This window comes from Streptomyces sp. NPDC049585 (genome assembly GCF_040675615.1).
Lineage (GTDB): Bacteria > Actinomycetota > Actinomycetes > Streptomycetales > Streptomycetaceae > Streptomyces > Streptomyces luteosporeus.
Genome location: NZ_JBFAPE010000028.1, coordinates 1 through 57,115, shown reverse-complemented (window position 1 = coordinate 57,115; position 57,115 = coordinate 1). Strand labels below are relative to the sequence as shown.

Sequence of the window (57,115 nt, the reverse complement as noted above, 5' to 3'; positions counted from 1 at the left end):
GCGGGCCGCCGCGGTCAGGTGCGCCAGCCGCAGCACCAGCACCGACAGCAGGTGCCGCAGCACCTCGGCATGCACGGTCGCCGGCAGGTGCCTGCCGGTGCGGAAGTCGGTGGCCAGATGCCGCACCGCGCAGAAGACGGCCTCCCGGTCGGCGCCCTGCGGACGCCACAGCACCGGGCGGAAGGGGTCGTCCGCCGCATGCGAGACGGCGGTGCCCGGCGGCAGGAAGCCCGGATCCACCAGGACGACGGTGCCCTCCAGCGCCTCCACCTCCCCGAACTGCTGCACCTGACCGGGCCGCACCCACAGCACGGCACCTTCGTCCAGGGCATGGCGGGTGAAGTCGACGGTGTGGGCTGCCGCGCCGGAGTCGACGGCGATGATCTGATGGAAGTCCAGCCGCTGCGGCCGGGCCAGCAGCCCCCGCGGCGCCCGTCGGCGCATCTGCGCCAAGGTGAGCACCTCCACGCCGGCCGGGGTGCCGGGCGGGGCGGCATACGCGAGGTCGACCAGGTCATCGTGTCGTTTTTTCACCATGAGCAGGCGCGAGCCTACCTGGCTGCGCGCCCCCCGCGTGCCTAGCGTGGTCGGTGAGCACAACAGTGATTCACCAATGAACCAGGAGAGGTCCCATGGCGAAGATCGCGCTTTTCGGCGCCAACGGAACGATCGGCAGCCGCATTCTGCGCGAGGCGCTGGACCGCGGCCACCAGGTCACGGCCGTCGTCCGTGACCCGGCCAAGCTCACGGTGCAGCACCCGGCCCTCACCGTCATCACCGGCGACGTCCTCGACCCCGTCTCCGTGGCGGCCGCGGCCCGAGGGCAGGACGTCGTCGTCAGCGCCGTCGGCGGCGGCGACGGCCCCGGCCACATCGCCACCATCGAACCCGCCGCGAAGTCCCTCGTCGCAGGCGTACGTCAGCTCGGCGCCGACGCGCCGCGGATCATCGCCGTGGGCGGCGCGGGCTCGCTGCGCACCCCGGGTGGCAAGCTCGTGTGGGAACAGGAGGGCATCCCCGGCTTCCTGCTGCAGATCATGCATGCGCACGGGGACGCGCTCGCCTACTACCGCAGCACCACGGACGTCCGCTGGACCAACATCAGCCCCGCGGGCACCATCGAGCCCGGCGAGCGCACCGGCACGTACCGCACCGCGCTCAACGACCTCGTCGTCGACGCGGAGGGCAACAGCCGTATCTCCGCGGAGGACTACGCCGTCGCCCTCGTCGACGAGATCGAGAACCCGAAGCACGTGGGTGAGCGCTTCACGGTCGGATACTGACCGTCTTCCGACGGAAAGTTCGATCGGATTCGACCGGGGCGGCGCCGCTGTGGATCCCGGTGGGTAGGCTCGCATGCCATGGAGCATGAGGTGTTCGTTCCGTATCCCGTCGGTGCGGTGCGGCGGGTCCTGTCGGACCCCGCGCGCGTCGCCCGGTGCGTGCCGGGGCTGCAGCAGGACGCGTCGGCAGGCGCCGCACTCGAAGGGCGGCTGCGGCTGCGCATCGGCGGATCCACGATCACCTACCGCGGCTCCCTGCGGCTGACCGAGCGGGACGGCTCCTACGAGGTCTCCGGCGAGGGCACCGAGGCCCGGGGCAACGGCAAGGTGACGCTCGCGCTCAGCGCACACCCGCAGGAGATGCCCGGCGGTACGCGGCTGAACTGCACCGGCACGGTCGGTGCGGCCGGCCGCCTCACCGAATTCGACCCCAAGACGGTGGAGTCCACGGCCCGCCGCCTGCTGGACCGCTTCGCGGCGGCGCTGGCGGAGGAGCTGTCGGAGGAACTGTCGGAGGAACTGTCGGAGGAGCTGCGCGAGGAGTCCGGGGCAGACACCCCGGGCGGTGAGCCGGAGGAGGAACTGCCGGCACCGTCGCTGGACGAGGACCTGTCCTTCGAGGACGTCGAGCTCGACGGTGAGATCGAAGGCGAGCTCGAAGGTGGCCTCGACGACGAGGAGCCGCCGGCGGAGGCGGCGCATGCGCGCCGGACGATGATCGGCCGCAGCGCGGAGGAAGTCGACCACGCACCCCCGCGGGGGCGCTACGCGCCGGTGCCGGCCCCGGAGACGGCCTCCGGCACGGCGGTCCTCCGTTGGGCCGCCCCGGCGGCGGCGATCGCCATCGCGGGCGCCGTTGTGGTGGGGCGCGCGCTGCGCCGTCGGCGGTAACAGGAGTGCCCGCCAGCCCGGCCGGCGTTCTATCGTCGAAGGCGTGACGCTCATTCACCTGGCCCGCGGCGACGCCGCCGTAACCGTCGACCCCACCAACGGCTGCCGCCTGAGCAGCCTCCGCGTCCACGGAGCGGAGCTCCTGCGGCAGGGGGAGCGCTACGGCTCCTTCCCCATGGTCCCCTGGTGCGGCCGCATCGCCCACGGCCGTTTCCGCAACGGTGGCGAGGTCCACCAGATGCCGCTCAACTCCGGCCCGCACGCCATTCACGGCACCGCTCGCGACCACCCCTGGCGTACGGCCCGTGCGGACGAGACCTCGGCCGTCTTCACCCATGACCTCGCCGACCCGTGGCCGTACCCCGGGCGCGTCACCCAGATGGTGGAGCTGGGCGAGGATTCCCTCACGCTCACCATGGGCGTGGAGACGTACGGCGACTCCTTCCCGGCGCAGGCCGGCTGGCACCCGTGGTTCCTGCGCAATCTGGGCACCGGCAAGGACGCCGAGATCGCGTTCAGCGCCGCCTGGCAGGAGGAGCGGGGCGAGGACCACCTGCCCACCGGTCGCCGGATCGAGCCCCGCCCGGGCCCGTGGGACGACTGCTTCGCCATGCCGGACGGCGTCGAGGTCACGCTCACCTGGCCGGGCGTGCTGGAGCTGACGGTGGCCAGCCGGGCCGAGTGGGTGGTGATCTACGACGAGCAGGCCGAGGCGGTGTGCGTCGAGCCGCAGTCCGGTCCGCCGAACGGCCTCAACACCCACCCCCGGCTCGTCACGCCGATCGATCCGCTGGAGATCTCCACGACGTGGAGCTGGCGGGCCCTGGCCTAAGCTCATGGCCATGACCGACGTGCGTGACGCCCTGCTGCAGCAGATCAAGGACAAGGCCGTGATCCACGGCAAGGTGACCCTCTCCTCCGGCAAGGAGGCCGACTACTACATCGACCTGCGCCGGATCACCCTGGACGCCGAGGCGGCCCCCCTGGTCGGTCAGGTGATGCTGGACGCCACGGCCGACCTGGAGTTCGACGCGGTCGGTGGGCTCACCCTCGGCGCCGACCCGGTCGCCGCCTCGATGCTGCACGCCGCCCACGCGCGCGGCCGCAAGCTGGACGCGTTCGTGGTCCGCAAGGCCCAGAAGACGCACGGCATGCAGCGCCGCATCGAGGGTCCGGACATCAAGGGCCGCCGGGTCCTGGTCGTCGAGGACACCTCCACCACCGGTGGCTCCCCGCTGACCGCCGTCGAGGCGGTGCGCGAGGCGGGTGCGGAGGTCGTGGCCGTGGCGACGATCGTCGATCGTGGCGCCTCCTCCGCCATCGAGGGCGCTGGCCTGCGCTACATCACCGGCTACACCCTGGGTGACCTGGACCTCGGCTGACGTTTCACGTGAAACAGAGGTCCGCTCGTATGAGCGTGGTGGACCTCATGTGGAGTAATTGAGCGAGTCTGGGAAGATGGGGGCGACGATGACCGTCGCCCCCTTACCCGCAACACCCCAAGGAGCGGACAGATGCCCATCGCAACCCCCGAGGTCTACAACGAGATGCTCGACCGGGCGAAGGCAGGCAAGTTCGCCTACCCGGCCATCAACGTGACCTCGACGCAGACTCTGCACGCCGCCCTGCGCGGCTTCGCCGAGGCGGAGAGCGACGGCATCATCCAGATCTCCACCGGTGGCGCGGAGTTCCTGGGCGGCCAGTACAGCAAGGACATGGTCTCCGGCGCGGTGGCGCTGGCCGAGTTCGCGCACGTCGTGGCGAAGAAGTACCCGGTCAACATCGCCCTGCACACCGACCACTGCCCGAAGGACAAGCTGGACGGCTACGTCCGTCCGCTGATCGAGCTGTCCGCCGAGCGCGTCGCCAAGGGCGAGAACCCGCTGTTCCAGTCCCACATGTGGGACGGTTCGGCCGAGACCCTCGCGGACAACCTGTCCATCGCCCAGGAGCTGCTGGCCAAGGCCGCCGCCGCCAAGATCATCCTCGAGGTCGAGATCACCCCGACCGGTGGCGAGGAGGACGGCGTCTCCCACGAGATCAACGACGAGCTCTACACCACCGTCGAGGACGCCGTCCGCACCGCCGAGGCCCTCGGCCTGGGCGAGAAGGGCCGCTACCTGCTCGCCGCCTCCTTCGGCAACGTCCACGGCGTCTACAAGCCGGGCAACGTCGTGCTCCGCCCCGAGCTGCTGAAGGACCTGCAGGAGGGCGTCGCCGCCCGCTTCGGCAAGGACAACCCCTTCGACTTCGTCTTCCACGGCGGCTCCGGCTCCACCCAGGAGGAGATCCGCACCGCGCTGGAGAACGGCGTCGTGAAGATGAACCTCGACACCGACACCCAGTACGCCTTCACCCGCCCCGTCGCGGCCCACATGTTCGCCAACTACGACGGCGTGCTGAAGGTCGACGGCGAGGTCGGCAACAAGAAGGCCTACGACCCGCGCACCTGGGGCAAGCTGGCCGAGGCGAGCATGGCCGAGCGTGTCACCAAGGCGTGCGCCGACCTGCGCTCCACCGGCACCAAGCTGAAGTAGCCACCGGCTCGCGCACGGGCCCGGCACCCTGGGGGTGCCGGGCCCTTCGCGTGGCCGCCTGCGGCCGTTCGAGGGACCATCGGGGCATGAGCGACCCCGTTGCCGTCGCCGAGGGACACACCGAAGGTCCCGCCGTACGCCTGGGCACCCCCACCGGGCGGGCCGTGCTGGGCACGGCCGTCCTCGGGTCGGGCATGGCCCTGCTGGACAGCACCGTCGTCAACGTCGCGCTGCCGCACATCGGCCGCGACTTCGGCGTCGGCCTCGACGCCCTGCAGTGGACCGTCAACGCCTACATGCTCACCCTCGCCGGGCTGATCCTGCTGGGCGGGGCGCTCGGCGACCGGTACGGGCGGCGGCGCGTGTTCGTACTCGGCGTCGTGTGGTTCGCGCTCGCCTCACTGCTGTGCGGGCTGGCGCCCAGCGCCTGGGTGCTCATCGCGGCCCGGGCCCTGCAGGGCGTCGGCGGCGCGCTGCTCACGCCCGGCTCGCTCGCCCTCATCCAGTCCGTCTTCCACCCCGACGACCGGGCCGGCGCGGTGGGCGCCTGGTCCGGGCTCGGCGGCGTGGCGGCGGCCGTGGGGCCGTTCGTCGGCGGCTGGCTGGTGGACGGGCCCGGCTGGCGCTGGGTCTTCCTGATCAACCTGCCGGTGGCCGCCGTGTGCGTGCCCATCGCCCTGCGCCACGTACCGGAGACCAGGGATCCCCGGGCCCACGGCCGCTTCGACGCCGCCGGCGCCGCCCTGGGGGCGCTCGCCCTCGGCGCCGTGACGTACGCGCTGATCGCCGCACCCGGCAGGGGGGCGTCCCCCGCGGTGATCCTCCCGGCCGTCGCCGGGGTGCTGCTGGGCGTGGCGTTCGTGGTCGTCGAGCGGCGGCAGGCCGACCCCATGCTGCCGGTATCGATCTTCCGGAACCGGATGTTCTCCGCGGTCAACGCCGTCACGCTGTTCGTCTACGCGGCCTTCAGCGGCTTCTTCTTCCTCGCCGTCATCCAGCTGCAGGTGGTCGTCGGCTGGTCCGCGCTGGTGGCCGGCACGGCGCTGCTGCCCACCACCGTGCTGATGCTGCTGCTGTCCTCCCGCGCCGGGCGGCTCGGCCAGCGCCTGGGCCCGCGCCTGCCGCTGACCTGCGGGCCGCTGCTGTGCGCGGTGGGCCTGCTGCTGATGACCCGCGTCGGCGCGGGCGCGGTGTACTGGCGCGACGTGCTGCCGGCGCTGCTCGTACTGGGCCTGGGCATGGTGATGCTGGTCGCGCCGCTCACCGCGACCGTGCTCGCGTCCGTGGACGTCGCCCGGGCCGGCCTGGCCAGCGGCATCAACAACGCCGCCGCCCGGGCCGCTGGGCTCGTCGCGGTGGCCGCGCTGCCGCTGGCGGCGGGCATGGGCGAGAACGCCTACCGGGACCCCGCCGTCTTCTCCGCGGCGTTCGACCGGGCGATGCTGTGGTGCGCGGGCGCCCTGGTGGTCGGGTCGGTACTGGCCTGGGCGACCGTGCGCGAGCCCGCCCCGCGCGGGGTCTGCCACCCCGAGTGCGCCTACCACTGCGGCGTGGGTGCGCCGCCGCTGGATCCGGGCGAGGAGCCGGGACGGACTGCGGCAGACTGAGGGCATGTCCCTTCACGAGAACCTGCTCGGTGGGCCGCCCCCCACCCACCTGCCCGACGACCCCGAGCCGCGCGAACTGCTCGCCTCCGGCACCGCCCCCGCCGACGTCGCCGCCAAGTACCCCGCCTCCTCGCTCGCCTGGGCGCAGCTCGCCGACGAGGCGTACGAGGCCGGCCGGGTCGTCGAGTCGTACGCCTACGCCCGCACCGGCTACCACCGCGGCCTCGACGCGCTGCGCCGCAACGGCTGGAAGGGCCACGGCCCGGTGCCGTTCGAGCACGAGCCCAACCGCGGCTTCCTGCGCGCCCTGCACGCCCTCGCGCGCGCCGCTCAGGCGATCGGCGAGCAGGAGGAGTACGAGCGCTGCTCCACGTTCCTGCGCGACAGCTCCCCCACGGCCGCCGACATCCTCGGCTGAGGCGCGCCGCCGCGGCAGCGACCGGGCACCGCTCAGGCCCTTGCCGTGAGCGGTGCCCGCGGCGCACGATGCCCTCAGGGGACCGGGGCTCCAGGACGAGACGGAAGGGGCGGACCGCTACCCGGGAGCAACTGTTGCCGAGGAGCACGCCATGCCGCACACAGTCCTGCCCGCCGCCCCCCAGCTCGAGTTCGAGGGCACCACGCCGTACGAGGACTACGTCCGCGCCCAGGTCCTCACCAACCTCCAGCACCCGCTGTCCGACGACCCCGGCGAGATGGTCTTCCTCGTCACCACGCAGGTGATGGAGCTGTGGTTCACCGTCATCGTCCATGAATGGAGCACCGCCGCCCGCGCCCTGCGCGAGGACGACCTGCCCACGGCGATGGCCGCGCTGCGGCGCTCCACCTACGAACTGCAGTCGCTCAACGACTCCTGGCGCCCGCTCGCACACCTGACGCCCGCTCAGTTCAACTCCTACCGCGCCGCCCTCGGCGAGGCCTCCGGCTTCCAGTCCGCGACCTACCGGCGCCTGGAGTTCCTGCTGGGCGAGAAGTCCCCGGCCCTGCTTGTGCCCTACCGCGGCGCCCCGCGCGTGCACGCCGAACTCGAAGCCGCCCTGCACCGGCCCGGCCTGTACGACGAGGTGCTGCACTGGCTCGCCCGGCGCGGCCACGCCGTGCCCGCCGACGTCCTCGAACGCGACGTCGCCCAGCGCTATGCCCCCCACCCCGCCGTCGAGGACGTTTGGCAGCGCGTCTACGCCGGCGACCAGGGCAGCGACGAGTGCCGCCTCGGCGAGGCCCTCACCGAGGTCGCCGAACTCGTCTGGCGCTGGCGCAACGACCACCTCGTCGCCACCCGCCGCGCCATGGGCGCCAAGGTCGGCAGCGGCGGCTCCGCAGGGGTCGCCTGGCTGGAGAAGCGCGCCGCCGGGCACGTCTTCCCCGAACTGTGGACGGCCCGCAGCCGTGTCTGACCGGCCGCTCGCCGGCGAGGCGGCCGCACTCGATGCGGCCGACCCGCTGCGCGCCCTGCGCGCGGCGTTCACCGTCGACGACGCCGTCGCCTACCTCGACGGCAACTCCCTCGGCGCCCTGCCGCACGGCGTCGCCGAGCGCCTCGCGCACGTCGTCCGCCACGAGTGGGGGCGGCTCGGCATCCGCTCGTGGACCGAGTCCGGCTGGTGGACGGCGCCCGAACGCGTCGGCGAGCGCATCGCGCCCCTGACCGGCGCCGGCCCCGGTCAGGTCGTCGTCGGCGACTCCACCAGCGTCAACCTCTTCAAGGCCGTCGTCGCCGCCGTCCGCCTCCACGACGGCGACCCCGCCCGCGACGAGATCCTCGTCGACGCCACCACCTTCCCCACCGACGCCTACATCGCCCGCTCCGCCGCCCGCCTGACCGGCTGCACCCTCCGCGCGGTGCCGGCCGGCGAGATCCCCGGCGCCGCCGGGCCGCGCACCGCCGCCGCCCTGGTCAACCACGTCGACTACCGCACCGGCCGGCTCCACGACCTGCCCACGACCACCGCCGCCCTGCACGCCGCCGGGGCATACGCGGTGTGGGACCTCAGCCACAGCGCCGGCGCCCTGCCCATCGGCCTCGACGCCCACGGCGTGGACCTCGCCGCCGGGTGCACGTACAAGTACTTGAACGGCGGGCCCGGCGCGCCCGCCTTCCTCTACGTGCGCCGCGACCTGCAGGAACGCTTCGACTCACCCCTGCCCGGCTGGAACTCCCACGCCCGCCCCTTCGCCATGGCCGCCGACCACACCCCCGCCCCCGGCGCGACGCGCGGCCGCTGCGGCACCCCCGACATCCTGTCCCTGCTCGCCCTGGACGCCGCCCTCGACGTCTGGGACGGCGTCCGCCTGACCGCGGTCAGGGCCAAGAGCCTGGCCCTGACCGACTTCTTCCTGGCCTGCATCGACGCGTACGTCCCCGCCGGGCGGGCCGTGCCCGTCACCCCCGCCGCGCACCGCGAGCGGGGCGGCCAGGTCTCGCTCGCCTGCCCCGCCGACGACGCCGCAGCGGTCATGGCCGAGCTGCTGCGGCGCGGCGTCGTCGGCGACCACCGCCCCCCTGACCTGCTGCGATTCGGCTTCGCCCCGCTCTACACGCGCTTCGCCGAGGCCGAGCGGGCCGCCTGGACGCTGGCCGCGGTGCTGCGCCGGCGCACCGCGTAGTACTTGAGACGGACACCCGTATATCCGCTCGCAAGCTGACGACTCAGGCTTTCGCCCTGCCTACCGTTGATGCCGTGAACAAGACGTACGAGCACAACGGCCTGCGCAGCGAGATGCGCGTCGTGCAGAGCGCCACGGACAGCATCCGCAACGATCTGTTCACCGACGCGTTCGCCCTGCGGCCCCTGCCGCCGCTCAGCGAGCACAACCCCCTCCTGCGCCGCACGCCCCGGCGGCTGCGCCGGTACGTGCGCTGGCTGCCGCACGCCGCCGTGTCCGCCTTCGCCGCCCTGCTGGCCCTGGTCATGCTCGACCGGCAGCCCGGCACCGGCGGCCTGCTGCTCACCTTCCTGGCCTGCGCCCCGATCGTGGTCACCCTCTTCCGCCCCATCGGCGCGTTCTGGCTGTCCCTCGGCGGCATCCTCGCCACGAGCATCCTGCTCAGCGGCACCCCCTGGCACCCCGCCGGATTCGCCTCCCACCTCGCCGTCACCGTCGTCGTCGCCGCCCGCACCCGGCCCCGCGTCGCCGCCGAGATGTGGCTGCTGACCATCGGCTTCGGCGCCCTCCTCAGCGCCTTCAACGGCTACGGCTACGGCTCCGCGGACGTCCTGCAGACGGCCGTCCTCTTCGGCATGGTCCTCTTCGTCGTCGCCGCGACCCGCGGCCTGCGCGACTCCAAGCAGCAGGTCGCCGCCCAGGCCGCCGTCACCCAGGTCGAACGCTCCCGGCGCACCCTCCTGGAGGAGCGCACCACCATCGCCCGCGAGCTGCACGACGTCGTCGCCCACCACATGTCCGTCGTCGCCATCCAGGCCGAGGCCGCGCCCTACCGCGTCCAGGACACCCCGCCCGAGCTCGCCGCCGCCTTCGCCACCATCCGGGAGAACGCCGTGGCCGCCCTCACCGAGCTGCGGCGCGTCCTCGGCGTCGTACGCTCCGAGGACCCCGACGCCTTCGGCGCCGCCGAGCCCGAGGCACCCCAGCCCACCCTCGCCGACCTCGGCGCCCTGATCGCCAACGTCCGCGACGCCGGTCTCGACGTCGAACACGTCACCACCGGCGCCGTGCGGCCACTGCCGCAGGGAGTGGAGCTGTCCGCCTACCGCATCGTCCAGGAAGCCCTCAGCAACGTGCTGCGACACGCCCCCGGCGCCACCGCCCGCGTCGAGATCGGCTACGTGCCCGTCGGCCTCGGCCTGCGCATCGTCAACGGCCGCCCCGACCGCCTCGCCAAGCCCTCCCCGGGCGCCGGCCACGGCCTCCTCGGCATGCGCGAACGCGTCACCATGCTCGACGGCGAGATGACCGCACAGGCCACCCCCGACGGCGGCTACGAGATCGCCGCATTCCTCCCCGTCGCCCCGGCCGCCGAGGCCGCCGCGTGAACACGATCAAGGTCCTCATCGTCGACGACCAGATGATGGTCCGCGAAGGCTTCTCCGTCCTCCTCGGAGCCCAGCCCGACATCGACGTCGTCGGCGAGGCCGTCGACGGCCGGCAAGCCGTCGAAAAAGTCGCCGAACTGCGCCCCGACGTCGTCCTCATGGACATCCGCATGCCCGGCATGAACGGCCTGGAGGCCACGCGCGAGATCATCGCCGCCGACTCCGGGGCCAAGGTCCTCGTCCTGACCACCTTCGATCTGGACGAGTACGTCTACCAGGCACTGCGCGCCGGAGCCAGCGGCTTCCTCCTCAAGGACGCCTCCGCCCGGCAGCTCGCCGACGGCGTTCGCATCGTCGCCGACGGCGAGGCCCTCCTCGCCCCCGCCGTCACCAAACGCCTCATCCAGGAGTTCTCCCGCCTCGGCGCCCCCACGGCGGCCCAGGCCGCGCCGGAGCGGGTGGGCGACCTCACGGAACGCGAGACGGAGGTGCTCGTGCTCGTCGCCAAGGGACGCTCCAATGCGGAGATCGCGGAGCACCTGGTGGTGGCGGAGTCGACGGTGAAGACGCACGTGAGCCGCATCCTGGTGAAACTCGGCCTGCGCGACCGCACGCAGGCGGCGGTCTTCGCGTACGAAGCCGGTCTGGTGACGCCGGGGGGCTAGCGCCCTGTCCGGCGGATCTTCGTCACGCGCCACCACGGCGCCCCGGCAATCTGCGGGCACGTCGTGGCTTGTCGCGCAGTTCCCCGCGCCCCTACGGGGCGCCCCGCTACCCCCGTGGCAGGGTCAGGCGCCATGCTTCCGGGAGCGCCGTCCACGTGCGCGTGCGTACCGGGCCGCGGACGCGGTTGTCCGCGCGGTAGCGGAAGTCCGGGCCGGACAACGTCACCGTGCGCGCCCGCACCCGCAAGGGCTCCGGGGAGGCCGCCGGCGCGTGGACGACGACGTCCGCCGCGCCGTCCGGGCCGGCGGAGACGGAGACCCGGCCGAGCGGCCGGTCGAGGTCGGCCAGCACCTCCCCGTCCGCCTCGATGCGCAGCCGCAGGCCCGCCCCCGGCACCGCGTGCCGCCCGGAGGAGGGTCCGGTGAGCAGGGTCAGGGCGGTGCGGGCGGCGGTGCGTACGGCCGCCTCGGCCGGGGTGCGTGCCGGCGCGTGCCGGTGGGCGGCCGTGGCGGCGGCCCCCGCGGGCGCCCAGAGGCCGCCCAGGACGACGCCGTCGTCCTCGTCGGCCAGCAGCCCCAGCCGGTGCTGTTCGCCGTCCAGGACGGCCCTGGCGGCCGCCACGGCCCCCAGCGGCACGCCCAGGGTGCGGGCCACGGTCACGGTCGGCAGGGCGCCGACCGGCACCCAGGCCAGCGGGGTCTCGGTCAGCTCGCGGCGCCGGTGCAGGAGGGCGACGACGCGCAGCAGGGCCCGGTCGTCGCCGATGACGACGATGCGGCGGCGGCCGCGTCTGGCGACCGCCCGTGCCACTTCCTCCGGCCCGCCGGGGAGGGCGATTTTGGCCACCGCTCCGGCGCACAGTACGTCCCGCGCGATCCGCGTGGACTCGCCGTCCACGCGCCTGGCGACCGGGTCGACGACGACGAGCAGCTGCGCTCCGCTCGGGTCTGCAGCCGACACCTTCGTCCTTCCTCAGGTAATCTCTCGGTGCAAGAGCCCCTGTCGCTGTTGCGCCAGGGGCTTCGTCTATCCGGGGCACCGGTTCGACGGCTCCGGCGGTGGTGAACGCCCGAAACCAGCGGGCTCACGCCGCCTGTGCACGTTGGACATGCCCCGCCCGGAAGGGGTGTACGCCTGTGCCCGCACTTGTGCTGCTCGGTGCTCAGTGGGGTGACGAGGGCAAGGGAAAGGCCACCGACCTGCTCGGTGGTTCCGTGGACTATGTGGTGCGCTATCAAGGTGGCAACAACGCCGGCCACACCGTGGTGGTCGGTGACCAGAAATACGCGCTCCACCTCCTCCCTTCCGGGATCCTCTCGCCGGGGTGCACCCCGGTCATCGGCAACGGTGTCGTCGTCGACCCGGCGGTCCTGCTCTCCGAGCTGAGCGGGCTGAACGAGCGCGGCGTCGACACGTCCAAGCTGCTCATCAGCGGTAACGCGCACCTGATCACGCCCTACAACGTCACCCTCGACAAGGTGGGCGAGCGCTTCCTCGGCAAGCGGAAGATCGGTACGACCGGCCGCGGCATCGGCCCGACCTACGCGGACAAGATCAACCGCGTGGGCATCCGGGTCCAGGACCTGTACGACGAGTCGATCCTGACCCAGAAGGTCGAGGCGGCCCTGGAGCTGAAGAACCAGCTCCTGGCGAAGCTCTACAACCGCCGCGCCATCGACTCGGCGCAGATCGTCGACGGTCTGCTGGCCTACGCGGACCAGATCAAGCCGTTCGTCGCGGACACCACGCTGATCCTGAACAACGCCATCGACGAGGGCAAGGTCGTCCTCTTCGAGGGCGGCCAGGGCACCCTGCTGGACGTCGACCACGGCACGTACCCCTTCGTCACCTCCTCGAACCCGACCGCCGGCGGTGCCTGCACGGGCGCCGGCGTGGGCCCGACGAAGATCAACCGCGTGATCGGCATCCTGAAGGCGTACACCACCCGCGTGGGCGCCGGTCCGTTCCCGACGGAGCTGTTCGACGAGGACGGCGAGAAGCTGCGCGTCATCGGCGGCGAGCGCGGTGTGACCACCGGTCGTGACCGCCGCTGCGGCTGGTTCGACGCGGTGATCGCCCGCTACGCCACCCGGGTGAACGGCCTGACGGACTTCTTCCTCACCAAGCTCGACGTCCTCACCGGCTGGGAGCAGATCCCGGTCTGCGTGGCGTACGAGATCGACGGCAAGCGCGTCGAGGAGCTGCCCTACAGCCAGACCGACTTCCACCACGCGAAGCCGATCTACGAGATGCTGCCGGGCTGGACCGAGGACATCTCCAAGGCCAAGACCTTCTCCGACCTGCCGAAGAACGCGCAGGCGTACGTGAAGGCGCTGGAGGAGATGTCGGGCGCGCCGATCTCCGCGATCGGCGTCGGCCCGGGCCGCGACGAGACGATCGAGATCAACTCGTTCCTGTCGTAACCCCCGCACGCGCGACGGCGCCCCGGCGGCCTCATCGAGGCCACCGGGGCGCCGTCGCGTTCAGCCGGTCGTTCAGCCGGTCTTCCGGTAGACCAGCGAGGCGTCCTTCGTGCCGGAGTCGGCGAAGTCGCGCCGCATCCGGCCGTCCGGGAGCAGCACCAGGTCCGAGGAGGACCCGGGCTGGCAGGCCGAGGTGGGGTTGGCCTGGACGACGGAGGACGGCCCCAGGTGCAGCGTGGTGGCCGTACCGCCCTCGGAGGCGCGCGTGCGCCACTGGCAGGTGTAGGACGTGCCGTCGTCGAGGACGCCGCCGCCCTGGATCGTCACGTCGGTGCCCGCACCGCTGCGGTAGACGGTGATCGTCCGCCGGTTGGTGCCCGCGCCGCTGTCGAAGCTGGTCTGCCAGGTGCCGGCGAAGGCCTCGGGCCCGGTGGCCGCGGGCGTCGTCGTGCCGGGCGTCGTGGCCGGCGTCGAGGGGAGCGTGCCGCCGGGGACGGAGGCCGGCGAGGACGGCGCGGAGGAGACCGGCGCGGGCGGGGCGGCCTGGTTGCCGGTGCTGTGGCCGCCGTTCTGGTGCTTCTGGCTCAGCAGGTAGACCGTGCCACCGCCGGCGAGCAGTCCGGCGGTGACGATCGCGGCGACGAGGTAGGGCGTCTTCGTGCTGCGCGCCGGCGGCAGCGGCGCGACCTGCACGGTCGGCGGGTGGTACGGCGCCCCGTACGGGCCCGGGTGCGCCGGCCCGTATCCGGGCCCGTACGGGGCGCCGTGGGCGGCCGGTGCGGTGACCGTGGGCTGCTGCGGCGGCAGCGTGGCGGCCGGCGGCTGCACCTGGGTCGGCGGCTCGGGTGCCGGGTGCGCCGCGGGTATCGCCTCCCCCGCCGTGGGGCCGGCCGGGCCCTCCGCGTTCAGCAGCTGCACGGCATGCCGGCCGAGCTGGGCCACCAGGCCGGCGGGCAGCCAGGGCTCGGCGGTGCGCAGGTCGGTCAGCAGGTCCTGCACGCCGGTGCGCTCGGCGACCTGCTCGGGCGTGGGCCGGTCCGCGGGGTCCTTGGCCAGGAAGGCCGTGACGAGCGGGCGCAGCCCGGTGGGCACGCCGGTGAGGTCGGGCTCCTCCTCGGCGATGCGGAACATCAGGGCGTGCACCCCGCTGTCCGCGGTGCCGAACGGCATGCGGCCGCTGGCGGCGTAGGCGAGCACCGACCCCAGGCAGAAGACGTCGCTGGCCGGCGTGACCTGGTCGCCGCGTACCTGCTCGGGCGACATGAAACCGGGGGAGCCGACGGTCGCGCCCGTACGCGTCAGACCGCCGCCGTCGGTGACCGTCTGCAGGGCCCGGGCGATGCCGAAGTCGATGACGCGCGGGCCGTCGAGGGTGACGAGCACGTTCGAGGGCTTGAGGTCGCGGTGCACGATCCCGGCCGCGTGGATCGCCTGCAGGGCGCGGGCCAGGCCCGCCCCGAGGATGCGCACCGAGCGCTCAGGCAGCGGGCCGAAGTCGTGGTCGACGACCTGCCGCAGGGAGGGCCCGGCTATGTAGCCGGTGGCGACCCAGGGGACGTCGGCGTCGGTGTCGGCGTCCAGCACGGGCGCCGTCCATTCCCCGCCGACCTGCCGGGCGGCGCGCACCTCCTGGCGGAAGCGGCGGCGGAATTCCTCCTGCCCCGCCAGTTCCGGCTGGATCAGTTTCACCGCGACCGTACGGCCCCGGTCGTTGCGGGCCAGGTAGACCCGGCCCATCCCGCCTGCGCCGAGCCGGCCCAGCAGCCGGTAGGCGCCCAGCGTGCGCGGGTCCTCCGGTGTCAGTGCTTCCATACCGGGTGCGCTCCTTCCCCCGGGTTTTCCCCCGTGTTTCTCCGCGGAGAATAGCGGCACGAGGAGGGGCCGGGTATCCGGTACGGGAGGACGTACGGGTACCCGACCCCGGCGCACGGCGGGCGGAGCTGCCCGCCGGCCGCTTCCCGTTCAGGTCGTCGGCACGATGTTCTCGGCCTGCGGGCCCTTCTGACCCTGCGTGATGTCGAACGTGACCTTCTGGCCCTGCTGGAGTTCGCGGAAGCCGCGCGTTGCGATGTTGGAGTAGTGGGCGAAGACGTCGGCGCCCCCGTCGTCCTGCTGGATGAAGCCGAAGCCCTTTTCCGAGTTGAACCACTTCACGATGCCGGTAGCCAAGCTGATCTCCTTATCGGGGGCGCACGGCGGAATTCCGTACTCCAGCAAAACCGAAGTGCGCCCGAGGTCACGGACCTTCAGGCGCACATGACAAATGGCAAAGGGGGCACAGCCCCTACGAAAACCGCAATCGACCGTAGCAGCCCATTGCCGTCGAAAAGGGATTTCCCGCTGCTCCGGCGATTCGCGGACCGCCGCCGCCCGGCACTGTGTCCAGACGTGGCACGAGGGCGGCGACACCGTGCCGGTGGCGGGGCGGCGGGGGGCTGCCTAGGCTGCGGCGCACAGCAGCAGCCAAGCCCCCCGCACACCGATCAGAGGTCGCCCGTGAGCACCGGCAGCACCGGCAGCAGCAAGAGCACGAAGGCCGCGGTCAAGGCCGCCGACCGCGCGCACGTCTTCCACTCCTGGTCCGCGCAGGACCTCATCGACCCGCTGGTCGTCGCCGGCGCCGAGGGCTCGTACTTCTGGGACGGCGACGGCAACCGCTACCTCGACTTCTCCTCCCAGCTCGTCAACACCAACATCGGCCACCAGCACCCCAAGGTCGTCGCCGCCATCCAGGAACAGGCGGCCCGGCTGTGCACCGTCGCACCCGGCTTCGCCGTCGACGTCCGCTCCGAGGCCGCCCGGCTGATCGCCGAACGCACCCCCGGCGACCTCGACAAGATCTTCTTCACCAACGGCGGCGCGGAAGCCGTGGAGAACGCCGTGCGCATGGCCCGGCTGCACACCGGACGCCACAAGATCCTCAGCGCCTACCGCTCGTACCACGGCGCCACCGCGGCCGCCATCAACCTGACCGGCGACCCGCGCCGCTGGCCCTCGGACACGGCCTCCGCGGGCGTCGTGCACTTCTGGGGCCCGTACCTCTACCGCTCGCACTTCCACGCCACCAGCGAGGTCCAGGAGTGCGAGCGGGCGCTCGCCCACCTGGAGGAGGTCGTCGCCTTCGAAGGCCCGCAGACGATCGCCGCCATCGTGCTGGAGACGGTGGTCGGCACCGCCGGCATCCTCGTGCCGCCGGCCGGCTACCTCGCGGGCGTCCGCGAGATCTGCGACCGGTACGGCATCGTCTTCGTCCTGGACGAGGTCATGGCCGGCTTCGGCCGCACGGGCCGCTGGTTCGCGGCCGACCACTGGGGCGTCGTCCCCGACCTGCTCACCTTCGCCAAGGGCGTGAACTCCGGCTACGTGCCGCTCGGCGGCGTCGCCATCTCCGCGGAGATCGCCGCCACCTTCGCCAGGCGCCCCTACCCCGGCGGGCTCACCTACTCCGGCCACCCGCTGGCCTGCGCGTCGGCGGTGGCCACGATCAACGCGATGGAGGACGAGGGCATCGTCGAGAACGCGGCCCGCATCGGCGCGGACGTCCTCGGACCGGGCCTCGCGGCCCTCGCCGAGCGCCACCCGTCGGTGGGAGAGGTGCGGGGCACGGGCGTCTTCTGGGCCCTCGAACTCGTACGGGACCGCGAGACGCGCGAGCCGCTGGTGCCGTACAACGCGGCGGGCGAGGCGAACGCCCCCATGGCCGCATTCGCGGCGGCCTGCCGCGAGGGCGGCCTGTGGCCGTTCGTGAACATGAACCGCACGCACGTGGTGCCGCCGTGCACGATCACCGAGGCGGAGGCGAAGGAGGGCCTGGCGGCCCTGGACGCGGCCCTTGCGGTGGCGGACGCGTACACGGTTGCCCCGTAGGGGCGCGGGGAACTGCGCGACAAGCCACGACGCGCCCGCGGACGAAGTGCCGTGCTGCGGCCGCAGGCCGTCGGTGGCCGATCGCGCCCACGCGGCGGCAGCCGCAGATCGAACGCCGCCCCGCGCCCCTTACGGGGCGCTGCACAGCCCGCCGCAGGCGTCCGGTACCGTTTCTCCGCCACCGGAAGGGGAGACGAAGACCAGATGCCCGGCAGCGAGGCTGTCAAGCGCACCACACTGCGCTCGCAGATCGCCGACGCCCTGCTCGACGAGGTCATCGCGGGCCGGCTCCCGGCGGGACGGCAGTTCACGGTCAAGGAGATCGCCGAGCAGTACGGCGTCTCCGCCACACCCGTACGCGAGGCGCTGCTCGACCTGTGCTCCCAGGACCTGCTCGACGTCGAGCTGCACAAGGGCTTCCGGGTGCGCGAGTTCACGTACGCCGACTTCCGGGACATGGTCGAGGCCCGCACCCTGATCATCGAGGGCATGTTCCGCCGCTCGGCGGACGTGCTGCGCGCGGTCACGCCGCAGCAGCTGGCGTCCGCGCGGCGGCGGGCGGAGGAGGCCGAGCGGGCCGCGCTCGCCGGGGACCTGGACATCCTCATCGGGTACGACCTGCGTTTCTGGCGGGAGATGTCCGGCCTGGTCGGCAACTCCTACATAGCCGACTTCCTGGACCGGGTCCGGGTGCAGAGCTGGATCTTCACGGTGCCGCTGCTGCGCCGCCTGCCGGACCTGCGGGGCCGGCTGTGGCACGGGCACGCCGACCTCGTGGCGGCGGTGGGGGCCCGCGACGTGGTCCGGGCGCAGGAGATCGTCGACGCCTACAACCGCTTCACCCTCGACCTCGTCGACGGGCTCACCCACGCCGACGACGCAAGGTGACCGCGGTCGTCCCTGTGTGACAAAACGCTGAACGGCACTACGCTGTCCCGACCACCGCAGACGGGCGAGACGCGAAAGTGAGCTCACGTTGGCCTGTGACCTCTGGCTAGTGCCCCTCGTGGACGTGCTGTGCCACAGCCCCGACAACCCCTTCGCCGACGAGATCGCCGCGTACGACAAGGCGCTCGGCGAGGCCGGACTGCCGCCGGTGCCGGTCTTCGGCTACATGCCCGGGCTGTCCGGCGACGTGGCGCCGGTCGCCGGCTTCGACTACGACGCGCTGCACTTCCTGCGGCGCGCCCACATGCTGAACCTGTGCGGGCTGCCGGTCGCCCCCGTGGACGAACTCGGCGGCGACTACGAGCAGTTGCTGGAGATGTTCGAGACGACGGCCCGGGAGTCGCACCTGGTGTGGCACTACGACCACGCGGGCGCGTACGTCCCGGTGGACTTCGCCCACCCGCTGTCCAACGACGAACTCCTCGCCGGGGGCGGCCCCTTGGGGTCGAGCCACGGTCTGCTGCGCGAACTGGAGGCGGTGGCACCGGTGCTGGGCATCGACCCGGCCAACCCGCCCGCGCCGCCTGCCGCCCCGCGGCGGCCGACGACGCTGGAGGAACGCGCCGCGCCGCCCCCGCACGACGACAGTCCGTTCGCGCGGGAGCGGCACGTGTGGCTGGGGCTGCACGCGGCGGCGACGCGCAGCCTGGGCCAGGGCTCGATGATCGTCTTCAGTTGACGCGGCCGCCGCGCGCCGGCCGTGCGGCCGCCGCGCGTCAGCGCGGCGACTCCGGGGGCCGCTGGCGCGGCATGTTCGGCCGGGTGTGGGGCGGCAGCGGGAAGCGGCCCACCTGGCCGCCCGCATCGCCCCGTGGCCCCCACGCCACCAGTGACTGGGTCAGCAGGGGCGCCGGGCCCGCCCGGAACTCCACCATCCAGTCGGCCGTCTCCGCCCGCACGAGCTCCGAGACGTCCTCGGAGAAACGCCGCAGCACCGTCAGACAGCGCTCGGCCGCCTCGCTGGCCGTGCCCTCCGTCGGGCCGAGCACCTCGCGCACGCACTCCGACGCCCAGTCGAACTGCAGCACCTCCAGCCGGCGCTGCACCGCCTGCGCCGTGGCCACCCCCCGCATCCACCCGGACGTCAGCCCGAAGTAGCGGTCGCACGCCACGCAGGCCACCGCGCCGAGCAGCGCCAGGAACGCCCACGCCGATCCCGTGTGCAGCACCTTCGTCAGCTCCAGCAGCGGCAGCGCCGCACCGATCACGGCGAAGGTCGCCGTGGCCAGCCGCAGCCCGCGCGCCCAGCGGCGCTTCCAGGCGCGGTCGGTGAGATACCAGTCGGCCAGGGCGAGGGCACCGCCTTCCACCCATCTGTACAGCTCGTCCAGCCGCTCGGCAGGCTCGCCCCAGTCCCCGAGGGGGAAGGTCCGGCCGCGCAGGTCGCCCCGGTGCTGCCCTCCTTGGTGGCCTCCCTGCTCGCGCGGAAGCCCCTCGGGCTGCATCTCAGGCTGGCTCACCCCTGCACTCCCTCTCCGCCGTGTGCCGCATCCGGTTGCGTTCGCGTACGCCCCTAACCGCAAGGGCAGCCTCCCTTCTACCGCCGAACGGCTGGCGTTGCGCACAAGATCCAGCCTTTTCCGTCCCAAAGTGCAGGGGTATGCGGTAGAGGTCCCTCCACCCCCTCACCCGAAAGAGTGCGCCGCAAGCGGACAAGAGGTTCCTACGAGGACGCGGCGACCCCCGAGTTGTAGTGATCCACAAGGCAGGCAATAGGGTGGCACCCGTGAAGGTCCTCGTCATCGGCGGCGGCGCCCGCGAACACGCCCTGTGCCGCTCCCTGTCCCTCGACCCCGACGTCACGGCGCTGCACTGCGCGCCCGGCAACGCCGGCATCGCCGCCCTCGCCGAGATGCACCCGGTGGACGCCCAGGACGGCGCGGCCGTCGCGGAGCTGGCCGGGCGGCTCGGCGCCGACCTCGTGGTCATCGGCCCGGAGGCACCGCTCGTGGCGGGCGTCGCGGACGTGCTGCGCGAGCGCGGGTTCGCCGTCTTCGGCCCGTCCGGCGAGGCGGCGCGGCTGGAGGGCTCCAAGGCCTTCGCCAAGGACGTCATGGCCGCCGCCGGCGTGCCCACCGCCCGCAGCTACGTGTGCACCACCGCCGAGGAGATCGACGCCGCCCTGGACGCCTTCGGCGCCCCCTACGTCGTCAAGGACGACGGCCTGGCCGCCGGCAAGGGCGTCGTGGTCACCTCCGACCTCGCCGCCGCCCGGGAGCACGCACTGGCCTGCGGGCGCGTGGTGATCGAGGAGTTCCTGGACGGCCCCGAGGTGTCGCTGTTCGCGATCACCGACGGCGAGACCGTGCTGCCCCTGCAGCCCGCCCAGGACTTCAAGCGCGCCCTGGACGGCGACGAGGGCCCCAACACCGGCGGCATGGGCGCCTACTCGCCGCTGCCCTGGGCCGAGCCGGGCCTGGTGGACGAGGTGCTGCGCACGGTGCTGCAGCCCACCGTCGACGAGCTGCGCCGCCGCGGCACGCCCTTCTCCGGACTGCTCTACGCGGGCCTGGCGATCACCTCGCGGGGCGTGCGGGTCATCGAGTTCAACGCCCGCTTCGGCGACCCCGAGACCCAGGTCGTCCTCGCCCGCCTGCGCACGCCGCTGGCGAGCGTCCTGCTCAACGCCGCGACCGGCAACCTCGCCGCCGAACCGCCGCTGCGCTGGCGCGACGAGGCCGCCGTGACGGTCGTCGTCGCCGCGCAGGGCTACCCCGCCGCCCCCCGCAAGGGCGACGCGATCGAGGGCCTGGCAGAGGCGGACGCGATCGAGGGCGCGTACGTGCTCCACGCGGGCACCACCCACGACGCCGAGGGACGCATCGTGAGCGCCGGCGGCCGGGTGCTGTCGGTCACCGCCACCGGAGAGGACCTGACCGTCGCCCGCGAGCGCGCCTACGAGGCCGTCGCCCGCGTGCGGCTGGACGGCTCCCACCACCGTACGGACATCGCGGAGAAGGCGGCCGCCTCGGCCTGAACCGGCTTGCCGGGCCGGTCCCTTGCGGTCGTTTCCGGTCGTTGTTCCCGGCCGTCGTCCCGGGGCGTTGTTCCGGCCGTCGTTCCGGCCGTTTTCCGGTTCCCCGCCGCGTCGTTCGCCCGTGTGGACCCCCTGGAGTGGCGCGCGGGCTGCCCCGCGACCACCGCGTCGGGCTTTGCCCAAAGCCATTCCATCGGGTGAGCGGTTGCCCAACCTGCTGACGCGCGCCCCGCCCCCAACTAGGGTGCGGCGCGGGGCGGCTGCGCACGGCCGGTCCACCGGCCCGACCGGCCCACCGGCATTGCGATGTCAGTGGCCGGTGCCACAGTGGGGGTGGTAGGCAACGCACCTCGGCAGAGCACGACAGGCAACTGGGGGTGATCGGTCTCGTGGCAGGTACGGAAGCAGGCGCGCTGGCCGCGCGCACCCGCGCCCTGGCGGTGCTGCGGGTGCGCAGCGCCGCACTGGCCCTCGCCCTCCTGCCGGCGGCCACCGCCGTCGTGCTGGCGGCCGGCTCCGCCACCGGCCACATCGCCGACGGCTCGGTCTGGGCCGCGGCCCGCCCGGCCGTCACCGTGGCCGCCGTGCTCGCCCTGCTGCTGACCGCGGCGGTCGCCGTCGTCGTCGCCCGGGCCCGGCCGGCCCTGAGCCCCACCGTGCCGATCCCCGAGGAGACGGCCCCCGATCTGTACCGGCTGGTGCGCGACCTCGCCGACCGGCTGGAGGTCCCCCCGCCGTCCGCCATAGCCCTCACACCCGACTGCGACAGCTGGCTGGAGGACCGCACCCATCCGGCGCACGGCCCGCCGCGCCGGTTCGCCCTGGTGCGCCCGCGCACGGCCGCCGCGCCCGTGCTGGTGATCGGCTCGCCCTTCCTGTGGTGGATGCGCGTGGCCGAGCTGCGCGCCCTGCTGGCCCCCGTCGTGGCCGGCACGGGCCCGGCCGCCCACCCCGACATAGCGGCCGCCCGCCGCTTCGTCAGGGGCCTGGACGCCGCCGTGGCCGTCGCGGCGGGCCGGCCCCCTCTCGCGTTCGTGGGCTGGGTCGCGCGCCTGCTGCTGCGCGCCTGCCGCGACCACGCCGCGGAGATGGAGCGGGGGGTGGCCGCGGCCGCCTCCGAGCGCGCCCAGGCCGTCGACTACGGGCTGCGCATCGTCGCCCAGGAGCAGGTCGGCCTCGCCTACGCCGGCTGGGACCGGCTGCTCAACCGCGTGGCCCTGCCCGCCTGGCGCATGGGCCGCTGGCCCTCCCGGCTGGATGCCGGCGTCGTCTCCGCCCTCACCGAGCTCTCCCGCCGCGACCGCCTCGCCGAGGGCTTCGCCTCCCGGCTGGGCGAGCGGCCCGCCTGCGACCTGCTGGAGGAGCCCGGCCTGATCGACGAGGCCGCCTCCCTGCTGGCCGCCCGGCTCTTCCACGGCGGCCCGCCCGAGCCCGGCCCCGGCTGGTCCCCGGTCGCCTGGAGCCAGTACCCGCAGGAGGTCGTGGACCGCAAATGGCGCCTGGAGGCCGCCCGCCTGCACCGCGTCCTCGACGAGATCGCCGCCTGCGGCGCCGCCCCCGGCAGCCCGCCCAGGACCCCGCCCGCCCCGCCCACCGGGCCGTCCGCCGCCGCCCAGGACTCGGCGCCCGGCGCCCCCACCGTCGCCCGGGTCCTGGAGCGGCTCACCGGGCCCGGCGGCGGCGGGGTGGGGGAGGAGCTCGAGCTGCGGCTGAGCGCCGCGGTCGCCCGCGAGGCGGCCCGCGAGGAGCGCGCCGCCCGCAGCGGTGGGCTCGGCTCCCCGGCCGGCACCTGGATCGACGGCCTCGCCCCGCTCTTTCCCCTGCAGCCGCCCCGCAGCGGGCGCGAGCTGCTCGCCGACCACGTGACGGCCATGGTGTGCTGCGCCGCCGTCGACACCGCGGGCGCCACCCCCGGCCTGGACTGGCTGGACGGGCCCGCCCTGATGGTCGGCGGCTCCCGCTGCGCGGGCCTGGCCCACTCCGTCCTCAGCCTCATCGAGGACGGGGACGGCGAGCCCCTGCGGGCCTGGCTGGGCGACCTCGGGGTACGCATGGAGAAGCCCGTACGGCTGGTCTGACCGCCCGGTGCGGTGACGCTCGGTGACGGCATCACGCAGCGTAGGGGCAGAGCCATCACTTTCGGGGAATTTCCCGACGATCGGTGACGGACCGGTTGCGTCATGTGATCTGCTGGGAATCTGCCGGGAAACCGAAAAGGTATGCGGTGGCCCAGGGGAGGGAGCGCACATGGAGAGGGAGCACAACCGCCGCTGGGAGTCCGGCGCGCTCGCGCACGCCGTCTCGGACCCCTTCGGGCAGGGGCCGCTGCCGTGGCTGCGCGGCGGCGAGTTCTACTTCGACGGCACCGGGCAGATCATCCCCTGGTACGTCGACCCGGTCCTGGCCGAGGCGCGCATCCCGCCGCCCCGCAGACCCGGGCCGCGCGCCGCCGACGACGTCCACTGCCAGATCAAGGGCTTCGCCTCCGCCAGCGCCGTCGCCCCCGGCGAGGCCATCGACTTCCGCATCACCGTCGACCCGCCGCAGCAGTTCAGCGTCGACATCTACCGCATCGGCCACTACGGCGGCGTCGGCGCCGCGAAGATCACCACCAGCCCCCGGCTGTCGGGCATCGTCCAGCCCCCGCCGCTCGTCGCCGAGCGCACCGTCTCCTGCCACCACTGGTGGCTGTCCTGGCGGCTGCAGATCCCCGCCTTCTGGAGCAGCGGCGCCCACGTGGCGGTGCTGACCACCGCCGACGGCTACCGCAGTCACATCCCCTTCACCGTTCGCGACGGCAAGCCCGCCGACCTGCTGCTGGTCCTGCCCGACATCACCTGGCAGGCCTACAACCTCTACCCCGAGGACGGCCGCACCGGCGCCAGCCTCTACCACGCCTGGGACGACGAGGGCCGGCTGCTCGGCGAGGAGGGCGCAGCCACCACCGTCTCCTTCGACCGCCCCTACGCCGGCGCCGGCCTGCCCATGCACGTCGGCCACGCCTACGACTTCATCCGCTGGGCCGAGCGCTACGGCTACGACCTCGCCTACGCCGAGACCCGCGACCTGCACGCCGGGCGAATCGATCCGGCACGCCACCGGGGCGTCGTCTTCCCCGGCCACGACGAGTACTGGACGGCCGAGATGCGCCGCTCCGTCGAGCACGCCCGCGACTGCGGCACCTCGCTCGTCTTCCTCTCCGCCAACACCATGTACTGGCGCGTGGAGCTCGCCGCCTCCCCGGCCGGCCCCCACCAGCTGCTGACCTGCCGCAAGCGCCGCGGCCCCGGCCGCCCCGCCCTGTGGCGCGAGCAGGCGCCGGCCGAACAGCAGCTCCTCGGCATCCAGTACGCCGGCCGCGTGCCCGAGCCGGCCCCCATGGTCGTCCGCAACGCCGACCACTGGCTGTGGGAGGCCACCGGCGCCGGCGAGGGCGACGAACTGCCCGGCCTCGTCGCCGGCGAGGCCGACCGCTACTTCCCGCGCACCGCCCTGCCCGAGCACACCCGCCGCATCCTGCTCACCCACTCCCCGTACAAGGACGGCGAAGGCATCACCCGCCACCAGGAGACCTCGCTCTACCGCGCCCCCAGCGGCGCCCTCGTCTTCGCCTCCGGCACCTTCGCCTGGTCCCCCGCCCTGGACCGGCCCGGCCACGTCGACCCCCGCATCCAGCGCGCCACCGCCAATCTCCTCGACCGCATCTGCAAACGTGTCTGACCCCTCCCGGCAGCAGCGCACGGCCGTGCGGCAGAATCGGGGTGTTTGGACAAACCACCAGGAGGACGCGTGTCCGGATTCGTCGAGAAGCCCAAGCCGGCCCAGGTGCCGGGCCTGGTCCACCTGCACACGGGCAAGGTCCGCGACCTCTACCGCGACGAGGCCGGAAACCTGGTGATGGTCGCCAGCGACCGCATGTCCGCCTACGACTGGGTGCTGCCCACCGAGATCCCCGACAAGGGCCGCGTCCTCACCCAGCTCTCCCTGTGGTGGTTCGACCTCCTCGCCGACCTCGCCCCCCACCACGTCCTCTCCGCCGAGGTGCCCGCGGGCGCCCCCGCCGACTGGGCCGGGCGCACCCTGATCTGCCGCGACCTCGACATGGTCCCCGTCGAGTGCGTCGCCCGCGGCTACCTCACCGGCTCCGGCCTCGCCGAGTACCGCGAGAGCCGCACCGTGTGCGGGCTCGCCCTGCCCGAGGGCCTCGAGGACGGCTCCGAACTCCCCTCCCCGATCTTCACGCCCGCAACGAAGGCGGAGGTCGGCGAGCACGACGAGAACGTCTCCTACGAGGAGGTCGCCCGCCAGGTCGGCGCCGAGACCGCCGCCATGCTCCGGCAGCTCACCCTCGCCGTCTACAGCCGCGCCCGCGACATCGCGCGCGAGCGCGGGATCCTCCTCGCCGACACGAAGTTCGAGTTCGGCTTCGCGAAGGGCGACGACGGCACGGCCGGGCTCGTCCTCGCCGACGAGGTCCTCACCCCGGACTCCTCCCGCTTCTGGCCCGCGGAGACCTGGCAGCCCGGGCGCGCGCAGCCGTCCTTCGACAAGCAGTACGTCCGCGACTGGCTGACCTCACCGGCGTCCGGCTGGGACCGCCACGGCACGACGCCGCCGCCGGAGCTGCCGGCGGAGGTCGTCGAGCGGACGCGGGCGAAGTACGTGGAGGCGTACGAGCGCCTCACCGGCACGAAGTGGGCGTAGCCCTGCGGATCGTGCAGCGTCCCGTCAGGGGCGCGGGGCAGCGTTCGATCTGCGGCTGCCGCCGCGTGGGCGCGACAAGCCACGACGCGCCCGCAGACGGAGTGCCGTGCTGCGCGCGGGCCGCGGGGGCGGTACGTCGGCTGCAGGCCGTCGGTGGCTGATCGCGCAGTTCCCCGCGCCCCTACGGGGCGCCGCCGGAACCGCGGGATCGGCCCGCCGCAGGCGCGCCGGGCCCGTCTGCGATCGTGGGCACCATGCCGCCGCCGTCCATCCTCGTCGTCGACGACGACCCCGACGTCCGTGCCGCCGTCGCCGACGGCCTCACCGTCGAGGGCTACACCGTGCGCGAGGCCCCCGACGGCCTCGCCGCCCTGTCCGCCGTGGCCGCCGCGCCCCCGGATGCCCTCGTCCTGGACCTCGCCATGCCCGTCCTCGACGGCCTCGCCGTCTGCCGCCGGCTGCGGGAGCTGGGCGACCGTACGCCCGTGCTCGTGCTGACCGCCCGCGACGCGGTCTCCGACCGTGTGGCGGGCCTGGACGCCGGGGCCGACGACTACCTCGTCAAGCCGTTCGCGCTCGACGAGCTCTTCGCCCGGCTGCGGGCCCTGCTGCGCCGCGCCGCCCCCGCGCCCGAGCAGCAGGACGTCCCCGAGGGGCCGCTGGTCTTCGCCGACCTGACCGCCGACCCGGCCACCCGCACCGGCGAGCGCGCGGGCCGGGCCATCGAGTTCACCCGGACCGAGTTCGCCCTGCTGGAGCTCTTGATGCGCCACCCCGGGCAGGTGCTGCCGCGGGAGCTGATCCAGGAACGGGTGTGGGGCGCCGACTTCGGCCCGGAATCCAACTCGCTCGCCGTCTACGTCGGCTACCTGCGCCGCAAGCTGGAGGCCGGAGGCGCCTCCCGCCTGGTGCACACCGTGCACGGCGTCGGCTACCGGCTCAAAGAGACACCATGAGAACACTGCTGCGCCGCAGGCCCCTGCGGGCCCGCCTGGCCCTGGTGACCACCGCCGCCGTGGCCGTCGTCGCCCTCGGCGTCCTCGCGGCCGCCTACGTCGTCATCCGCTACGAGCTCGTGCGCCAGCTCGACCTGCAGCTGCGCCAGCAGGCCCAGCTGATCGCCCAGCAGAGCCGCGGCAGCGGCCCCGGCGTGCTGGGGGACCAGTGCACGTGGCGGGCCGCACCGGCCTGCGCCCAGGTCGTGGGCGCCGACCCCGCGGCCCCCGGCCCCGGCCCGCACGGCGGCCTGCTCCTGCCCGTCACCGGTGCCACCCGCCGCGTCGCCGCCGGCACTCTCGGCCCGTACTACAGCGACATCACCCACGACGGCCGTCCCATGCGGATGCTCACCACGCCCCTGCCCGGCCGCACGGGGCAGGCCCTGCAGGTCGCGGCCCGCTCCGACTCCGTCGACCAGGGCGTGCGCCAGGCCGGGCTGCTCCTCGGCGCGGTCGGCGGCGCGGGTGTCCTGCTCGCCGCGGGCCTGGGGTACGCCGCCTCGCGGACCTCGCTGCGCCCGGTGACGCGGCTGACCGCGACCGCCGAGCGCATCGCCGCCACCCGCGATGCGGCCCACCGCATCGAGCTGGACGCCTACGAGGCCCGCCGCGGGGACGAGATCACCCGTCTGGCCACCAGTTTCAACACCATGCTCGGCGAGCTGGAGGAGGCGGTGGCGGCCCAGCGCCGCCTGGTCGCCGACGCCTCGCACGAACTGCGCACGCCGCTGACCGCCCTGCGCACCAACGCCGAACTCCTCGCCCGCGCCGAGCGGCTCTCGCCGGCCCAGCGCACCCGCGCCGCCGACGCGCTGGGCCGGCAGCTGCGCGAGGTGACCGGCATGGTGGGCGACCTGATCGAGCTCGCCCGGGACGAGGAACCGCAGCCCCTGGTGGAGCAGGTGCGCCTGGACCGGCTCGCCGAACGCTGCGTGGCCGACGCCCGCGGTCACTGGCCGGCAACGCTCTTCACGGCCGACGTCGCACCGGTGACCGTGGCCGGCGTGCCCGCCCGGCTGGCCCGGCTGCTGGGCAACCTCCTCGACAACGCGGCCAAGTTCAGCCCGGCCGGCGCGACGGTGGAAGTGGAGCTGCGGCGTACGCAGGGCAGCGCCTGTCTCACGGTGCGCGACCACGGCCCGGGCATCACGCCCGAGGACCTCCCGCACGTCTTCGACCGCTTCTACCGCTCCCGGCAGGCCCGGGCGCTGCCCGGCTCCGGGCTGGGCCTGGCCATGGCCCGGCAGATCGCCCGGGCGCACGGCGCGCAGCTGACGGCCGAGCACGCGCCGGGCGGCGGCGCCCTCTTCCGGCTGAGCATTCCCCGTACGGACTGAGTACGGCCCGTACGGACTGAGTACGGCCCGTACGGACCGAGCACCGCCCGTACGGACCGAGCACCGCCCGTACGCACGACGAAGGCCCCGGTCGGTGACCGGGGCCTTCGTTCTCTGAGCGGACGACGAGGCTCGAACTCGCGACCTCAACCTTGGCAAGGTTGCGCTCTACCAACTGAGCTACGTCCGCATTCGCTCCGCGCGTTTCCGTGCGGTGCGGGTTCCACTATAGCCAACCCTGGGCGCGTGCGATGCGCGCCGCCGCGTGACGGTTCTCCGCGCCGAGCTTCGCGGCGGCCGAGGAGAGGTAGTTCCGCACCGTGCCGGGGGTGAGCCGGGCGCGCTCGGCGATCTCCGCGACGGGGGCGCCGTCCTCGGCCAGTTCCAGCAGCTCCGCCTCGCGCGCGGTCAGCGGGGAGTCGCCGGCGCTGATGGCGTCGGCCGCCAACTCCGGGTCCACGTAGCGGCTTCCGCCGTGCACCGTGCGGATGATCTCGGCGAGCCGCTGGGCCGAGACCGTCTTCGGGACGAAGCCGCGGACGCCCGCCTCCAGGGCCCGCTTCAGGTGCCCGGGCCGCCCGTGACCCGTCACGATCATGGTGCGGCAGCCGGGGAGTTCGGCCCGCAACGATGTGGCCACTGTCACACCGTCCAGCCCTGGCATCTGCAGATCCAGGACGGCCACGTCGGGCCGGTGGGCCCGGGCCATGGCGAGCGCCTCCGGCCCGCTGGCGGCCTCGGCGACGACGCGCAGGTCGTCCTCCAGCCCGAGCAGAGCGGCGAGTGCCCCGCGGATGAGGTGCTCGTCGTCGGCGAGCATGATGCGGATCACACGGTCCTCCCCTCGCCGACCGCGGCCCACCGGCGCACGCCGCTCACCGGCACTGCAGGGGGCGGTGGGGCGGGCGAGGGATCCGCCGCCGCCCCCACCGGCACCCGTGCCGTCACCCGGAACGTGGCGCAGTCCCCGTACGCCGCGTCCACCGTGCCCCCCAGCGCCGCCAGGCGCTCCCGCAGGCCGGCCAGTCCGGAACCGGCGCCGCCGCCGGCCCCGCCGGCGCTCGCGCCGTCGTTGTCGACGGTGAGCACCGCCGTGTCCCCCACGCGCCGCAGCCGCACCTCGCACCGTCGCGCGTCCGCGTGCCGCAGCACGTTCGTCGTGGCCTCCCGCACCACCCATGCCAGCGCCGACTGCACCGCCGGTGGCAGGTCGCCGTCGGTGACCGGTGCGTCGTCGATGCGGCAGGCGATGCCGGCCGCGGTCAGGATGCCGCGCGCTCCGGCCAGTTCCGTGTGCAGGTCCGCCTCGCGGTAGCCGCGGACGACCTCGCGCAGCTCGCGCTGCGACTCCTGCGCAATGCGCTGCACCTCGGCCATCTGGTCGGCGGCCGCCCCGGCCCCCCGCCGGGACAGCTGCACCGCGAGCTCGCTCTTGAGCGCGATGGCCGCCAGATTGCGGCCGAGGATGTCGTGCATGTCGCGGGAGAAGCGCAGCCGTTCCTCCGCGACCGCCAGCCGTGCCTGGACGGCGCGGGCCGCGTCGACCTCCCAGACGATCGACAGCATCCAGCCGGAGACGCGGGCCATGAGCATGACCCACCCGCACTGGAAGAGCGCGCCCACCGCGATGCCCGCGATCACCGGGAACGGCAGTCCGATCACCGCGAACGGCACCCACGCCAGCAGCAGCGAGACCCCCGCGGACACCGCCGCGTACACGCGCTTGCGCACCAGGAGGCAGAAGGCACCGGCGGGCGGCAGCGAGGTGCCCATGAGCAGGGTGGGCGCGGCCTGGAGGGCGTCCTCGGAGGGGTGCCTGCCGAGCATCGCGGCGAGCAGGCACAGCGCCAGCGCCAGCAGGGCCGTGCCGAGGACCAGCCGCCCCCGGGGGACGGGGGTCTCGCCGTTCTTGTCGAGGTAGTGGTCGAGGGCCCGCCGGATCAGGCCGGCTCCGGTGACGGCCTGGACGACGCCGACGGCGATGAAGGCCGTGGTGAGGACCGTGCTCACCGCCCCCTGCCCGGCGAGTGCCACCAACGAGGCGCTCTGGGCGAGGAGGAAGAACCACGGGACCACGTACAGCGCACCGCGCGAGTACATGTCGATCTGCTTGACCTTGCTCTGGCGCCGGAACGCCCGCACCCGACGGAACACGCGCCCCACCCCCCCGTATTGGATTTGCCCTGCTCAGCGCCGTGGTTCCCAGCGGAACCACCGTCGTACAGCAAACACCCCCAGGCCGACCCAGACCAAGGCGGCCCCCAGGTGGGCGAGCACGCTCCCCGCGCCCGCCCCGCCGAGCCAGCCCTCGCGCACCAGCTGCACGATCCCCGTCAGCGGCAGCACCTCGCAGACCCGCGCGAGCGTGTCCGGGAAGAGGTCGAGCGGGACGAAGATGCCCGAACCCAGCAGCGAGACCATCGCCAGCGGCATCGCCGCGAGCTGGGCGCTCTCCGAGCTGCGGGCGAAGGCCGTGGACGCGGCCGCCAGCGCGGTCAGCACGACCACGCCCAGCAGCACCCCGGCCACGAGGAGTTCGGGCCGCGCCGGGAGGGGCATGCCCAGCCAGGTGACGCCCGCCACGACCAGCAGGACGCACTGCACCAGCGCGATCAGCGCCGACGGCAGCGCCGTGCCCGCGAGGATCTCCAGGTCGCCGGCCTCGCCGGTGCGCAGCCGCTTGAGGACGAGCTCCTCGCGCCGCGCCGTATAGGCGCTCATCAGGTTGTAGTAGACGCAGAAGATCAGGATGTAGCCGAAGGCCCCCGTCATGGTGACCTCCTTCAGCGACATCCCGCTGCGGCCCAGGTCCACCTGCTGGGCGCCCGCACGCATCGCGTAGATCATGAGCGCGGGCATCAGGAGGGTCATGTAGAGCGCCGTCCTGTTGCGGCCGAGCAGCGTCAGCTCCGCCTTCCCCAGCGCGAGGGCCCGACGCGGCCCCGTGACCGTACCCGTCGTCGCCATTACTCGCCCCTCCCCGCGGAAACCCCCGCCGGTACGGTGGCGGATGCGCCCGCTATCGCCAGGAACGCCTCCTCCAGGGAGGCGGTTCGCGCGTCCAGCCCTTCCAGTTCCAGGTCCTTGTCCCGGGCCCACAGCAGCAGCCCGGTCAGGGTGCGCTGCAGCTCGGACGTCTGCAGTTCCACGCGCCCGGCGTTCTCCTCGTGCCGCAGGACGCCCAGTTCCGCCAGCGGCGGCAGGTCGCCGACGAACCAGCCCGCCGGCATCGCGAAGCGGATCCGGGCCGGGTGGGCGCCGATGACCTGCGCGGGCGTGCCCGCGGTGACGATGCGGCCCTCGCGCATGATCGCCACACGGTCGGCCAGGGCCTCGGCCTCCTCCAGGTAGTGCGTGGTCAGCAGCACGGTGGTGCCCTCCTCGCGCAGCCGCCGCACCAGCTCCCAGGTGGTGTGCCGGGCCTCGGGGTCCAGACCGGTGGTGGGCTCGTCGAGGAAGAGCACCTCCGGCCGCCCCAGCAGGGCCAGCGCCAGGTCCAGCCGGCGCCGCTCACCGCCGGAGAGCTGCTTGACGCGCACCCCGCCGCGGCCGCTCAGCCCCACCAGCGCCAGCGCCTCGGCCACGGGCCGGGCCCCGGTGGTGCAGCCGGCCCACATCGTCGCCGTCTCGGCGACGCCCAGCTCCGAGGGGAAGCCGCCTTCCTGCAGCATCACCCCGATCCGCGGCCGCACCAGGCGCCGCTGCGCGTACGGGTCGTGGCCCAGCACCCGCACCTCGCCGCCGGTCGGCCGGGCCAGGCCCTCCAGCACCTCGACGGTGGAGGTCTTGCCCGCCCCGTTCGTGCCCAGCAGCGCGAACACCTCGCCGCGGCGCACGGTGAAGGAGACGCCCCGCACCGCTTCGAATCCCTTGTCCTCCCCGGGCCGCCCGTATCGCCGGTGCAGCCGGGAGACCTCGATCACACTCTCCCCGGACTCCATGCCTCCAGGCTCCCGGCGGATCCGGGCGGAACGCAGTGCGAGCTGTCATGACCTGCGATGACGAATGTCATCACGGCACGGGGGCCCGGAAACGCCGAAGGCCCCGGTCTGATGACCGGGGCCTTCGTTCTCTGAGCGGACGACGAGGCTCGAACTCGCGACCTCAACCTTGGCAAGGTTGCGCTCTACCAACTGAGCTACGTCCGCATTGCTCCCGACCGGCTCTCACCGGGCGGTGCGAGCACCACTCTACCTGATCCACTGCGGTGGTCGGTAAACGGTGCGGAGCGGGTGACAGGAATCGCACACTGCGCCTCCCTCTTGGAAAGAGGGCGCTCTACTACTGAGCTACACCCGCATGGCCCTCCAGCCGGACCACGTACGTGGCCGGTGGACGGTCAGAGCGGGTGACAGGAATCGCACACTGCGCCTCCCCCTTGGAAAGGGGGCGCTCTACTACTGAGCTACACCCGCGTGACGTTCGAAGTGCCCGGCCGTTTCCCGGCCTTGCCCCTCGGCGTGATCCAGACTCTAGCTGATCACCTGGGGTGCTTGGCAAGTCGGATGATCAGCCCGGCTGCGGCGGGCGCTGCGAGGGGCTCCGCAGGGGTGCGGCGGGCGCCCGCGGGGGGTGTGCGCGGGACGGCCCGGCGGCCGGGATCAGCCGGCCGCGTTGAACGCCTCGTAGACCGCCTTGGGAATGCGGCCGCGCGGCGGCACCTCCATGCCGCGCGAGCGGGCCCAGGCCCGGACGGCCGCGGGGTCGGGCGCGACGGCGGTGCGGCGGTAGGCCCGCCCGGAGCGGGACTGGCGGCGGGCGGCCTCCTTGTAGGGCGCGAAGATGTCGCGCAGCCGCTCCGCATTGTCTTCATTCAGGTCGATCTCGTACGACTTGCCGTCGATCCCGAAGATGACGGTCTCCGCGGCTTCCCCGCCGTCGATGTCGTCGGAGAGTGTGACCACTACGCGCTGTGCCACGGAAATCGGTCCTTTCGGCCAGGTATCGCCGCGGTGACCTGCGGCGACGTCGGGGTTGCGGTTGTTCTCGGGCAATACATATTCATTTGTACGGCAAAGGGCAATGCGTTGCGGGCACCAGTAAATTCCGTACCGGCCCGTCGCCGCAATCGCCCCGGTGCATCCCCCCGGAATTTTTCCCGGAATTTTCCCGAGCGTCCCCGAGGGGTCCCACCGGGAATGCGGAGGATAAGCCCAGCATATCTATGCGCGTAGATTTTTCGGGACTGTACTCTGGCGGTACCGCTTCAGCTCACGCACCAACACCGGGAGTGCCAGTGGCACGCGTCGTAGTCGACGTCATGCTCAAGCCGGAGATCCTCGACCCGCAGGGGCAGGCGGTGCAGCGCGCACTGCCTCGCCTGGGCTTCGAGGGGATCGCCGACGTCCGTCAGGGCAAGCGCTTCGAACTCGAGGTGAAGGGGCCCGTCGACGACGCCGCCCTCGCCCGCATCCACGAGATGGCCGAAACGTTTCTCGCCAACACCGTGATCGAGAACTTCACCGTGCGAGTGGACTCGTGACCGCACGCGTGGGGGTCATCACCTTCCCCGGCACGCTCGACGACCGCGACACCCAGCGCGCCGTCCGCATCGCCGGCCTGGAAGCGGTGCCCCTGTGGCACCGCGACAAGGACCTCAAGCAGGTCGACGCGGTCGTCCTGCCCGGCGGCTTCTCGTACGGCGACTACCTGCGCGCGGGCGCCATCTCCCGCTTCTCGCCGGTGATGGAGACCGTCATCGACCAGGCGAAGGCCGGCATGCCGGTCCTCGGCATCTGCAACGGCTTCCAGGTCCTGACCGAGACCCACCTGCTGCCCGGCGCCATGCTGCGCAACAACCACCTGCACTTCATCTGCCGCGACCAGAAGCTGCGCGTGGAGAACGCGCAGACCGCCTGGACGGCCGACTACGCGGCGGGCCAGGAGATCTCCGTCCCGCTCAAGAACATCGACGGCCGCTACGTGGCCGACGAGCGCACCCTCGACGAGCTGGAGGCCGAGGGCCGCGTCGCCTTCCGCTACCTGGAGGGCAACCCCAACGGCTCCCTGCGCGACATCGCGGGCATCACCAACGCCGCCGGCAACGTCGTCGGCCTGATGCCGCACCCTGAGCATGCCGTCGAGCCGCTCATCGGCACCGGTCGCACCGACGGCCTCGGATTCTTCACCTCGCTCCTCAAGAAGCTGGTCAGCGCCTGATGACTCTCGACACCGTCAAGCACGCCGACGAGACCCCCGACGTCGAGCAGCCCTGGGCCGAACTCGGCCTCAAGCAGGACGAGTACGAGCGCATCCGCGCGATCCTGGGCCGCCGCCCCACCGGCGCCGAGCTCGCGATGTACAGCGTCATGTGGTCCGAGCACTGCTCCTACAAGAGCAGCAAGGTGCACCTGCGCCAGTTCGGCGAGAAGGCCCCCGAGAACGACGCGCTCCTCGTGGGCATCGGCGAGAACGCCGGCGTCGTCGACGTCGGCCAGGGCTACGCGGTCACCTTCAAGGTCGAATCGCACAACCACCCCTCCTACATCGAGCCCTACCAGGGCGCGGCCACCGGCGTCGGCGGCATCGTCCGCGACATCCTCGCCATGGGCGCCCGCCCGGTCGCCGTCATGGACCCGCTGCGCTTCGGCGCCGCCGACCACCCCGACACCAAGCGCGTCCTGCCGGGCGTCGTCGCGGGCATCGGCGGCTACGGCAACTGCCTGGGCCTGCCCAACATCGGCGGCGAGGTCGTCTTCGACGCCTGCTACCAGGGCAACCCGCTGGTCAACGCCCTGTGCGTGGGCGTGATGAAGCACGAGGACATCCACCTCGCCAAGGCCTCCGGCGCCGGCAACAAGGTCGTCCTCTACGGCGCCCGCACCGGCGGCGACGGCATCGGCGGCGTCTCGGTCCTGGCCTCGGAGACCTTCGACGACAGCAAGCCGACGAAGCGCCCCGCCGTCCAGGTCGGCGACCCCTTCCAGGAGAAGCTCCTCATCGAGTGCACCCTGGAGCTCTTCCGCGAGGGCCTCGTCGAGGGCATCCAGGACCTCGGCGGCGCCGGGCTGTCCTGCGCCACCAGCGAACTGGCCAGCGCCGGTTCCGGCGGCATGCGGGTCGAGCTCGACCGCGTACCGCTGCGTGACGCGACGCTCTCGCCGGAGGAGATCCTCATGAGCGAGTCGCAGGAGCGCATGTGCGCGATCGTCGAGCCGTCGAAGATCGACCGCTTCCTGGAGATCTGCGAGAAGTGGGACGTGATCGCCACCGTCATCGGTGAGGTCACCGACGGCGAGCGGCTGGAGATCTTCTGGCACGGCGAGCAGATCGTCGACGTCCCGCCGCGCACCGTCGCCCACGAGGGCCCGGTGTACGAGCGCCCGTACGCCCGCCCCGCGTGGCAGGACGCCCTGCAGGCGGACGACGCGAACAAGCTGCCCCGCCCGCAGACCCCCGAGGAGCTGCGCGAGCAGGTCCTGAAGGTGATCTCCTCGCCCAACCAGGCGTCCAAGTCCTGGATCACCGACCAGTACGACCGCTTCGTGCAGGGCAACACCGTGCTGGCCCAGCCCGAGGACTCGGGCATGGTCCGCATCGACGCGGAGACGGGCCTGGGCGTCGCGGTCGCCACGGACGGCAACGGCCGCTACGCCAAGCTCGACCCGTACGCCGGCGCCCAGCTGGCGCTCGCCGAGTCGTACCGCAACGTGGCCGCCACCGGCGCCCGCCCGCTGGCGATCTCCAACTGCCTGAACTTCGGCTCCCCGGAGGACCCGGCGGTCATGTGGCAGTTCGCCGAGGCCACGCGCGGCCTCGCGGACGGCTGCCTGGCCCTGGGCACCCCGGTGACCGGCGGCAACGTCTCGCTGTACAACCAGACCGGCGAGACGGCGATCCACCCGACCCCCGTCGTCGCGGTACTCGGCGTCATCGACGACGTCAACCGCCGTACGCCGATGGCATTCCGGGAGGAGGGCCAGCTGCTGTACCTCCTGGGGGACACCGCGGAGGAGCTCGGCGGCTCGGCCTGGTCGCAGGTGATCCACGACCACCTCGGCGGCCTGCCGCCGAAGGTCGACCTGGAGCGCGAGAAGCTGCTCGCCGAGATCCTCATCGCGGCCTCCCGCGACGGCATGGCGGATGCGGCGCACGACCTCTCCGACGGCGGCCTGGTCCAGGCCCTGGTCGAGTCGTGCCTGCGCGGCGGCAAGGGTGCCCGGATCGTGGTGCCCGACGGGCTGGACCCCTTCGTCTTCCTCTTCTCCGAGTCCGCGGGCCGGGCGGTCGTCTCCGTCCCCCGCAGCGAGGAGCTCCGCTTCGCCGACATGTGCGGCGCGCGGGGCCTGCCGGCCACCCGCATCGGCGTGGTGGACGGCGAAGAGATCGACGTCCAGGGCCAGTTCACGCTGTCGCTGGCCGAACTGCGCGCGGCGCACGAGGCCACCATCCCGGCGTTGCTCGCGTAACGCCGGGCGCCGTGAGGCGTTCGGGTCGGGCCCGGCCGGTTCTCCCGGTTGGGCCCACCGGAAGCGTGGCCAACGATTAGGCTCGCGCCATGCCTTCCGCTCAGCGCAAGCCGCGTACCCGCAGCCACGATCCCGCCAAGGTGCGGACCGCCCTGCAGGGCCAGGTCCGCGCCGTACGGGAACTGGTGGCCGTGGTGTGCGCGGAGCCGGACGCGCAGGCGCTGCTGGCGGCGCCCACGCGACTGGGGCGGTGGACGGTCGGTGAACTGATCGTCCACCTCGCCGACGCGCTGGACTGGTTGCCCCGGCTGCTGGACGAGCCGCGGCCGTCCGCGGGTGCAAAGGCCGTGCGTACCGGCCTCGTCGAGTACCTCGACGGGGCCGGCGCGAAGGCCGCGGACGTGGCGCGGCGCACGAGCGAGGCCGCCGCCGCCCTCACCGGCGGCGGCCCCGCCGCGGTCGCCGAACGGCTGGATCGAGCCACCGAGCAGCTGGTGGCGGTGCTCGAACAGGCCGATCCCACCGACGTGGTGGCGACGGCGCTCGGCCCCATGACGGTGGCCGACGTCCTCGTCACACGCCTGGTGGAGGCCGTGGTGCACGCCGACGACCTCGCCGAGGCCACCGGTACGGCCGTGCGGCACGACCGGCACGCCCTCGCGGTCGTCACCCGCCTGTTCGCGGACGCGCTGGCGGTCAAAGCACCGGGCGGCTCCGTGGAGTTGCGCATCCCACCGTTCGCGGTGGTGCAGTGCATCGAGGGCCCCCGGCACACCCGCGGCACCCCGCCGAACGTCGTGGAGAGCGATCCGGTCACCTGGATCCGCCTCGCCACGGGCCGGGCCCGGTGGCAGGACGCCCTGCGCGCCACCACCGTGACCGCGAGCGGGGAGCGCGCGGACATCTCCGCATACCTGCCGCTATTCACTTGAGCGGTTAAAGCGAATTCCCCTGCGCACCGGGCGAATGCGCCGTGCGAAAAGGTGATTCGCTGTGCCCGTCGAGTGGCTGTCCGTGGTGTGAGGCAGAACCAGTCGTCCCCGGTTCGGATGAACCTCGTCCCTGCCATAGACTCAAGGTGTGCCTCGTGGTGACGGACGACTCAACCACGACCTGCTTCCCGGCGAAAAGGGCCCCCAGGACGCTTGTGGCGTCTTCGGTGTCTGGGCTCCGGGAGAAGAGGTCGCCAAACTCACCTATTTCGGGCTGTACGCCCTGCAGCATCGCGGACAGGAGTCCGCGGGCATCGCAGTGAGCAACGGCTCGCAGATCCTCGTTTTCAAGGACATGGGACTGGTTTCCCAGGTCTTCGACGAAACATCCCTCGGCTCTCTCCAGGGCCACATCGCGGTCGGTCACGCCCGCTACTCCACCACCGGAGCATCGGTGTGGGAGAACGCGCAGCCGACCTTCCGCGCAACGGCCAACGGCTCCATCGCCCTCGGCCACAACGGCAACCTGGTCAACACCGCCGAACTGGCGGAGATGGTCGCCGCCCTGCCCCGGGACAAGGGGCGGGCCACCCAGGTCGCGGCGACCAACGACACGGACCTGGTCACCGCCCTCCTGGCGGGCCAGACCGACGACGACGGCAAGCCGCTGACCGTGGAGGACGCCGCCCGGAAGGTCCTCCCGGACGTCCGGGGCGCCTTCTCGCTCGTCTTCATGGACGAGCACACCCTCTATGCCGCCCGTGACCCGCAGGGCATCCGCCCGCTGGTCCTCGGCCGCCTGGAGCGCGGCTGGGTGGTGGCCTCCGAGACGGCGGCGCTCGACATCGTCGGCGCCTCCTTCGTCCGCGAGGTCGAGCCCGGCGAGCTGATCGCGATCGACGAGAACGGCGTGCGGACCAGCCGCTTCGCCGAGGCCCGCCCCAAGGGCTGCATCTTCGAGTACGTCTACCTCGCCCGCCCCGACACCGACATCGCCGGCCGCAACGTCTACCTCTCCCGCGTGGAGATGGGGCGCCGGCTGGCCGCCGAGGCCCCGGCCGACGCCGACCTGGTGATAGCGACCCCGGAGTCCGGCACCCCGGCCGCCGTGGGCTACGCCGAGGCCAGCGGCATCCCCTACGGCTCCGGTCTGGTCAAGAACAGCTATGTGGGCCGGACCTTCATCCAGCCCAGCCAGACCATCCGCCAGCTCGGCATCCGCCTCAAGCTCAACCCCCTCAAGGAGGTCATCCGCGGCAAGCGCCTGGTGGTCGTCGACGACTCGATCGTCCGCGGCAACACCCAGCGCGCCCTGGTGCGGATGCTGCGCGAGGCCGGCGCGGCCGAGGTCCATGTACGGATCTCCTCCCCGCCGATCAAGTGGCCCTGCTTCTTCGGCATCGACTTCGCCACCCGGGCGGAGCTGATCGCCAACGGCATGAGCGTCGAGGAGATCGGCCGCTCGCTGGGCGCGGACTCCCTCGCCTACATCTCCCTCGACGGGATGATCGAGGCGACGTCCATCCCCAAGTCCAACCTGTGCCGCGCCTGCTTCGACGGCGAGTACCCGATGGAGCTGCCCGACCCCGAGCGGCTCGGCAAGCACCTGCTGGAGACCGAGCTCGCCGGCGGCCCCGACGCCGCCGACGCGCTCCGGCGCCCGTAGCGCCCGCGCACCCACCCTGACGTCACCCCCTGACGTACGACACGAAAGATCTTGAGGACCATGTCTCCCGAGACCACCAGTGCCGGCGGCGGCGCCAGCTACGCGAGTGCGGGCGTCGACATCGAGGCGGGCGACCGCGCCGTCGAGCTGATGAAGCAATGGGTGAAGAAGGCCACCCGCCCCGAGGCCCTCGGCGGCCTCGGCGGCTTCGCCGGCCTCTTCGACGCCAGCGCCCTCAAGCGCTACGAGCGCCCGCTGCTGGCCTCCGCCACCGACGGCGTGGGCACCAAGGTCGACATCGCCCGCCGCATGGGCGTCTACGACACCATCGGCCACGACCTCGTGGGCATGGTCGTCGACGACCTGGTCGTCTGCGGCGCCGAGCCGCTGTTCATGACCGACTACATCTGCGTGGGCAAGGTCCACCCGGAGCGGGTCGCCTCGATCGTCAAGGGCATCGCCGAGGGCTGCGTCCTGGCCGGCTGTGCGCTGGTCGGCGGCGAGACGGCCGAGCACCCCGGGCTGCTGGGCGCCGACGAGTTCGACGTGGCCGGCGCGGGCACGGGCGTCGTCGAGGCGGACCGGCTGCTGGGCGCCGAGCGCATTCGTCCGGGTGACGTCGTCATCGCGATGGCCTCGTCGGGACTTCACTCGAACGGGTACTCACTGGTGCGGCACGTGCTCTTCGACCGGGCCGGCTGGGAGCTGGACCGCGAGGTGCCCGAGCTCGGCCGCACGCTGGGCGAGGAGCTGCTGGAGCCCACGCGGATCTACTCCCTGGACTGCCTGGCCCTCACCCGCACCACCGAGGTGCACGCCTTCTCGCACATCACCGGCGGCGGGCTGGCCAACAACCTCGCCCGCGTGATCCCCGACCACCTGCGCGCGGTCGTCGACCGGTCCACGTGGACGCCCGGGCCGATCTTCCCCCTGGTGGGGCAGCTGGGCGGGGTCGAGCGCCCGGAGCTGGAGAAGACGCTCAACATGGGCGTCGGCATGATGGCCGTGGTTCCCCCGGAGGCCGTCGACGTCGCCCTGGCGACGTGCGCGGACCGCGGGCTGGAGGCATGGGTCGCCGGCCGGATCACGGAGCGCGGCGACGCCGCGGAGGCGGCCGTCCTGACGGGCGACTACGCGATGTGAACGGGCGCCGGTGCCCTCCCGGGCCGCTGCGGCGGCACGGGGGCACCGGCGCACCCGCGGACAGCACAGAACCCGGTCCGGGCGGAGCCCGGACCGGGTCGGTGAAATTTCAGAGCGTCAAGCGCGGCGACGGTATGCGGACGAGTCGGACGCGGTGTGCTCGTCCTCGTCCTCATCGTCGTTGTAACGCGCCGCGTACTGAGCGTACGGGTCGTCGTCCAGCTCGTCGTCGAGCGGCTCGCTGTTCGGCGGCTGCTTCGTCGGCGATGTTGCGCCCAGCTCACTGGCCAGACGTGTCAGGTCCGTCCCGCCGCTGTTGTACTTCAGCTGGCGGGCGACCTTTGTCTGCTTGGCCTTGGCCCGGCCGCGCCCCATGGCTCGACCCCCTCATTGACGGGGCTCAGCGGCCCCAGAGTCTTGACACGCGTTCACGTTCATGAGTTCAGAGCGGACCCCTGTCCAAGGGTGTCCGGCCTGTAGAGCTTCAACGGTACCTGCTTCCGCGGCCATACGGTACGTCGCCCGCATGACGTGGCACGCAGCACAACCCGCGAGCCGCTCTGTACTCGCTGGTCAGGTGCGATTTTAACGTGTCCTGGACGCCGACCCGCCGAGAGGTGGTGACACTTCTCTCCTTTCACCACCGCCCGGCGGCCCACTGTGGGGACCGGTGTACGGCCTTCGTTCAGGCACTCGGCCAAGCGGCCTCACCCGAACGAGTGAAGGCGGCACCGAGGCCGAACGTTTCGGTCACTGCTCCGCCGTCACCCGGGCAGTTTTCCCCTCCGCCATGCGCTGCTCGGCGAGCCGGTCGGCCGCGACGGCCGGCGGAATGCCGTCCGCCTTCGCCCGATCGAAAATGGCCAAAGTCGTGTCGAAAATCTTGGCCGCCTTGGCCTTCGCCCGCTCGAAGTCGAAACCGTGGAGCTCGTCCGCAACCTGAATGACGCCGCCGGCGTTCACGACGTAGTCGGGCGCGTAGAGCACGCCCCGGTCGGCCAGGTCCTTCTCGACCCCGGGGTGGGCCAGCTGGTTGTTCGCCGCCCCGCAGACGACCGTGGCGGTCAGCGCGGCCACCGAGTCGTCGTTGAGCGCGCCGCCCAGGGCGCAGGGGGCGTACACGTCCAGCGGGGTACGGACCAGCACGTCCGCGTCGGTCACCGCGGTGACCTTCGGGTGCCGGGCCATGATCCGCTCGACGGCCTCGGCCCGCACGTCCGTGATCACGACCTCGGCGCCGTCCTCGACCAGGTGCTCCACGAGGTGGTGGCCCACCTTGCCCACGCCCGCCACGCCGACCCGGCGGCCGGCCAGCGTCGGGGCGCCCCACTGGGTCTGCGCGGCCGCCCGCATGCCCTGGAAGACGCCGAAGGCGGTGAGCACCGAGGAGTCGCCGGCGCCGCCCTGCTCGGGGGAGCGGCCGGTGGTCCAGCGGTTCGTCCGGGCGACCACGTCCATGTCCTGCACGTACGTGCCGACGTCGCACGCGGTGACATAGCGGCCGCCCAGGGAGGCCACGAAGCGGCCGTACGCGAGCAGCAGCTGCTCGGTCTTGATCAGGTCGGGGTCACCTATGATCACGGCCTTTCCGCCGCCGTGATCGAGCCCGGCCAGGGCGTTCTTGTACGACATGCCGCGCGAAAGGTTCAGCGCGTCCTGCACCGCCTCGTCCTCGGAGGCGTACGGGTAGAAGCGCGTACCGCCGAGGGCCGGGCCCAGGGCGGTGGAGTGCACGGCGATCACGGCCTTCAGGCCGCTCGCGCGGTCCTGGCACAGCACGACCTGCTCGTGGCCGCCCTGCTCCGATCGGAACAGGGTCTGCAGCACGCCGCCGGTGGCTTCGGTGGTGGGACGTACGTCAGTCACGGTGGTGACTCCATATGTCGCGGAGGTCGCCCTCCCGGGGTGGCGGAGGGCCGGTTGGCACGAGGGTAGGGCCTGGCGGGCCCCGGGAAGGGCCGCGTGCCGAGGATCACCCTCCCGTGCTGCGACGCCGTGGGACGATCTGGACGAGAGCGCGGGGCGACGCCGCGGGCAGCGGCCCGGCGGGCCGCCCGCAGGGGGTCCTACGGCTTGAGGGAGCGAGCGTGGGCGTGGCGTCGTCGGTGACCGTCCCGTACGCGGCGTACCTGCGGGTCTACGAGCCGCTGGGGGCCTTCCCCGAGCCCGAGCGCAGCCACTGGCTGCGCTACGCCCGGCGCGGGGAGCTGCCCGGCGCCCAGGAGGAGTTGCGCCGCTCGCTCGCCGACCTGCTGCCCACCCCGCCCGTGCCCGTGCCCGTGCACGAGAGCGCCGACGCCTTCGTGGCCGTGGTCGACGGCGTGCTGTGCGTGTGCCCCTGGCGGACCCGGCTGCGCGGCTGGCTGGCCCTGCAGCACCTGGCCGACAGCCTGCCGGCGCCCGTCCTGGACGCGGTGCTGCCGCCGGTGGTGCGCCGCCAGGCCGTCGCCGACTACGAGCGCTGGCTCGAGCGCAATCCCGACGCCCGGCCCTGGATCAGGACCGCCACCTGGCAGGTGCCGCTGCGCTGGTTCGTGCTCTTCTCCGACGACGAGCGCGACTACGACAGCGGCGAGGGCGGCCGGGACGTACGGATGCGCTACCGCACGCCCATGGTCCAGGCGCGCCGCCGGGTGGCCCGGGGCCTGCGCACCCTGCGGGACACGATCGAGGAGGGACCGCTGATCGAGGGGCTGGTGGAGGTGGGGCGATGGCTGGAAGAGTTCCATCCGCGGTCCCTGGTGGAGCTGGACTACGGCGGACTTGTGCATATGGTTCCGGAAGCACGACTGGCCGAGGACCATTCCGCGGCCGACACGGCGGAGGGACTGGCGGCGCTGCGGGCGGGTGACGGGGCGCGGGCCGGTGCGGCGTACGAGCGGCTGACGGAGCGTTGGAGCGCGGTCCGCAACCGCCAGTTCGCCAACTGACCGTCCGTCGTGGGGCCGGGGCTGGCGCGGTCCGGGACCTAGGTCCCGATCCGGGCCATTGCGGCAAGCGTGACCTACCGCACTTACGGAAGGTCTTGCGCCGATCGCCCATCCTCATGGCAAAATAGGACAAGGAGCCTCGGAAGGGCTCCTTCCGCCTAACTGAGGGCGGATAGATCGGTATTGCACTCCTTGGCGGATCTGGTGACCCCTGATCTGATTGATCCCGCTGTGACTGATCGTCACTGTGGCGTGACTGTCCGCTATGGCATGGTCCATCGGGTTCCGTCGAGGTTGAACACCTGAGAGGGCAATTCCATCGGTTTGGCCGACGTGGCTGGACAGATGGTGTAGTTGTAGTGCCGAGGACAAGCCGTTCGTCCTATAACCGACTCGGCCCGCGTCCGCCATTTCGGGCAACGCGGGTCAAGGTGCAGAATTTAGAGGAAAGAACCGACGTGATGGTTCGGTTCTCCCGAGGAGGCCGCTCATGACCGCTCGCACCCCTGATGCCGAGCCGCTGCTGACCCCGGCTGAGGTTGCCACGATGTTCCGCGTGGACCCGAAGACGGTCACCCGCTGGGCCAAGGCTGGCAAGCTCACGTCCATCCGCACGCTCGGAGGACACCGGCGCTACCGCGAAGCCGAGGTCCGTGCCCTGCTGGCGGGTATTCCGCAGCAGCGCAGCGAGGCCTGAACAACTGAATGACCGGGTGATTTCCGGGGCCCCCAACCCGGCTGTCGCCCAGCACAGCTCCACCAAGCAGTGAACGACGGGACGCCTGCCCCAACAGGTTCCCAGCCCACCGACTTGGGTGCGTCGTCGATCGCGCTGGACTCCGCCGGGTCCAGCGCGATCTTTTTATGCCCGCGTGCGCGCGGGATGCCCAAACGGTGCGGGACGGTGCCGGCGGGCACCCGCCCCGGGGCGGCCACAGGAGGCAGGCGCCGGGGTGGGTGCAATTGCACATATTAAATTGAGCAGGGGTGAAGAGGGTGTGAGTTCCCCCTTCACCGAAACTCTTTCGGTGACACCCGTCACATCGCGGTCGCCTTGTCACCCATCATGGCGCTGCGGTAAAGGAGTTGCTGCCCTCACCACTGAGGGTGACACCCGCGCCCGGCGGCCCCGCCGGCTCTCCCACCCCCTCTTGGGCCAGCTGCAGCAGTCGGTGGCAGACCGGGCAGTGCCGGGTCAGATGCCGGTAGCCGGCCGCGGCGGACAGGTGGGCACGCAACAGCGCCCGCGTCTCGTGCCGGGCACGCTCGGTCCGGGTGGTCGTCGTCATGGGGCGCAGCACCTCCCTCTGACTGGGGTACCCCTGGCACGTGTCGCAGTCAAGGTCGACAACGAGGCCCGGTGGGACGGTGCGCCGATCCGGCCGGGATCCGGCCGGAAACGACGACGAGGCCCGCACCATGAATGGCGCGGGCCTTACGTGGGTGCACAACAGCAAGGCCCGCTTCCACTTGCGTGGTGCGGGCATTACGTGGATGCGGTCCTGACGGGATTTGCTGTGTCCGATGGCGGCTCCGCCGCGGGCGCGGCCTCGGACGGTGGTCGCTCCGGACAGCAGTGAGGCCCGCTCCCACTTGCGTGGTGCGGGCCTCACTTCGATGCGGTCCTGACGGGATTTGAACCCGCGGCCTCCACCTTGACAGGGTGGCGAGCACTCCAAACTGCTCCACAGGACCTTGCTTGCGTTCCCCTTCCGGGGGCTGCGAAACAAGACTCTACAGCAGGTCAGGCCGTGCGGTCGAACCCGCTCGGTGAGGCGTGGAGCACACGCCTCACCACCGCCTCACGGCGCCAGCTTGTCGACCGCCTTCACGATCCGCTTGTCCGACACCGGGTACGCCGTGCCCAGCGCGTGCGCGAAGTAGCTCACCCGCAGCTCCTCGATCATCCAGCGGATCTCCCGGGCCTCCTGCGGCACCGGCCGTCCCTTGGGGAACTGCTCCAGCAGCCAGGCGTACTCGTCCTGCATCTCGTGGACCTTCGCCATCCGCGCCCGGTCCCGCTCCGCGCCCGTCGGCAGCTGCGTCAGGCGGCGGTCCACCGCCACCAGGTAGCGCAGCAGGTCCGGCAGGCGGCGTACGCCGTGCTCCGTCACGAAGCCCGGCTTGATCAGCGCCGCGAGCTGCTCCTTGACGTCCGTCAGCGACGTCAGCAGCGCCGGGCTCGTCGTCGCCTTGAGCCGGCGCTCGCACGCCTGCCAGGCGGCCAGCACCTCCTGCACCTTGCGGATCGCATCCAGCGTCGCGTCCACGATGTCCGCGCGCACCGCGTCGAAGAGCTTGCGGAAGGACTCCTCGTCCCACGCCGGGCCGCCGTGCGCCGCCATCAGCTTGTCGGCCGCACCGGCCACGCAGTCGTCGAAGAGCGCCTGGATCGAGCCGTGCGGATTGCGCGAGAGCGCCAGCTTCTGCTGGTTGCCCAGCTTGTCCTGCGCGAACTTGGCCGGGTTGGACGGCAGGTTCAGCAGGATCAGCCGGCGCACGCCGCGCCACATCGCCTCCCGCTGCTCCTCCTCCGTGTCGAAGAGCCGCACCGCCACCGTGGCGCCCTCGTCCACCAGCGCCGGGTAGGCCTTGACCGGCTGGCCCGCGCGGCGCGTCTCGAACGTGCGCGGCAGCGTGCCGACCGTCCAGCGGGTCAGGCCCGAGCGCTGCTCCAGCCGGCCGGCCGCCTCGCCGCCGGACCCCGTGGCGCCGGCCGCCCGGTCCAGGGCCGCGTCGAACGCCTTGGAGATCGCCGCCTGCGTCTTCGGCTTCAGCCGCAGCCGCAGGGCCTCCAGGTCCTTGTCCTCGGCGATCTTGCGGCGCCGCTCGTCCACCACCCGGAAGGTGATCTTCAGGTGGTCCGGGACCTTGGCTATATCGAAGTCGCCCGCTTCCATGCGCACCCCGGTCATCCGGTGCAGCGCATGCGCCAGCGCCACCGGCAGCGGCTCCTGCAACGGCACCGCCGTCTCCAGGAAGCGCTGGGCGAAGTTCGGCGCCGGCACGCAGTTGCGGCGGATCGGCTTGGGCAGCGAGCGGATCAGCTCCGTCACCAGGTCCTCGCGCAGACCAGGGATCTGCCAGTCGAAGCCCTCGGCCGATACCTGGTTGAGCACCTGCAGCGGCACGTGCACCGTCACGCCGTCCGCGTCCGCCCCCGGCTCGAACTGGTACGTCACCTTGAACTTCAGCCGGCCCTGCCGCCAGGAGTCCGGATAGTCCTCCTTGGTGACCGCCCCGGCCTTCTCGTTGATGAGCATGGACTGCTCGAAATTGAGCAGCTCCGGCTCCTCGCGGCGCTTGTGCTTCCACCACGAGTCGAAGTGCGCACCCGAGACCACGTGCTCCGGCAGCCGCTGGTCGTAGAAGTCGAACAGCGTCTCGTCGTCCACCAGGATGTCGCGCCGGCGCGCCCGGTGCTCCAGCTCCTCGACCTCGTCGAGCAGCTTGCGGTTGTCGTGGAAGAACTGGTGGTGCGTGCGCCAGTCGCCCTCCACCAGCGCATTGCGGATGAACAGCTCCCGGCTCGTCTCCGGGTCGATCCGCCCGTAGTTCACCTTGCGCTGCGCCACGATCGGCACGCCGTAGAGCGTCACCCGCTCGTACGCCATCACCGCCGCCTGCTTCTGCTCCCAGTGCGGCTCGCTGTAGGTGCGCTTCACCAGGTGCTGGGCCAGCGGCTCGATCCACTCCGGATCGATACGGGCATTGACCCGGGCCCACAGCCGCGAGGTCTCCACCAGCTCCGCCGACATCACCCAGCGCGGCGGCTTCTTGAACAGCGCCGAACCGGGGAAGACGGCGAACTTGGCGTTGCGGGCGCCGACGTACTCGTTGTTCTTCTCGGGATCCTTCAGGCCGATGTGCGACAGCAGACCCGCCAGCAGCGACTGGTGCACCCGCTCCGGCGCCGCGTCCTCCTCGGCCAGGTGGACGCCCATCGTCTTCGCGACCGAACGCAGCTGGTAGTAGATGTCCTGCCACTCACGTATGCGCAGGTAGTTCAGGAACTCCGACTTGCACATGCGGCGGAAGGCCGAGGACGACAGCGTCTTCTGCTGCTCGCGCACATAACGCCACAGGTTCAGGAAGGCGAGGAAGTCGCTCGTCTCGTCCTTGAACCGGGCGTGCTGCTGATCGGCCTGCTGCTGCTTGTCCGCCGGCCGCTCCCGCGGATCCTGGATCGACAGCGCGGAGGCGATGACCATGACCTCGCGGGCACAGCCGTTGCGGTCCGCCTCCAGCACCATGCGGGCCAGCCGCGGGTCCACCGGCAGCTGCGAGAGCTTGCGGCCCAGCGGCGTCAGCCGCTTCTTCGGATCCTTCTGCTGCGGGTCGATCGCCCCCAGCTCCTGCAACAGATCCACGCCGTCCTTGATGTTGCGGCGGTCCGGCGGATCGATGAACGGGAACTTCTCGATGTCGCCCAGACCGGCGGCCGTCATCTGCAGGATGACCGAGGCGAGGTTCGTCCGCAGGATCTCCGCGTCCGTGAACTCCGGCCGCGAGAGGAAGTCGTCCTCCGCATACAGCCGGATGCAGATGCCGTCGCTCGTACGGCCGCACCGGCCCTTGCGCTGGTTCGCACTGGCCTGCGAGACCGGCTCGATCGGCAGACGCTGCACCTTCGTGCGGTGGCTGTAGCGCGAGATGCGCGCGAAACCCGGGTCGATGACGTACTTGATGCCCGGGACCGTCAGGGACGTCTCCGCGACGTTCGTCGCCAGCACGATGCGGCGACCGGTGTGGCGCTGGAAGACACGGTGCTGCTCGGCGTGCGACAGCCGTGCGTACAGCGGCAGCACCTCCGTGAACTTGTACTTGCGCTTCTCCAGCGCATCCGCGGTGTCCCGGATCTCCCGCTCACCGGAGAGGAAGACGAGGATGTCGCCCGGGCCCTCCTGCTGCAGCTCGTCGACCGCGTCGCAGATCGCCGTGATCTGGTCACGGTCCGCGTCCGAGGACTCCTCCTCCAGCAGCGGGCGGTAGCGCACCTCCACCGGATACGTACGGCCGCTGACCTCCACGATCGGCGCATCGCCGAAGTGGCGGGAGAAGCGCTCCGGATCGATGGTCGCCGAGGTGATCACGACCTTGAGGTCGGGGCGACGGGGGAGCAGCTGCGCGAGGTATCCGAGCAGGAAGTCGATGTTGAGGCTGCGCTCGTGCGCCTCGTCGATGATGATCGTGTCGTACTGGCGCAGCTCGCGGTCCGTCTGGATCTCGGCGAGCAGAATGCCGTCCGTCATCAGCTTGACCAGCGTGTCGCCACCGACCTGATCGGTGAACCGCACCTTCCAGCCGACCGCCTCGCCCAGCGGCGTCCGCAGCTCCTCCGCGACCCGCTCCGCCACCGTACGGGCGGCGATCCGCCGCGGCTGCGTGTGCCCGATCAGGCCCCGCACGCCACGGCCGAGCTCCAGACAGATCTTCGGAATCTGCGTCGTCTTACCGGAACCCGTCTCACCTGCGACGATCACGACCTGGTGGTCGCGTATCGCCTCCAGGATCGCGTCCTTCTTCTGGCTGACCGGCAGCTGCTCCGGATACGAGATCTCCGGCACGGCCGCCCGCCGGGCCGCCACCCGCAGCTCGGCAGCGTCGACCTCCCCCGCGATCTCGGCCAGCACGGCCGCACGGGCCTCGGGCTTGCGAATACGCCGAGCCCCCTCCAACCGTCGCCCCAGCCGCTGCGCGTCGCGCAGCATCAGCTCGGACAGACGGCCGGCGAGATCGGCAAAGGTGACGGTGGGGGCAGGCTGCGTAGACATACGCCCCCCAGGATCGCACCAGCCGCCACGAAGCGGCGAACCCATTTATCCGGCGGTGTGGCGGGTGCGGCTGCGGGAAGAGCGACGAGGGCGCCCCGTAGGGGCGCGGGGAACTGCGCGATCGGCCACGGGCGGCACGCAGTCGAACGCGGCGCTTCGTCTGCGGGTGCGTCGTGGCTTGTCGCGCAGTTCCCCGAGTCCCTACGGGCGCCGTGGTGCCGCGACGAAGATCCTCCGGGCAGCCCCCCGGGCCCCGGGCAACCGGCACGGTGTCCCGCAAATGCACTGAGGCCCCCATCGGAGATGGGGGCCTCGATGTGGCTGGGGCCGGGGTCGAACCGGCGACCTTCCGCTTTTCAGGCGGACGCTCGTACCAACTGAGCTACCCAGCCATACGATCACTCGCTACAAGCAATCGTAAGCGGTCCTGACGGGATTTGAACCCGCGGCCTCCACCTTGACAGGGTGGCGAGCACTCCAAACTGCTCCACAGGACCTTGCTCATGTGCGAGAACAAGTCTCGCACACGTTACAGCGTGCCCCCAACGGGATTCGAACCCGTGCTACCGCCTTGAAAGGGCGGCGTCCTGGGCCACTAGACGATGAGGGCTGAATGGCCCACCTGGGCGCTTCGCAGCGCCTCGGGGACGTGAGAAGCATATGGGATGGGAGGAGGTATCGCCAAAACGGTTTGCCGAGGGCCTCGCCGCAGGGTCCCCGCGGGCCTCGTTGCCGGACAATGGCCGGGTGCTGGAGATGACGCGCGAGGAGTTCGAGGAACTGGTCGCCGAGGGCCTGGACCGGATCCCGCCCGAGCTGACGCGGCTGATGGACAACGTCGCCGTCTTCGTCGAGGACGAGCCGCCGGCCGACGATCCGGAGCTGCTCGGGCTCTACGAGGGGACGCCGCTGACCGAGCGCGGCGAGTGGTACGCCGGCGTGCTGCCGGACCGCATCACGATCTTCCGCGGTCCGACGCTGCGCATGTGCGCCACGCGGGAGGAGGTGGTCGCCGAGGTGGAGGTGACGGTCGTCCACGAGGTGGCACACCACTTCGGGATCGACGACGCCCGCCTGCACGCCCTGGGCTACGGCTGACGGCCGTGTCCTGCGCGGGGCGGGGCCAGTTGGGCAGGGCGCCTGTCCCCCGTACCCGAAGGCGGTCCTGTCCATGCGCGCAATGTCAGCGCACGCCGCAGCGTTCACTCGCGCGACGGCCACCCGTATCGCCGCGGTGGCGGTCGCGTCCCTGGCTCTGGGCGGGTGCATGAGCGTGAGCGACCCGGGGCGTCCGGTGCCCAAGGGTGCGGACGACCGGCAGGGGGACGGTCAGCGGACGGAGGGCGGCATCCGTATTCCGGGGAGCCGTCCGGGCGGCCGGGTGGACGGCAAGTCGGTGAAGGGCGGGGCGAGCGGCAGTCCGTCGGCGAAGGGGGCGCATCCGGAGGCGTCGGCTTCCGCATCGCCGTCGGCGGCTCCGGGCGTGTCCCCGCCGGCGGGCCGGCCGGAGAAGCCGGGAGCGCCGTCGAAGCCGCCGGCCGGGCACGGTGCGGGCCCGTCGTCGGCGCCGGGCAGGCCGCCGGCGCCGTCGCAGCCGCCCACGCAGGCCCCGCCGACGCCGCCGGCACCCACGCAGCCGTCGCAGCCGCCGACGCAGCCCCCGTCGTCGCCGCAGGCGGGTCCGTCGTGAGACGCGGGGCGGGATGGGGGAGTGTGTCCCAGGCCATGTGCAGGCGGCTTGCGCTGCAGGGCGATGGGTGCGTATGGTGGTAGATCGTTTGATCCCATTTGCCCGGCGCCAGACAGAAGCGCGCCGTGTGGCGCGTTCCTTACCTTGCCGTGGCTGACCGCATCGAGGCGGTCATTTGTGAAGCCGACACGGAGCTTGGGCGCGTGCCGAAACTCCGGAAGGTTTCGCATTTCGCATGTCCATTTCCCCTGACCAGACCGTCATGCCCGAGGCCGACGAGAAGATCGTCGAGGCCCTCGAGGCGACCGTGGCCGAGACCGCCCCGACCGCCGAGGTCCCCGCGGAGCCGCAGGTCACCTTCGCCGACCTGGGCCTGGACGACGCCGTCGTCCGCAAGCTCGCCCAGAACGGCGTGACCGTCCCCTTCCCGATCCAGGCCGCGACCATCCCGGACGCCCTGGCCGGCAAGGACATCCTGGGCCGCGGCCGCACCGGCTCGGGCAAGACCCTCTCCTTCGGTCTGCCCCTGCTGTCGATCCTGGCGGGCGGCCACACCGAGAAGAAGCGCCCGCGCGGCCTGATCCTCACCCCGACCCGTGAGCTGGCGATGCAGGTCGCCGACGCCCTGCAGCCGTACGGCGACGTGCTCGGCCTGAAGATGAAGGTCGTCTGCGGCGGTACGTCCATGGGCAACCAGATCTACGCCCTGGAGCGCGGTGTCGACATCCTCGTCGCCACCCCGGGCCGCCTGCGCGACATCATCGACCGCGGTGCCGCCTCCCTCGACAAGGTCCAGGTCGCGGTCCTCGACGAGGCCGACCAGATGGCCGACATGGGCTTCCTGCCCGAGGTCACCGAGATCCTCGACCAGGTGCCGACCGGCGGCCAGCGCCTGCTGTTCTCCGCGACGCTGGAGAACGAGATCGACACGCTGGTCAAGCGCTACCTGGTGGCCCCGGTCACGCACGAGGTCGACCCCTCCGCCGGTGCCGTGACGACCATGACCCACCACGTCCTCGTCGTGAAGCCGAAGGACAAGGCGCCGGTCACGGCCGCCATCGCCGCCCGCAAGGGCCGCACGATCATCTTCGTCCGCACCCAGATGGGCGCCGACCGCGTCGCCGAGCAGCTGCTCGACGCCGGTGTCCGCGCGGACGCGCTGCACGGCGGCATGACCCAGGGCGCCCGTACCCGCGTCCTGGAGGACTTCAAGGGCGGCCGCGTGAACGTCCTGGTCGCCACCGACGTCGCCGCCCGCGGTATCCACGTCGACGGCATCGACCTGGTCCTGAACGTCGACCCCGCCGGTGACCACAAGGACTACCTGCACCGCTCCGGCCGTACGGCCCGCGCCGGCCAGTCCGGCACGGTCGTCTCCCTGGCCCTGCCGCACCAGCGCCGGCAGATCTTCCGCCTGATGGAGGACGCGGGCGTGGACGCCTCGCGCCACATCGTCGCCGGCTCCGGCGCCTTCGACGAGGATGTCGCCAAGATCACCGGCGCCCGTTCGCTCACCGAGGTCCAGGCCGACTCGGCGGCCAACGCCGCCAAGCAGGCCGAGCGCGACCTGGCGGACCTGACCCGTCAGCTGGAGCGCGCCCAGCGCCGCGCCACCGAGCTGCGCGAGGAGGCCGACCGCCTGCTGGCCCGTGCCGCCCGCGAGCGCGGCGAGGACCCGGAGGCCGCGGTGGCGGCCGCCGCCGCGGAGGCCGAGGCCGAGACCGCCCGTGCGGAGGCCGAGCAGGCCGCCGCCGTCCCGGCGCAGCAGTCCGCCCCGGCCGACGAGCGCCGTGACGAGCGCGGCAACTTCGAGCGCCGCAGCGGCGGTTTCCGCCGCGACGACCGTGACGACCGCCGCGAGGACCGTGGTGGCTTCCGTCGCGACGACCGCCGTGACGACCGTGGCGACCGTGGCGGCTTCCGCCGCGACGAGCGTCGTGACGACCGTGGTGGTTTCCGCCGCGACGACCGCCCCTCCGGTGGTTTCCGCCGCGACGAGCGTCGTGACGACCGTCCCTCCGGCGGCTTCCGCCGCGACGACCGTGACGGTTTCCGTCGCGACGACCGTCGTGACGACCGCCCGTCCGGTGGTTTCCGTCGTGACGAGCGTCGTGACGACCGTGGTGGTTTCCGTCGTGACGACCGCCCGTCCGGTGGTTTCCGCCGCGACGAGCGTCGTGACGACCGTCCCTCCGGCGGCTTCCGCCGCGACGACCGCCCCTCCGGTGGCTTCCGCTCCGGTGGCGGCGACCGCCCGTCCGGCGGCTACCGCTCCGGTGGCGGCGACCGTCCGTTCAACCGCGACCGCCGCGACGACCGCCCCTCCGGCGGCTTCCGCTCCGGTGGCGGCGACCGCCCGTACGGCCGTCGTGACGACCACCGCGGTGGCTCGTCGTTCGACCGCCGCGCCGACAAGCCCCGCTGGAAGCGCAACGGCTGACCCGGCGACAGCTTTCGAGGGCCCGTACGACACACCGTGTCGTACGGGCCCTCGCCCGCTCCGCGCCCGCCCCGGCGCCGCTCCTGCCAAGTCCTCGGCGATAACGACTCGGGCTTCGCGGGCAGGCCGGGCTATGCTGCGGGGTGCGGGCCGTTAGCTCAATTGGCAGAGCAGTGGACTTTTAATCCATTGGTTGTGGGTTCGAGTCCCACACGGCCTACCCGATGCAGGTGGGGGCACCGCCCCTGACCTGCGGTCGAGCGCCTCGTCCGGCTGTTGCCGGGCGGGGCGCTCCGTCGTTGGGGGCGGGGTGCGGCCACGCTTCCGGGTGGTTTCGATCCGAGGCGGCGGGATAGCGGAAGAGGCCCGTCCGGTAAGCCTGGGCCCCATGACGATCCTCGGCTCCCGGTGGGCCGCCACCGTTCTGACCGTCGTCGCCGCCGCGGCTCCGGCCCTTCCCGCGAGTGCCGCGCCCAGGCCGCCCGGACCGGGCGTGGTGGGGGACGTCGCCGGGGCGGTCACGGGGTTCGCGGACACGGTCCTCGAGCGGCAGGGCGCCTGCACGGCGGCGTACCGGGTCACGGACTCCTGGAACGGCGGGTTCGAGGCGGAGGTCACCGTACGGGCCGGGGCGCGGGAGATCGGCGGCTGGACGGTGGAGTGGACGCTCGCCCCCGGACAGCGGGTCACCCGGCTGTGGAACGGCACCCTCAGCGTCTCCGGGCAGCAGGTGGTCGTACGCAACGTCTCCCACAACGCCACCGTGCCGGCGCGGCGGTCGGTCACCTTCGGCTTCAGCGTCAGCGGGCCGGCCGCCAAGGCCCCCTCGCTCAGCTGCACTTCCCCGTGAGCCCGGGCCCGCCTGTGGGCCGGTCGGCGGCCGCGGCGGGTTTTTGCGTCGCCACGCCGACCGGCCTGCGGGGGGTGCCGCCGCCCGGGCGCTAGCGTGTCGACTGGGAACGGGGCGGTCCGGCTCGGCTCCAGGGTCCTCTGGCCTGCAGCCGGCCCCCGTTCCCGCCCTTCCTACTTCGTGATCTTCGTGACCTGGCCGGCGCCGACCGTGCGGCCGCCCTCGCGAATGGCGAACTTCAGGCCCTCCTCCATGGCGATCGGCTGGATCAGCGCCACCGACATCGCGGTGTTGTCGCCCGGCATGACCATTTCCTTGTCCTCGGGCAGGGTCACGACGCCGGTCACGTCCGTGGTGCGGAAGTAGAACTGCGGACGGTAGTTGTTGAAGAAGGGTGTGTGCCGGCCGCCCTCGTCCTTCGACAGGATGTACGCCGTCGCCTCGAACTCGGTGTGCGGGGTGACCGACCCCGGCTTGATGATGCACTGGCCGCGCTCGACGTCCTCGCGCTTGATGCCGCGCAGCAGCAGACCGACGTTCTCACCGGCCTGGCCCTCGTCGAGCAGCTTGCGGAACATCTCGATACCGGTGACGGTCGTGGTCGTCTTCTCCGGGTGGATGCCGATGATGTCCACGGTCTCGTTGACGCGCAGGATGCCGCGCTCGATGCGGCCGGTGACGACGGTGCCGCGGCCGGTGATGGTGAAGACGTCCTCGATCGGCATCAGGAACGGCTTGTCGACCTCGCGCTCCGGCTGCGGGATGGCCTCGTCCACGGCCTTCATCAGGTCGAGGACCGACTTGCTCCACTCCGGGTCGCCCTCCAGGGCCTTCAGGGCCGAGACCTTGACCACCGGGGCCTCGTCGCCCGGGAACTCGTACTCGCTGAGCAGCTCGCGGACCTCCAGCTCGACGAGCTCCAGGATCTCCTCGTCGTCCACCATGTCGGCCTTGTTGAGCGCCACCACGATGTAGGGAACGCCGACCTGGCGGGCGAGCAGTACGTGCTCCTTGGTCTGCGGCATCGGACCGTCGGTCGCGGCCACGACGAGGATGGCGCCGTCCATCTGGGCGGCACCGGTGATCATGTTCTTGATGTAGTCCGCGTGACCGGGGCAGTCGACGTGGGCGTAGTGCCGAGCCTCCGTCTGGTACTCGACGTGGGCGATGGAGATGGTGATGCCGCGTTGCCGCTCCTCCGGGGCCTTGTCGATGTTCTCGAAGGCCGACACCTCGTTCAGCTCCGGATAGGCGTCGTGCAGCACCTTGGTGATCGCCGCGGTCAGGGTCGTCTTGCCGTGGTCGATGTGTCCGATGGTGCCGATGTTGACGTGGGGCTTCGTCCGCTCGAACTTCGCCTTCGCCACTGGGAACCTCCTGATTGATCTCAGCAGGACCAAGGAAGGCCGGCGGCCGCCGATCCCTCGCGTCCCGCAGATACGCGGAGCAATTGTGCCGTCACTCTATGTCGTCACACCCCATCGTCGCGCGCGGCGCGTCCCCGGATGGACCAGTGGCGCTGACCGAACCGCGTACGCCCCCCGTCGCCGCCCCGGTACCCACCCCATGCCGCCCCGCGTCGGTCCGCGTCGTGAGACGCCGTGCGAACACCGCCACACCTGCGGGTGGTGAACGCCCGCACCCCGCCCCGGTCTGCGACGGAAGGCCGGTAATGCCCGCTCGCCCGCGCCCTAGGGTGTGCCGCCCCGGACCGGAATTGCCGGAGGTAAGCGCCGTGAGGCATGTGCGTCTGCTGCGCTCCCGCTCCGTCCGCGTGCTGTGGCTGTCGATGACCCTCTCCGTGCTGGGCGACCGGCTCTACGCCCTCGCCGCGATGTGGGTGGTCTACGAGGCCACGGGATCGTCGTCGCGGATGGGGCTGGTCGCCGCCGTCGAGTCGTTGCCCTACATCGCCCTGGGCGGGGCCGGCACGGTCGTCGGACGGTTCTCCCGCTGGCGCTCGCTGGCCTGGCTGGACACCGCCCGCGCCGCCGTTGCCCTCGCCCTGCCCGTGCTGTGGTCCCCCGACTCCTTCGGCTTCGCCCTCACCCTCGGCCTCGTCCTGCTGCTCGGCACCCTCGGCGCCCTCTTCGACCCCAACCTCGGCACCCTCGTACCGCAGCTCGTCACCCCCGACGAGGTGGCCCAGGCCAGCTGCCTGTTCGACCTCACCTCCCGGGTGGCCGGCGTGGTGGGGCAGGGCAGCGCCGGGGCGCTGCTGCTGCTCGTCTCCGAGGTGCAGCTGTTCGCCATCGACGGCCTCACCTTCGCCGTCTCGGCCGCCGCGCTCGCCTGGCTGGGCCGGCGCACGGCCCGCAGGAAGAGCGCCGCGGCCGCCCGCGGCCCCCTGCCCGCCGTCCGGGCCCGGCGCCTGCTGCGCGAACAGCGCCGCACCGCCACCGCCATCGCCGTCCACGCCGTGGCCCTGTTCGCCTCCGCCGTCTCCACCGTCGGACTGCCCCCGCTGCTCGTCGCCCGCTTCGGCCAGGGCGCCGCCGGCTACGGCCTCGCCCTCGCCGCCACCGCGGCCGGCGGACTCGCCGGCAACCTCCTGACCGGCAACACCCTGACCACCCGCCCGCCCGACGAACAGAACTGGCTCGGCACCTACTGCTTCGCCTGGGCCGTCTCCGGCCTCGCCCTCGCCGGGCTCGGCGTCGCCGACCGCATGGCCGCCGTCATCGCCCTGTGCATCGTCACCGGGCTGCTCTTCCCCGTGTGCACCGTCACCTTCCGCGCCCACCTGGCGCGCTTCGCGCCCCCCGCCCGGCTGCGGCTGCTGACGGTCGACCAGATGGCTGCCCACGCGGCGTCCGTGGCCGGAATGCTGCTGCTGCCCTTCGCCGTCGACGCCGCCCCCGGCGCCTCCTTCGTGGCGGCCGGCGCCCTGCTGTGGTGCGCGGCGACGGCCGGCTGGTACCTGGCCGGCCGCGCCCGGCCCCTGCCGGCGGGCACCTAGGTGTGTTGTTCGGCGAGGTTGGTTCCGCGGCTGGCGGGTGTGTGGCCGCCGATGCCGGTGTGGGGTCGGTGGTAGTTGTACCAGTGCAGC

49 protein-coding genes and 9 tRNA genes (1 of these 58 cut by a window edge) are annotated in these 57,115 nt (G+C 72.5%); 34 read left to right on the top strand and 24 right to left on the bottom strand.

Translation table 11 applies throughout. From position 1 onward, the window contains the following. Positions 1–537 carry the 5' portion of an AraC family transcriptional regulator gene (locus AB0K17_RS24510; protein ID WP_365967957.1) on the bottom strand. Its footprint begins 348 nt before the window's first position, so only the first 537 of its 885 coding nucleotides appear in the window; its start codon is at positions 535–537; its stop codon lies off the left edge, out of view. 95 nt (positions 538–632) lie between these two features. Here AB0K17_RS24510 and AB0K17_RS24505 point away from each other — a divergent pair, with 95 nt between their 5' ends. From AB0K17_RS24505 to AB0K17_RS24455, 11 genes are all read left to right on the top strand, one after another. After that, positions 633–1,283, top strand: a complete 651-nt coding sequence (locus tag AB0K17_RS24505) for an NAD(P)H-binding protein (RefSeq protein WP_365984245.1) — start codon at positions 633–635, stop codon at positions 1,281–1,283. Positions 1,284–1,361: 78 nt separating this feature from the next. After that, the gene (locus tag AB0K17_RS24500; protein WP_365984244.1) at positions 1,362–2,174 is read left to right on the top strand and encodes an SRPBCC domain-containing protein; all 813 of its coding nucleotides are present in this window, start codon (positions 1,362–1,364) and stop codon (positions 2,172–2,174) included. 52 nt (positions 2,175–2,226) lie between these two features. Next, the gene (locus AB0K17_RS24495; protein WP_365968001.1) at positions 2,227–3,006 is read left to right on the top strand and encodes an aldose 1-epimerase; all 780 of its coding nucleotides are present in this window, start codon (positions 2,227–2,229) and stop codon (positions 3,004–3,006) included. A 4-nt stretch (positions 3,007–3,010) separates the two neighbouring features. Continuing rightward, positions 3,011–3,556 carry an orotate phosphoribosyltransferase gene (pyrE, locus tag AB0K17_RS24490; protein ID WP_344438630.1) on the top strand — a complete coding sequence of 182 codons (546 nt, stop codon included), beginning with the start codon at positions 3,011–3,013 and terminating at the stop codon, positions 3,554–3,556. Between the two features lie 132 nt (positions 3,557–3,688). After that, positions 3,689–4,711, top strand: coding sequence for a class II fructose-bisphosphate aldolase (gene fbaA / locus AB0K17_RS24485; RefSeq protein WP_365967960.1), 1,023 nt, complete (start codon positions 3,689–3,691; stop codon positions 4,709–4,711). Positions 4,712–4,797: 86 nt separating this feature from the next. Beyond that, on the top strand, positions 4,798–6,318 hold the full coding sequence (locus AB0K17_RS24480) for an MFS transporter (protein WP_365967961.1): 1,521 nt from the start codon (positions 4,798–4,800) through the stop codon (positions 6,316–6,318). 4 nt (positions 6,319–6,322) lie between these two features. Then, entirely contained in the window at positions 6,323–6,736 is a 414-nt protein-coding gene (locus AB0K17_RS24475; protein WP_344438624.1) for a DUF3151 domain-containing protein, read from the top strand. 151 nt (positions 6,737–6,887) lie between these two features. Continuing rightward, complete coding sequence (locus tag AB0K17_RS24470; protein WP_365967962.1) at positions 6,888–7,715, top strand: tryptophan 2,3-dioxygenase family protein; 828 nt, start codon at positions 6,888–6,890, stop codon at positions 7,713–7,715. After that, a complete protein-coding gene (gene kynU, locus AB0K17_RS24465) occupies positions 7,708–8,925 on the top strand; it encodes a kynureninase (protein ID WP_365984243.1) in 1,218 nt (405 codons plus the stop codon). Before AB0K17_RS24470 ends, kynU begins: the two co-directional genes overlap by 8 nt. A 113-nt stretch (positions 8,926–9,038) precedes the next feature. Next, the gene (locus tag AB0K17_RS24460) at positions 9,039–10,313 is read left to right on the top strand and encodes a histidine kinase (RefSeq protein WP_365984257.1); all 1,275 of its coding nucleotides are present in this window, start codon (positions 9,039–9,041) and stop codon (positions 10,311–10,313) included. Next, positions 10,310–10,978, top strand: a complete 669-nt coding sequence (locus tag AB0K17_RS24455) for a response regulator transcription factor (protein ID WP_365967964.1) — start codon at positions 10,310–10,312, stop codon at positions 10,976–10,978. Before AB0K17_RS24460 ends, AB0K17_RS24455 begins: the two co-directional genes overlap by 4 nt. A 106-nt stretch (positions 10,979–11,084) precedes the next feature. On the opposite strand, the gene AB0K17_RS24450 is transcribed toward AB0K17_RS24455, so the two are convergent. After that, entirely contained in the window at positions 11,085–11,939 is an 855-nt protein-coding gene (locus AB0K17_RS24450; protein WP_365967965.1) for a diacylglycerol kinase, read from the bottom strand. A gap of 176 nt (positions 11,940–12,115) precedes the next feature. On the opposite strand from AB0K17_RS24450, the gene AB0K17_RS24445 reads away from it, so the two are divergent. Beyond that, the gene (locus AB0K17_RS24445; protein ID WP_365967966.1) at positions 12,116–13,402 is read left to right on the top strand and encodes an adenylosuccinate synthase; all 1,287 of its coding nucleotides are present in this window, start codon (positions 12,116–12,118) and stop codon (positions 13,400–13,402) included. A gap of 72 nt (positions 13,403–13,474) precedes the next feature. On the opposite strand, the gene AB0K17_RS24440 is transcribed toward AB0K17_RS24445, so the two are convergent. Next, on the bottom strand, positions 13,475–15,214 hold the full coding sequence (locus AB0K17_RS24440) for a protein kinase (protein ID WP_365984242.1): 1,740 nt from the start codon (positions 15,212–15,214) through the stop codon (positions 13,475–13,477). 150 nt (positions 15,215–15,364) lie between these two features. After that, positions 15,365–15,571 carry a cold-shock protein gene (locus AB0K17_RS24435; protein WP_344438613.1) on the bottom strand — a complete coding sequence of 69 codons (207 nt, stop codon included), beginning with the start codon at positions 15,569–15,571 and terminating at the stop codon, positions 15,365–15,367. Positions 15,572–15,898: 327 nt separating this feature from the next. Between AB0K17_RS24435 and AB0K17_RS24430 the strand changes: the two genes are divergently transcribed. The 3 genes from AB0K17_RS24430 to AB0K17_RS24420 all read left to right on the top strand — a co-directional run bounded on the left by AB0K17_RS24430 (position 15,899) and on the right by AB0K17_RS24420 (position 18,896). Next, on the top strand, positions 15,899–17,269 hold the full coding sequence (locus tag AB0K17_RS24430) for an aspartate aminotransferase family protein (RefSeq protein ID WP_365984241.1): 1,371 nt from the start codon (positions 15,899–15,901) through the stop codon (positions 17,267–17,269). Positions 17,270–17,473: 204 nt separating this feature from the next. Beyond that, a complete protein-coding gene (locus AB0K17_RS24425) occupies positions 17,474–18,157 on the top strand; it encodes a GntR family transcriptional regulator (RefSeq protein ID WP_365967969.1) in 684 nt (227 codons plus the stop codon). Between the two features lie 88 nt (positions 18,158–18,245). After that, positions 18,246–18,896 (top strand): hypothetical protein, encoded by a 651-nt coding sequence (locus AB0K17_RS24420; RefSeq protein ID WP_344438609.1) that lies wholly within the window; start codon positions 18,246–18,248, stop codon positions 18,894–18,896. Positions 18,897–18,933: 37 nt separating this feature from the next. Here the strand turns inward: AB0K17_RS24420 and AB0K17_RS24415 are convergent, their stop codons facing one another. Then, positions 18,934–19,677: an SLATT domain-containing protein gene (locus tag AB0K17_RS24415; protein WP_365984240.1), complete on the bottom strand. Its 744-nt coding sequence runs from the start codon at positions 19,675–19,677 to the stop codon at positions 18,934–18,936. 266 nt (positions 19,678–19,943) lie between these two features. Here AB0K17_RS24415 and purD point away from each other — a divergent pair, with 266 nt between their 5' ends. The 6 genes from purD (at position 19,944) to AB0K17_RS24385 (ending at position 28,233) form a co-directional block, all read left to right on the top strand. Next, entirely contained in the window at positions 19,944–21,194 is a 1,251-nt protein-coding gene (purD, locus tag AB0K17_RS24410) for a phosphoribosylamine--glycine ligase (protein ID WP_365984239.1), read from the top strand. A 380-nt stretch (positions 21,195–21,574) separates the two neighbouring features. Beyond that, on the top strand, positions 21,575–23,272 hold the full coding sequence (locus tag AB0K17_RS24405) for a hypothetical protein (protein ID WP_365984256.1): 1,698 nt from the start codon (positions 21,575–21,577) through the stop codon (positions 23,270–23,272). Between the two features lie 169 nt (positions 23,273–23,441). Next, positions 23,442–24,914 carry a N,N-dimethylformamidase beta subunit family domain-containing protein gene (locus tag AB0K17_RS24400; RefSeq protein ID WP_365984238.1) on the top strand — a complete coding sequence of 491 codons (1,473 nt, stop codon included), beginning with the start codon at positions 23,442–23,444 and terminating at the stop codon, positions 24,912–24,914. A gap of 69 nt (positions 24,915–24,983) precedes the next feature. Continuing rightward, on the top strand, positions 24,984–25,898 hold the full coding sequence (locus AB0K17_RS24395; RefSeq protein ID WP_365967973.1) for a phosphoribosylaminoimidazolesuccinocarboxamide synthase: 915 nt from the start codon (positions 24,984–24,986) through the stop codon (positions 25,896–25,898). Between the two features lie 254 nt (positions 25,899–26,152). Continuing rightward, on the top strand, positions 26,153–26,854 hold the full coding sequence (locus tag AB0K17_RS24390; protein ID WP_365984237.1) for a response regulator transcription factor: 702 nt from the start codon (positions 26,153–26,155) through the stop codon (positions 26,852–26,854). After that, complete coding sequence (locus AB0K17_RS24385) at positions 26,851–28,233, top strand: HAMP domain-containing sensor histidine kinase (protein WP_365984235.1); 1,383 nt, start codon at positions 26,851–26,853, stop codon at positions 28,231–28,233. The genes AB0K17_RS24390 and AB0K17_RS24385 overlap by 4 nt, the downstream gene beginning before the upstream one ends. A gap of 117 nt (positions 28,234–28,350) precedes the next feature. On the opposite strand, the gene AB0K17_RS24380 is transcribed toward AB0K17_RS24385, so the two are convergent. The 9 genes from AB0K17_RS24380 to AB0K17_RS24340 all read right to left on the bottom strand — a co-directional run bounded on the left by AB0K17_RS24380 (position 28,351) and on the right by AB0K17_RS24340 (position 33,152). Then, positions 28,351–28,423: transfer RNA gene (locus tag AB0K17_RS24380), tRNA-Gly, on the bottom strand. 36 nt (positions 28,424–28,459) lie between these two features. Next, a complete protein-coding gene (locus tag AB0K17_RS24375; RefSeq protein WP_365968004.1) occupies positions 28,460–29,053 on the bottom strand; it encodes a response regulator transcription factor in 594 nt (197 codons plus the stop codon). Between the two features lie 8 nt (positions 29,054–29,061). After that, on the bottom strand, positions 29,062–30,387 hold the full coding sequence (locus AB0K17_RS24370) for a histidine kinase (protein ID WP_365984234.1): 1,326 nt from the start codon (positions 30,385–30,387) through the stop codon (positions 29,062–29,064). A 33-nt stretch (positions 30,388–30,420) separates the two neighbouring features. Beyond that, positions 30,421–31,200 carry an ABC transporter permease gene (locus AB0K17_RS24365; protein ID WP_365984233.1) on the bottom strand — a complete coding sequence of 260 codons (780 nt, stop codon included), beginning with the start codon at positions 31,198–31,200 and terminating at the stop codon, positions 30,421–30,423. After that, positions 31,200–32,174 (bottom strand): ABC transporter ATP-binding protein, encoded by a 975-nt coding sequence (locus AB0K17_RS24360; RefSeq protein ID WP_365984232.1) that lies wholly within the window; start codon positions 32,172–32,174, stop codon positions 31,200–31,202. Before AB0K17_RS24360 ends, AB0K17_RS24365 begins: the two co-directional genes overlap by 1 nt. Positions 32,175–32,308: 134 nt before the next feature. Further along, positions 32,309–32,381: transfer RNA gene (locus AB0K17_RS24355), tRNA-Gly, on the bottom strand. Positions 32,382–32,460: 79 nt separating this feature from the next. After that, positions 32,461–32,532 (bottom strand) — tRNA-Gly (locus AB0K17_RS24350). A 44-nt stretch (positions 32,533–32,576) separates the two neighbouring features. Then, a tRNA-Gly gene (locus AB0K17_RS24345) sits at positions 32,577–32,648 on the bottom strand. Between the two features lie 186 nt (positions 32,649–32,834). Continuing rightward, a complete protein-coding gene (locus AB0K17_RS24340; RefSeq protein WP_344438592.1) occupies positions 32,835–33,152 on the bottom strand; it encodes an Lsr2 family protein in 318 nt (105 codons plus the stop codon). Between the two features lie 317 nt (positions 33,153–33,469). Here AB0K17_RS24340 and purS point away from each other — a divergent pair, with 317 nt between their 5' ends. The 6 genes from purS to purM all read left to right on the top strand — a co-directional run bounded on the left by purS (position 33,470) and on the right by purM (position 40,382). After that, positions 33,470–33,715, top strand: a complete 246-nt coding sequence (gene purS / locus AB0K17_RS24335; RefSeq protein ID WP_365984231.1) for a phosphoribosylformylglycinamidine synthase subunit PurS — start codon at positions 33,470–33,472, stop codon at positions 33,713–33,715. Then, positions 33,712–34,392 (top strand): phosphoribosylformylglycinamidine synthase subunit PurQ, encoded by a 681-nt coding sequence (gene purQ, locus AB0K17_RS24330; protein WP_365967979.1) that lies wholly within the window; start codon positions 33,712–33,714, stop codon positions 34,390–34,392. The genes purS and purQ overlap by 4 nt, the downstream gene beginning before the upstream one ends. Then, positions 34,392–36,641 carry a phosphoribosylformylglycinamidine synthase subunit PurL gene (purL, locus tag AB0K17_RS24325; RefSeq protein ID WP_365984230.1) on the top strand — a complete coding sequence of 750 codons (2,250 nt, stop codon included), beginning with the start codon at positions 34,392–34,394 and terminating at the stop codon, positions 36,639–36,641. The genes purQ and purL overlap by 1 nt, the downstream gene beginning before the upstream one ends. 89 nt (positions 36,642–36,730) lie before the next feature. Beyond that, a complete protein-coding gene (locus tag AB0K17_RS24320) occupies positions 36,731–37,573 on the top strand; it encodes a sterol carrier family protein (RefSeq protein ID WP_365967981.1) in 843 nt (280 codons plus the stop codon). Positions 37,574–37,721: 148 nt separating this feature from the next. Continuing rightward, a complete protein-coding gene (gene purF, locus AB0K17_RS24315; RefSeq protein WP_365967982.1) occupies positions 37,722–39,239 on the top strand; it encodes an amidophosphoribosyltransferase in 1,518 nt (505 codons plus the stop codon). A 60-nt stretch (positions 39,240–39,299) separates the two neighbouring features. Next, on the top strand, positions 39,300–40,382 hold the full coding sequence (gene purM, locus AB0K17_RS24310; protein ID WP_365967983.1) for a phosphoribosylformylglycinamidine cyclo-ligase: 1,083 nt from the start codon (positions 39,300–39,302) through the stop codon (positions 40,380–40,382). Positions 40,383–40,499: 117 nt separating this feature from the next. On the opposite strand, the gene AB0K17_RS24305 is transcribed toward purM, so the two are convergent. Together AB0K17_RS24305 and AB0K17_RS24300 are read right to left on the bottom strand one after the other, a co-directional pair. Continuing rightward, positions 40,500–40,757 (bottom strand): DUF3073 domain-containing protein, encoded by a 258-nt coding sequence (locus AB0K17_RS24305; RefSeq protein WP_344438578.1) that lies wholly within the window; start codon positions 40,755–40,757, stop codon positions 40,500–40,502. A gap of 375 nt (positions 40,758–41,132) precedes the next feature. Continuing rightward, positions 41,133–42,248: a Glu/Leu/Phe/Val dehydrogenase dimerization domain-containing protein gene (locus AB0K17_RS24300; RefSeq protein WP_365967984.1), complete on the bottom strand. Its 1,116-nt coding sequence runs from the start codon at positions 42,246–42,248 to the stop codon at positions 41,133–41,135. Between the two features lie 221 nt (positions 42,249–42,469). Between AB0K17_RS24300 and AB0K17_RS24295 the strand changes: the two genes are divergently transcribed. Both AB0K17_RS24295 and bldC read left to right on the top strand, forming a co-directional pair. Next, positions 42,470–43,312 (top strand): hypothetical protein, encoded by an 843-nt coding sequence (locus tag AB0K17_RS24295; RefSeq protein ID WP_365967985.1) that lies wholly within the window; start codon positions 42,470–42,472, stop codon positions 43,310–43,312. A 490-nt stretch (positions 43,313–43,802) separates the two neighbouring features. After that, a complete protein-coding gene (gene bldC, locus AB0K17_RS24290; protein WP_003949541.1) occupies positions 43,803–44,009 on the top strand; it encodes a developmental transcriptional regulator BldC in 207 nt (68 codons plus the stop codon). A gap of 367 nt (positions 44,010–44,376) precedes the next feature. Here the strand turns inward: bldC and AB0K17_RS24285 are convergent, their stop codons facing one another. The 6 genes from AB0K17_RS24285 to AB0K17_RS24260 all read right to left on the bottom strand — a co-directional run bounded on the left by AB0K17_RS24285 (position 44,377) and on the right by AB0K17_RS24260 (position 49,696). Then, positions 44,377–44,601, bottom strand: coding sequence for a DUF6274 family protein (locus AB0K17_RS24285; protein WP_344438571.1), 225 nt, complete (start codon positions 44,599–44,601; stop codon positions 44,377–44,379). Positions 44,602–44,932: 331 nt separating this feature from the next. After that, a tRNA-Asp gene (locus AB0K17_RS24280) sits at positions 44,933–45,007 on the bottom strand. Positions 45,008–45,114: 107 nt separating this feature from the next. Then, entirely contained in the window at positions 45,115–49,086 is a 3,972-nt protein-coding gene (gene hrpA / locus AB0K17_RS24275; RefSeq protein ID WP_365984229.1) for an ATP-dependent RNA helicase HrpA, read from the bottom strand. A gap of 318 nt (positions 49,087–49,404) precedes the next feature. Continuing rightward, positions 49,405–49,478: transfer RNA gene (locus AB0K17_RS24270), tRNA-Phe, on the bottom strand. A gap of 30 nt (positions 49,479–49,508) precedes the next feature. Beyond that, a tRNA-Asp gene (locus tag AB0K17_RS24265) sits at positions 49,509–49,583 on the bottom strand. A gap of 40 nt (positions 49,584–49,623) precedes the next feature. After that, positions 49,624–49,696, bottom strand: a tRNA-Glu gene (locus AB0K17_RS24260). Positions 49,697–49,833: 137 nt separating this feature from the next. On the opposite strand from AB0K17_RS24260, the gene AB0K17_RS24255 reads away from it, so the two are divergent. Beyond that, a complete protein-coding gene (locus AB0K17_RS24255) occupies positions 49,834–50,184 on the top strand; it encodes a metallopeptidase family protein (RefSeq protein WP_365967987.1) in 351 nt (116 codons plus the stop codon). Positions 50,185–50,415: 231 nt separating this feature from the next. Here AB0K17_RS24255 and AB0K17_RS24250 read toward each other — a convergent pair whose 3' ends face one another. Further along, entirely contained in the window at positions 50,416–50,718 is a 303-nt protein-coding gene (locus AB0K17_RS24250) for a hypothetical protein (RefSeq protein WP_365967988.1), read from the bottom strand. Positions 50,719–51,011: 293 nt separating this feature from the next. On the opposite strand from AB0K17_RS24250, the gene AB0K17_RS24245 reads away from it, so the two are divergent. The 3 genes from AB0K17_RS24245 to AB0K17_RS24235 all read left to right on the top strand — a co-directional run bounded on the left by AB0K17_RS24245 (position 51,012) and on the right by AB0K17_RS24235 (position 54,066). Beyond that, on the top strand, positions 51,012–53,216 hold the full coding sequence (locus tag AB0K17_RS24245) for a DEAD/DEAH box helicase (protein ID WP_365967989.1): 2,205 nt from the start codon (positions 51,012–51,014) through the stop codon (positions 53,214–53,216). A 147-nt stretch (positions 53,217–53,363) separates the two neighbouring features. Beyond that, positions 53,364–53,436, top strand: a tRNA-Lys gene (locus AB0K17_RS24240). 168 nt (positions 53,437–53,604) lie between these two features. Continuing rightward, entirely contained in the window at positions 53,605–54,066 is a 462-nt protein-coding gene (locus tag AB0K17_RS24235; protein WP_365984227.1) for a cellulose binding domain-containing protein, read from the top strand. Between the two features lie 173 nt (positions 54,067–54,239). Here AB0K17_RS24235 and tuf read toward each other — a convergent pair whose 3' ends face one another. Beyond that, positions 54,240–55,433, bottom strand: a complete 1,194-nt coding sequence (gene tuf / locus AB0K17_RS24230) for an elongation factor Tu (RefSeq protein WP_365967991.1) — start codon at positions 55,431–55,433, stop codon at positions 54,240–54,242. 368 nt (positions 55,434–55,801) lie between these two features. Here tuf and AB0K17_RS24225 point away from each other — a divergent pair, with 368 nt between their 5' ends. Continuing rightward, complete coding sequence (locus AB0K17_RS24225; RefSeq protein ID WP_365984226.1) at positions 55,802–57,025, top strand: MFS transporter; 1,224 nt, start codon at positions 55,802–55,804, stop codon at positions 57,023–57,025. Positions 57,026–57,115: the final 90 nt, after the last annotated feature.

What these genes read in the sequence shown, in the direction of transcription:
- AB0K17_RS24505 (WP_365984245.1), top strand. Translation starts at nt 633, where the DNA reads ATGGCGAAGATCGCGCTTTTCGGCGCCAACGGAACGATCGGCAGCCGC.
- AB0K17_RS24500 (WP_365984244.1), top strand. Translation starts at nt 1,362, where the DNA reads ATGGAGCATGAGGTGTTCGTTCCGTATCCCGTCGGTGCGGTGCGGCGG.
- pyrE (WP_344438630.1), top strand. Translation starts at nt 3,011, where the DNA reads ATGGCCATGACCGACGTGCGTGACGCCCTGCTGCAGCAGATCAAGGAC.
- fbaA (WP_365967960.1), top strand. Translation starts at nt 3,689, where the DNA reads ATGCCCATCGCAACCCCCGAGGTCTACAACGAGATGCTCGACCGGGCG.
- AB0K17_RS24480 (WP_365967961.1), top strand. Translation starts at nt 4,798, where the DNA reads ATGAGCGACCCCGTTGCCGTCGCCGAGGGACACACCGAAGGTCCCGCC.
- AB0K17_RS24475 (WP_344438624.1), top strand. Translation starts at nt 6,323, where the DNA reads ATGTCCCTTCACGAGAACCTGCTCGGTGGGCCGCCCCCCACCCACCTG.
- AB0K17_RS24470 (WP_365967962.1), top strand. Translation starts at nt 6,888, where the DNA reads ATGCCGCACACAGTCCTGCCCGCCGCCCCCCAGCTCGAGTTCGAGGGC.
- AB0K17_RS24460 (WP_365984257.1), top strand. Translation starts at nt 9,039, where the DNA reads ATGCGCGTCGTGCAGAGCGCCACGGACAGCATCCGCAACGATCTGTTC.
- AB0K17_RS24440 (WP_365984242.1), bottom strand. Translation starts at nt 15,214, where the DNA reads ATGGAAGCACTGACACCGGAGGACCCGCGCACGCTGGGCGCCTACCGG.
- AB0K17_RS24425 (WP_365967969.1), top strand. Translation starts at nt 17,474, where the DNA reads ATGCCCGGCAGCGAGGCTGTCAAGCGCACCACACTGCGCTCGCAGATC.
- AB0K17_RS24400 (WP_365984238.1), top strand. Translation starts at nt 23,442, where the DNA reads ATGGAGAGGGAGCACAACCGCCGCTGGGAGTCCGGCGCGCTCGCGCAC.
- AB0K17_RS24390 (WP_365984237.1), top strand. Translation starts at nt 26,153, where the DNA reads ATGCCGCCGCCGTCCATCCTCGTCGTCGACGACGACCCCGACGTCCGT.
- AB0K17_RS24385 (WP_365984235.1), top strand. Translation starts at nt 26,851, where the DNA reads ATGAGAACACTGCTGCGCCGCAGGCCCCTGCGGGCCCGCCTGGCCCTG.
- AB0K17_RS24375 (WP_365968004.1), bottom strand. Translation starts at nt 29,053, where the DNA reads ATGCTCGCCGACGACGAGCACCTCATCCGCGGGGCACTCGCCGCTCTG.
- AB0K17_RS24365 (WP_365984233.1), bottom strand. Translation starts at nt 31,200, where the DNA reads ATGGCGACGACGGGTACGGTCACGGGGCCGCGTCGGGCCCTCGCGCTG.
- AB0K17_RS24360 (WP_365984232.1), bottom strand. Translation starts at nt 32,174, where the DNA reads ATGGAGTCCGGGGAGAGTGTGATCGAGGTCTCCCGGCTGCACCGGCGA.
- purL (WP_365984230.1), top strand. Translation starts at nt 34,392, where the DNA reads ATGACTCTCGACACCGTCAAGCACGCCGACGAGACCCCCGACGTCGAG.
- AB0K17_RS24320 (WP_365967981.1), top strand. Translation starts at nt 36,731, where the DNA reads ATGCCTTCCGCTCAGCGCAAGCCGCGTACCCGCAGCCACGATCCCGCC.
- purM (WP_365967983.1), top strand. Translation starts at nt 39,300, where the DNA reads ATGTCTCCCGAGACCACCAGTGCCGGCGGCGGCGCCAGCTACGCGAGT.
- AB0K17_RS24305 (WP_344438578.1), bottom strand. Translation starts at nt 40,757, where the DNA reads ATGGGGCGCGGCCGGGCCAAGGCCAAGCAGACAAAGGTCGCCCGCCAG.
- bldC (WP_003949541.1), top strand. Translation starts at nt 43,803, where the DNA reads ATGACCGCTCGCACCCCTGATGCCGAGCCGCTGCTGACCCCGGCTGAG.
- AB0K17_RS24285 (WP_344438571.1), bottom strand. Translation starts at nt 44,601, where the DNA reads ATGACGACGACCACCCGGACCGAGCGTGCCCGGCACGAGACGCGGGCG.
- hrpA (WP_365984229.1), bottom strand. Translation starts at nt 49,086, where the DNA reads ATGTCTACGCAGCCTGCCCCCACCGTCACCTTTGCCGATCTCGCCGGC.
- AB0K17_RS24245 (WP_365967989.1), top strand. Translation starts at nt 51,012, where the DNA reads ATGTCCATTTCCCCTGACCAGACCGTCATGCCCGAGGCCGACGAGAAG.
- AB0K17_RS24235 (WP_365984227.1), top strand. Translation starts at nt 53,605, where the DNA reads ATGACGATCCTCGGCTCCCGGTGGGCCGCCACCGTTCTGACCGTCGTC.